Raw genomic sequence first — 56806 nt, 5'->3', positions numbered from 1 at the left:
ACCCGGGCTGCACGACGAAGGAGCTGGCCGCACTGATCGGCGTAGCGTCCGCCAGCGCCAGCGAGCACGCGACCACTCTGCGCGCGGCCGGCCTCGTTCAGACCCTGCGGCACCGCAACTCGGCGCTCCACAGTCCCACCCCGCTGGGGGTCGCCCTGCTGAACGAGGGGACGCGCGCACGGACGTAGGGGCTGACCGTTCAGAGTGCTCTGATCAAGCCCCTTGGATGTCACCTCATGTGACGAGTGGCGCGTCGGCGGTTCCGGCAAGGGCGAATCACCCGTCGGCGCTGAGCCCTGGCCGGGCGGGGACGGAAGCGGACGGTTTGCCAGTCGTGCGGCACCGGGCCGGTGGAGGCGCGAACGACCAGCGCACAGCCGAGCAGCAGTGACCGGGGCGGCGGTCCCGGCTGGTCGATGCACTTCAGCAGCATGCGTGCGGCCTCGGCGGCGCCGGTTCGATCACCGGGCGGTGAGACTAACGCCGAAGCCCTCGTCCTCGCAGTCGACCGGCGCCACGCGAACCACGGAGACAGTGGACGACTGAGCCGATGCGGGGCGAGTTGCTACGCCCGCCGGTACACCACCGCCGTGCTCAATCGGCCGCGCCACGGCCCCGGGGCCCGGGGGCGGTGCCTCACGCTTCGTGCAGCTGGTCCTGCATCCGTTCGACGGTCCGGCAGGTCCGCAGGGCGGCCCCCGCGGCGGCGGTGTGGCCCTGCCGGTCGAGCAGGCGGCCCAGGAGGTGCCAGCCGGCGGCCTGTTCGGGCGCCAGTACCAGTGCGGGCACCAGTGCGGACAGCGCGGACTCGACGTCACCTTCGGCCGCGTAGGTCTCCGCGCGCAGCCCGTGCGCGAAGTCCAGCCATGGATAGCGGTCGAGCGTCTCGGTCAGGGCCCGCAGATCCGGTCTGCGGGGACCGCGCGCGAGGTGGGCCCACACCTCCTTCTCGCTGGTCGGAGTCGTCCGGTAGGCGGCCGGGTCGTCCACCCGGCGCAGCATGGGCCAGGGGTCGACCAGCGCGGTGACCGTGCGCCAGCTCGGGCGCAGCCACTCCTGCGGCACCTGTGGGGCGTTCGTCAACGACTGTGGGAGCAAAGCCCGTTCACGGGCGAACCGGCTCCCGTCGGTGTCTCCGCGTCGACGGAACCCCTCCGCCAGCCGACGCGTGTAGTCCACTGCCTCGGCCATGCCGGCGAGTTCCAGTGCGGTCCACAGCGTCGGGAAGTCCGCGTGCAACTCCTCGAACTGCGCGCGCACGGTCCTCAATCCGAGCGGCAGCCGGTCCACCGCGTGCCGCAGTCCGCTCAGGCAGGCGATGCCGGCGCAGGTGACCCCGGCCAGCGCCGTGGCCCAGGAGTCGAAGTCGTGGGCGGCTCGGACCTGGTCGAGCCGTGTGTGCAGGTAGGTCAACAGCCAGTTCAGCGCCCGCTGCGCGGGCCTGCTGAGGACGTGCACCGGTTCTTCCGGCCAGTCGAGGGGACCACTCACCCACTGCTCGGGCGAAGCGGGCAGCGCCTCACCGGTGAACACGCGTGCCAGGGCACCGGCGGAGACCGTGTCCTCCCCTGCCGCACGCAGCAGCAGCGCCACGGCATCGCCGGCCGCGGACACGTCCGCCACCTGTCCGGTGGCGGCCAGCTCGACGATGAGGCGTACCGCGGCCGGTACGGCGTCCTGCGCGTCGGTGCTGACGCAGTGCCACAACGCCGCGCGCAGGAGCCGGTCGATGAGCGCCACCCGCCGCCCCTCGGCCTGCTCCCGGTCCTCCTCCCCCTCCTCGCCGGGGCCGGAGATCTGCCAGCGGACGAACAGCTCACTGACCCACCGGCTCGGCGTGTGCTGCGGCCACCGTGTGGTGTACCCGGCGAACGGGGCACCGGCGTGCGCGGCGGGTCCGGAGACGACGAAGGGGAGGTCCGCCGCGAAACGCAGCCCGATCTCTTCCTCGGCCGGGACGGTCAGCGTCAGCAGGACGCGGTTTCGGCGGCGCTGATATGCCACGGACGGCGGGGACATCCGACGGAACTGCATGGCCGCTGCCTGCTGCCCGGCGAGCATCGCCTCGGTGAGGAGTGTGTCGATGATCTCCAGCAGCGGTCCGGCGCCCGGCGCGGGGGACGTGACCAGCGTGGGCCCGCTCAAGAGGTCAGTCCCGTCAGGCCGATGGTGGTGACGATGTCACCGAGGTTGGCGCGCGTGGTGTCGAACGCCCGCAGTAACCACTCCCGCGCCGAGATCCGATCCGTCCGTATGTGCTCGACCCCCTGCCGGTACAGCTCCAGACCCAGGTCATCGAGGTACTTGCCCGGTTTGGCCGTGCCGCTGACATGGTCGATCAGCGCCAGCACCCGGCGCAGGCGCTGCCGTACCGCGCGTTCGCTGTCCAGATCACCGAGGGGCAGGTACAGCGCCTCGCACTCCTCGGCCAGATCGTCCAGGACGACCAGCCCCGGCAGCGGTGGCGTCGGCCGCCCGTCGAACAGGGCCCGGACCATCCGGTACGAGGGATGAACGCCGACGTCCAGATCCACCCAGGAGCGCAGTGAGCCGGCCCCCAAGGGCACCGCGACGGGGGCGGGTTCGTCCAGCGCGAACAGCACCAGCACCTCGGGACCGCTGTCGTCGGCCAGCGTGCCCGCGCGCACGTAGTCGGCGACCTCGGTGTCGCGACTGTGGAAGGCCAGGAAGCAGTACGCCCGTGCGAACTCCCTCAGCCGCAGCAGGTTCTCCGGCTGCAGCAGCTCGTCAAGGGCCCGGATGTTCCCGGTCTGGTTGCGGACGTCCGCCGCGGCCTCTTCGAGCAGCGCCGCCATGGACAGTACGTACATTCGCCCCCCGTAGCGTCGAGCACCAGGAACCTCAGCGGGCTCTCGCCACGCCCCCGTTGAGCACGATAGCCCTCTTCACCCGGAGCCGCCCGGGAACTCGCGCGCCACGTTCGGTCATGTCCAGGCCATGCTGAGCCCCTTATGGCAGCGCGTCCGAGAGGCGGACGAAGGTGTGGCCGCCGGCCAGCAGGCGGGGAACGGCGGCGGCGATTCCGCGGGCGGTGCCGCCGCGGGGGTGGTTCATGTGGCACAGGACGATGGATCCGTCGCGGGCGGAGGCCACGGCGGTTCGGACCTGTTCCGGGGTGAAGGTCGCGCCCCCGTCGCCGTTGACGGAGAAGCTGACGAATCGCTCCTCGAGGTCGGTCACGATCCGTGCCGCGATGTCGTCGCAGTACGCGGTACCGGAGCGGAAGAAGCGTGGCGGGGCGCCCAGCAGCCCGGTGAGCTTGGCCCGGTTGCCGGCGATCTCGTCGTACACCTCGGCGGCGCTGCGGGTGCCGGGAATGCCGTAGGCGGAGCGCCCGGTCACCGACAGCGGTCGGTGCCGGGTGCCGTGGTTCGCGATCTCGAACAGCGGGTCGGCGGCCAGCCGGTGGAAGGCGGACGGGTTGGCGTCGATCCAGCGGGAGTTGAGGAAGAGGGTCGCCGGTATCCTCCGCTCGCGGAGGAAGTCGATCAGCGCCCGGTCGTAGCCACTGCCGCCGGGGCCTCCGCAGGCGTCGAAGGTCAATGCGATCACGCGTTTGCCGCCCGGAAGCGCGTGCACCACTCCCGGCGCATCGAAGCCCCAGGTACGGGGTATGGCGTGGCCGTAGCGGGCGACGATCTCCGCGCGGGTGACCGAAGACGCCGTCGGTGACGGACGGGAGGTGGGGGCGCCCGCCGCGGTCGCCTTGGGGTCGGTGGGTGAGCCGGACCCGGAGACGGTGTCGCCGGACGTGCTCTTTCTCGGGCCCGAGCAGCCGGCGAGCACGCTTGTCGCCATGGCAGCCAGCAACGTCCGGCGCCTGGGTGTCATCCACTCCCCCACCTGGTAAGAAGGGCCGATCGGCGGGGATCGTCACCCGCCTGGGCAACCGTACGGCGGGGATGGGCCGCGACCGGCAAGGGGCGGGCAAGAGATCGCCAATGATCCCTTGTGGATCATTTGCTCTGCCGGTGCACCGCCCTCGCGAACTGCTTGCCCTGCTGCTCGTGCTGCTCGAAGTCGGGCGACCTGCCGCTCGATGCCAGGCGATGTGTCCTGTGATCCCGGCCGGCAGCCGACAAAGTGTCGGCGGATGGGCCGCTGAGGGTCCCGCTAGGGTCACGCCATGACCCACAGCTTCGTAGTCCGCATCCCCGACGCAGAGCTCGAACCGGAGCCGCTCGACCCGGCGCAGATCGTGTCCGGCACGCCCGAGGTGACCGGCAAGGTGGTCTGGGAATCGGAGGACGGACGACAGGTGCGGGGCATCTGGCAGATCACACCCGGCGTCGTGACCGACACCGAAGCCGACGAGCTGTTCGTGGTGATCAGCGGCTCCGCGACGATAGAGGTCGAGGGAGGTCCCACGCTGCACGTCGGGCCGGGCGACATGGCGGTGCTGCGCGAGGGCGACCGTACGACGTGGACCGTGCGCCAGACGCTGCGCAAGGCGTACGCAATCAGCCTCTGAGCAGCGGGACTTCACCACGCCCCACCGACGCGCTCGGCCCGTCGTCCTGTGGCCCTTCGGAACCCCTCTGTCGCCGGATCCCCGCGGAATTGTCCGTGATCGGTAACGGACGCATCCTCCGGCCGTCTTCCTCCGTCCTGACGGGTGCACGTAACCCACGGAGATGGCAAGGAGCGGGGCTGACATGGTGGTGCGCGGAGGACGGGGATGGCACGGCCGGGTGCTCGCGGCGGCGGTCGGGGTGACGGCGGTGGCCGCCGCCACGTCGGTGTGGACCGCGCAGGCCGGTCCTGTCGAGGAGCGGCACGCCCGAGCGGACGCCTCGGCGCACTCCCCGGCGCCGGGCGCGCATTCCCAGGCCCGAGGCGGGGTGCCGGTCGCGGCGGACATCGCCCACGCCTCGGACCGGGGGGCCCGGGGGGTCAACATCACCATCGACGACGGACCCGACCCCGTCTGGACGCCCCAGGTGCTGCGGGTGCTGCGGGAGAACGGCGTGAAGGCCACGTTCTGCATGGTGGGAACGCAGGCCCGCAGCCACCCGGACCTGGTCAAGGCGGTGGTGGCGGCCGGGCATCGGCTGTGCGATCACACGGTGTCGCACGACACCACCATGGCCGCCAAGTCCCAGGCCTACCAGTCACAGGAGATCCTGGACGCCGAACGCATGATCACCGAGGCGTCCGGGGGTGTCCGGCCGCTGTACTACCGGGCCCCGGGTGGTGCTTTCACCCCGTACAGCCGTCGGCTCGCCGCCTCCCAGGGGATGCGGCCGCTGGGCTGGAACGTCGACTCCAAGGACTTCGAGCGCCCCGGCACGGCCGCCGTGATCGCCACCGTCAAGAGGGAGATATCCAACGGCCCGACCGTCCTCTTCCACGACGCGGGCGGGGACCGCTCCCAGACCGTCGCCGCCCTCCGCGAGGTCCTGCCGTGGCTGAAGCAGCAGGGGTACTCCTTCGGCTTCCCGGTGCGCTGAACCTGTCGCTACCGGCAGGGAATGGGCCTGTGCACGCACGTCGAAGGGCGCCACGTGAACTTCAAGGGCCGCAAAACGGGCACCCGTGCACATGTGTACGCCGCCGAGGCGAGGAGGTACCCGATGACCGAGTACGAGCGCTCACGCACCATGCCGGCCCTGCCCGAGCACGTCTTCGACCAGGCCGCCAACGTCGACCAGCTGAGCGGCTGGCTACCTGACGCGCTGCACGTACGTGCCGAGGACCCGCCTGCCGTGACCGTGCACGACGATCACGCCGAGCAGGACATGGCCGCGCTGCTCAGCGCCCGGCCGGAGCAGCTACGGATCGAGTGGGGCACCCGTGACGAGGGCTCCTACGCCGGCTGGCTCCAGGTCGCCGGCATCGGCAGCGGGGCCAGCGAGGTGACCGTGCACCTGTCGTTCTTCGACACTCGCCATGACCCCGGCGAGCGTCCCGTGACGGAAGCCCTCGACCACAGCCTCCGGCGCCTGGAGGAGCTGGTGAGGCTGCGCACCGAGAACGCGGCCGGCTGAGACATCGCGGTCACGCCGTCACCCCTGCTGCGACCGGCTTCCGGGCTCCATTTACAGGAGGTCGGTTGACAGACCAAGGTGTGAGTGGTTAATTACTCATGGAGCCGGGATGCCGGCGGCAGTCACTCACGGAGGCCCGTGAGGGCGATCACGTGCAGCATTCCTCTACCTGCTGAGTGAGTGACCAACCACTCTCTAGTCGCAAGGAGCAACCATGCAGGCCACCGAGATGGTCCTTCCCTCCGTCGGCGAGCCCGAGTCCCTTCAGGTCCGCGTGCGACAGCTGCCCGAGCCGGGGCCCGGCCAGGCCCTCGTCCGTGTGGAAGCCAGCGGGGTCACCTTCGCCGAACAGCAGATGCGGCGCGGCAAGTACTACGACATGCCCGCCTTCCCCTTCGTCCCCGGCTACGACCTCGTCGGCACCGTCGAAGCAGTGGGAGCGCCGGTGGGGGGCGAAACCCGGCCGGTGGCCGGACAGCGGGTCGCTGCCCTGACCAAGACCGGTGGCTGGGCCGATCACGTCCTGCTCGACACCGCCGATCTCGTGCCCGTCCCCGACGGTGTGACCGCAGCCGATGCCGAGACCCTGGTCACCAACGGTGCCACTGCCTGGCGCATGCTGCACCACACGGCGAAGGTGAAGCCCGGCGACACCATCGTCGTCCACGGCGCCAACGGAGGTGTGGGCAGCGTGCTGGTGCAACTGGCCCGCGCGAGCGGTATCCACGTGATCGGCACCGCCTCCGCCCGAAACCAGGAAGCGGTCCGCGCTCTGGGCGCCGTCCCGGTCGACTACCGCGGCGACGTCCCCGCCCGCGTCCGCGAGCTCGCCCCGCACGGCGTGGCAGCCGTCTTCGACCACGTCGGCGGCAAGGGCATCAGGGATTCCTGGCGCATGCTCGCCCCCGGCGGCACGCTCGTGTCCTACGGCAGTGCCTCGACCCGCGACCAGGCCGGCAACGGCACCCTCACCGTCCTCAAGCTCGTCGCACGGCTTGCCCTGTGGAACCTTCTGCCCAACCGCCGATGCGCCCACTTCTTCAACCTGTGGGCCGGCAAGGCCCGCCGCCCCGAGCAGTACCGCGCCCGGCTGCGCGACGACCTCACCCAGGTCTTCGCACTCCTCCGTGCGGGAACCATCACCGCGCGGATCGACCGGGTCTACCCGCTCGAGCAGGCCGCCGCCGCACTTCGGCATGCCGAATCCGGCCAGGTCGTCGGCAAGGTCGTCATCGTCCCGGGTACGGGAGCGGCTCAGGGCCCCGCAGGCACCGGGCGCTGAGGAGACCGACCGTACCCAGAGGACCGGCGACGAGGCCGGAGGAAGCTGATGTCCCGTCATCGTGCCGGGAACTTCGGCGGATCGATGCCGGCAGACGTTCTGCCGGTGCCGGCATCGGGCGGGCGGAGGTTGATCGGCGTGCTGATCGGGGCGGGGCCGACCGGGTTACTTTTCAGTCTGGAGACACCCGGAGGGAGTACGGTCTGGCGCCCTTGCCGTGTCGTGCAGTGGTGTCGGGCGGGGGTCGGGTTGAGGGTGATCACGTTGCCGCTGCGGTCCCGCTGTGCCGGCGTGGTGCCGGCCTTCGCGGCGGCGGCGAAAGGACTATCTCTGATGCGAGTGACCCGGACCATGTTCGCCTCCGCGGCCGTTGCCGCGGCCGTCGCGCTTTCCGCTCCCGCCGCGCACGCCCTGTCGCTGGCCGGGGCTCGGGTTGCGGACCGCGGCACTTCCTACGGCATTGACAAACAGGACCCCCGAGGCGACAGCCGCTTCGATAACCAGCAGCAGGGCCGTTTCGGTCAGACGCCCAGCGGCGGCGTGCAGGCCGGTGGCGGCGCCCTCGTTCTGACCGAGGACCACCACGGCGGCCAGTCGCACGGCGAGCAGGGCGGCGGCGCCCAGGGCGGAGCACACGGCCAGTGGTCGCAGGGCGGCGGCGCCCAGGGCGGCGCACACGGCCAGTGGTCGCACGGCGGGGGTGCCCAGGGCGAGGATGCCCAGGGCGAGGAGGCGCAGGGCGGTGAGGCCCAGGGCGGCGCCGGCGCCTGGGGCGGCCACTCCGGCAGCGCCCAGGGCGGGGGCGCCGGTCAGACGCCCACCGGCGGCGTGCAGGCCGGCGGCGGCGCTCTGGCGCTGGCCAGGGGCCACCACCAGGGCGGCCAGTCGCACGTCGAGCAGGGCGGCGACGAGCAGGGCGGCGAGGCCCAGGGCGGCGACGAGCAGGGCGGCGAGGCCCAGGGCGGCGACGAGCAGGGTGGCGGCGCCCAGGGCGGCGACGCGCAGGGTGGCGACGAGCAAGGTGGCGGCGCCCAGGGTGGCGCGGCCCAGGGCGGCGACGCGCAGGGTGGCGACGAGCAGGGCGGCGGCGCCCAGGGCCACCAGGGCCACCAGGGCCAGGGTGCCGCCGGCGCCCAGGGCGGCGAGGGCCAGGCCCACCAGGGCCAGGGCGGCGCCGGCGCCTGGGGCGGCAACTCCGCCAACGCCCGCGGCGAGCAGGGAGCAGCCGCCCAGGGACCCAGCGGCGGCATCCACGCCGGCGGCGGTGGCCTGGCCGGCACCACCAGCACCAGTGGCCTGGCCGCAGGATCGATCCTGCTGCTCGGCGGCCTGGGAGCGGGCGTCTACATGCTGCGCCGCCGCAACGCCTCCGGTATCGCGGGAGCCTGACCGGCTTTCCCCCACCTGCCGGTGCACGGCCGCGGCCGCCGCCGCCCCACAGCGGGCGACAGTGGCCGCGGCCGCCGCCATGTCGGCCGCCTTGCGCAGACGGCTACGGTGCCTTGCTCAGGGTGTCGTGGCCCAATTCGGAGGCATTGACACGCGCGCGCCCCAGCACGGCTAGAGCGGCGACCCGGAGGACGCTCCCGCCGTATCGCAGAGCTCCCGACGGCGGTGGAGTTCGTCGATGTCCGCGTCGGGGAGCGTGAGTGCATGGTCGAAGTCCGCCCGTGCCAGGTCGGTTCGGCCGTCGGCGAGATGGGCGATGCCTCGGTTGAGAAGGACGTCGGGGTCGTTGCCGACGACCTCGAGTGCGGCGGTCAGGTCCGCGACGGCCCTGCCGTGCCGGGTCTGGTGGTAGTGCACAACGGCCCGGTTTATCAGCGCGGCAGGGTAGCGCGGGTCTCGCTCCAGGGCGGCGTCGAAGGCCTCAAGGGCCTCGTCGAAGTCCTCGCGCTGCAGGAGCACGATGCCCTTGAGGCACAGCAGTTGCACCTCCCCCGGGTGGAGGGCCAGCCCCGTGTCCGCGTCGGTTTCGGCGCCTTCGAGGTCACCCGTCTCCAGCAGCAGCTCCGCCCTGGCGACACGGGTGTCCAGGTCCGAGGGCTCCATCTCCAGCACATAGGAGAAGTCGTCCAGCGCGCCGCGGAGATCGCCGGTCTGAGCCCGGGCGGTACCGCGGTTGTAGTACAACTCGGGGAACGGTGGCGCCAGTTGCGCGGCGCGGTCGTAGTCGGCCAGGGCCGCGTCGAAGTCACCGCGGTCGCGGGAGATCCTGGCGCGCTCCGAGAGATAGTCGGTGTAGTAGGGATCGAGGTCGACAAGCCGGGTGTAGTCGGCATACGCCTCTTCCGCGCGCCCCCAGCGCGACCAGCAGGCGGGCCCGGTTGTACAGCAACTGGGAGCGATGCAGGATCCACTGGCCGTCGTCCATCGCCTCGTCGAGCCGGGCGATGCACGATTCCACGAGCTCGAGGGCGCGGGTCCGGTTGCCACGGTGCATCTCGACGAGGGCCAGCCCGTTGTCGTGGAAGACACTGAAGGTCAGGCGTTCGGCCGGGTCCGGAAGGATGCCCGCGATGGCGACCGCGTTGTGCTGCCACTGCAGGGCGAGTTCGTGGTCGCGTGGCTGCAGGAAGCGGGTGTGCAGCATGGCGATCGCATAGCTGGTCATCATGTGGATCTTGGGATTGGTGAAGCGGCGCAGCAGGTCCCGGTACAGCTCCATGGACTCGTCCAGCCGCCCGATCGGGATGCACGCCGCGGCCGCCTCCCGGGTGAACTCCCAGTAGTCGTGCTCGTGGATGCCAGGATCGCTCACGCCTCGCCCGCGCAGCCCCAGGTCCACCACGGCGGCGGAGAAGCCGGTGGCGACCGCGTGGCGCTGGGCCGCGAGCAGAGCGGTCCGTCCCGCCCCCGCCGGGTCGCTGCCGCGTTCGCGGTGGTAGGCGATCGCTCCCATCCGCACGCCCCAACTCGCCGTGCCCTCCAGGCTGTCGGCACGCCTATCGTGCAGGCGGGCGACTGCCTCCCGATCCGCCTCCTGGTAGCCGCGCACCACCTGGGGGTCGTCGTCGGTGCAGTCACCGTCGACGTACGCGGCCGCCCACTCGAGCGGACCGCGGTGCGCTTCCGGCTCGCGGTCGGCCGCGGGCGCATGGAGGGTGGTCGTCGTGTTGGCGAGCGCGGCCTCCAGTTCGCCGGTCAAAGCTTCGGCGGTCGTGGAGACCAGCACCCGCAGCAGGCGTGGATCCGCCCGGCGCACCAGCAGGGCCAGCAGTTCCTGGGTGGTGGATTCCGCGGCGTGGACCTCCTCGAAGGCCAGCTCGAGGGGGGAGTCGGAGCCGGCCTGGGTCCGGCGCGCATAGTCGAGGAGGAAGGTGACGATGCCCTGGCTCATACAGCGGATCATTCCGGAGCCGAAGAAGCGGGTGCGCTCCTTGAACGGGGCCTCGCCGGCCAGCGTACGCGGGGCCGGGCCGATGAGCTGCGCCAACTCCGGCATGCCGTAGAGCAGTTCCACCCGGTGGGCGTCGACGAGTGCGGGCCAGCGCCGGTGGGCCTCGGGAAGCACGGCCCGCAGCACGGTGTCGATGCCGGTGTAGGGGCCCCGCAGACGCTGGTGACAGCGGACCACCAGTGCCCTGCCGGCGTGGGTTCGGACGAGGCGGAGGCGGTCTGGGCGCCTGTCGCCCACGATCCGGAGATGGCCCATCATGCGAGTTCAACCTCCGTCGAAGGGGACGTGTGGGATGGGGAGAGCTTTTTCTCCCGGCGCTTCCGCCTCGACAGCACGACGAGGGCAGCCACCTGGGCGATGTTCATACACAGGGACAGCACGGCGTCCCAGAAAGCCGCATTGACATGACCGGAGGTGACGGCCTGCCGAGCAATAGTAAAATATTGAATCGTCACCGGAATGCTGACGAAAGCGGTGATGCCGGCCAGCGTGCCGTATCCGAGAACGATGAAAGGGCCGTAGAACTTTCCCACCCGCCGGTCTCGTGGGGTCCACTTCTCCTCGTCCACCACACGGTCGGAGCGGCCCAGTAGACGCCACATCCGGTTCTTCAGAAGCGTCATGCCGGCGTCGTGGAGGTCATAACAGTTCCATGCGGTGGCCGCCACGTAGTAGAGGTCGGTACGCAAATAAAGCTGGAACTGCCAGAGAACGCGGACCCCTACGGTGAACGCCAGGGCAAGGCAGACCCGCGCGGTGAGGGAGAAGGTTCCGTCCGCGTTCCGTGTCGCGTCGGCCACGAGTCCGAGCGCCCCCATGACCACACCGTCGCACACGATACCCGCGAGAAACGGAAGATAGCGTTTCCGGCGGGGCACACTCAGCAGACCGTTGATCTGCGTCTCGGCCACGATGTAGGTGAGGCGGTTGCTCAGCCGCAGCCGGGTGGGCAGACCCAGACGGCGTCCGGCGAGGATGTGGAACCCCTCGTGGAGCAGCAGCAGGGGCACCTGACCGAAGGTGATCACCAACTGGACCACGAGAAGGGAGTGCACGAAGAAGATCTGGGACGGGTGCGGTGCCAGGTCCGTGTGGCCGGCCACGGCCCACGCCCAGCCGCCGGCCACGGCCAGGTAGCACCCCCACGCGGGCAGGGAGAACACGGCGCGGCCCAGTCGGCGCAGGCGCACGGGCGCAGGTGGAGCGGCGTCCGGCGGCGGCTCCCCGTCCTCGCGGACGAAGCCGAGCTCCTCCAGCGTGGCCACGAAGTCGTCCAGATCGACCGGCTCGTCGAAGACCGACTCGTACCAGTCGGCCGCGGCGCCGAGGGGCATGCCCTGCGCAAGCCGCTTCAGCAACTCCGCCCCGTCGGCCGGGAACACCGCGTAGGAACCGGTGTCGAGCCGACCGACCACCACGTCGTCGCCTTCGGGAACGAAACTCAACTCATGCAAGAACAGGCCGCCATCGGCCACAGCCCCTCCCCTACGGCCGGCGCAGGCAACCCGGGTGCGCCGGCAGCCGGCGCACCCGAGCGCAATTCAGGAGCGTGTGAAGCGTTACGCGTTGGCGCTGTACGGGCACTGACAGGCGGCCGACGTCAGACGCACGTCGCCGGCACGACGCACGGCAATCTTCTTGACACCGGACTTCTTGCGCATTGCGAGAGTCGACTTCATCACGGATCCCCTCTCATCGGATGTTCGCCGACCGGTGGCCGACGGCAATCAAAAGTGTTGCCACCGGCCCGCGAACACAAGGTCGAGTTCGAGCCATTCGGTACGTGCGCCCCGTTCCCCGCAGAAGACAACGATGCCGGGAAACGATTCAACGCAGGCGCGGGCAAAGGAATCCCGCGGCGGCAACGGATTCCGCCGCCTCCCGGCCGCAGACATCGTTGCCAGAACACGGGGACAACCCTCTTCCCACATCAGAGGACCACTCGGCCGGTACGGAACCAGAGAATCCGCTCACCGCTCCGCCATGGAACGCATCGTGACCGGATTCCGTTTGCGGGCGGATACGGCTCACGAAACGGCTGACAAAGTGCTCGGTCGCTCGAAGCGACCGAAGTCCAAGTGCCTGCAAAGGTATTCGACTGCTGTAATGAGAATGCGGCGTCCGGGTTTCGGACGCCGTTTCTTCTCGTTCGTGTGACTCGCTGCCCGGGCCCGCGAAGCTCCGGGACCCCCGGACCGGCCGCATACGGTTGCTCCTGGCCGACGGCACCCGCATGGACCGCTCGAGGACGCCGTGGTCATGGGAGGTGCCTCGGGGGGTACCGGCTGCGTATGACTTCCGAAACGGCTCCTCCGGCACCGCGCGGCGCGTATGCGGAGCGACTGCGCCGACTGCACGACGTCTACGCGGTGGGTACGGCGGCCTGGACGCTCTGTCTGTTCATGTCTCTGCTGGGCCACGACGCCGACGTCCGGCAAGTGGTCGTCCTGCTCGGCCTGATGACGGCCTTCGCAGTGTCGTGGCTGTGGTGCACCTGGCGGCTTTCGACCGGCGGGGACACCGACGAGCAGCTCGATGAGGGCTGAGATCTCCGTGGTCGCAACCCGTGCGTTGCGGTCGCTGTCGGCCGGTCACGGCCGGGGTAGCGTTGCGGTCGCTGACGACCCATCGCCACGCTTCCCGGTGGAGAGAGGAGTTCCCGGTGGCCAAGGAGCCGATCCTGGTGCTTGCGGCAACCGGCGGGCAGGGCAGGGCCGTGACCGACGCCCTGCTGGGGCGTGGGGCCCCCGTCCGGGCGCTGGTGCGGGATCCCGGGCGGCCGGCCGCGCGTGCGCTGGCCGACCGGGGCGTCGAGGTCGTGGCGGGGTCCCTGAGCGATCCCGGGTCGCTGGCCCCGGCGATGACCGGCGTGGCGGGAGTGTTCGCGTTCACCACTCCCTTCGAATCCGGCGTGGAGGCCGAGGTGGCCCAGGGCCGGGCGATCCTGAATGCCGCGCACCGGGAGCGCGTACCGCATCTCGTGTTCAGCTCGGTGGCGGGTGCCGACCAGGACAGCGGGGTACCGCATTTCGACAGCAAGGCGCGGGTCGAGGCCGAGCTGACCTCGGGCGATGTGCCGTACACGATCCTGGGGCCGACATACTTCTTCGACAACGCCCTGGGCGAAGCGGAGCGCATCCTCGGCGGGGTGCTCGAGCTGCCGCTGCCGTCTGATCGGCCCTTGCAGCAACTTGCCCGCCCCGACCTCGGCGCCTTCGCGGCCGAGGTGCTGCTCCATCCTGCCGCGTACGCCGGGCAGCGCCTCGAACTGGCCGGTGACGCACCCACACCCGCCCGGATGGCCGCGACGCTGAGCGAGATCCTGGGACGTGAAGTCCGCCATGAGCAGGTACCGCTGACGGCGATCGGCAATCCGGACATGCATGCGATGTGGACGTTTCTGAACGGCCCCGGCTACCACGTCGACATCCCCGCTCTGCACGGCGCCCATCCGGAGATCCACTGGACGACCTTCGCCGACTGGGCGCGGCGCGCGTTCGCGGGTGCCCGCTGACCCGGCCGGGACGGCGGCCACCGAGTCGGAAGTGGGCCTCAGCCGGGCCGCCCGGCGGCGTTTCCCTGCTGCGGATCGCCATGGCTTCGGCGGTATTCACCCGGGGGCATTCCGTAGTGTGCCTTGAAGGCCCGGCTGAAGGCGGCGGCATCGGAGAATCCAGCGCGGATCGCGATCGCGGCGACGCTACGGCCGGCCATACGGGGGTCGGTGAGGTCGGCCCGGCAGCGCTCCAGGCGTTGCTCGCGGATGAACTGCCCGACCGTCCTGCCGTCCTCCCGGAACAGGTACTGCAAGGCGCGCAGCGAGATGTGGTGGGCGGCGGCGACATCCGTGGGAGTGAGCCCCGGCTCACCGAGCCGGGCCCGGATGAAGGACTTGATCCTGTGCAGTTGTGCCGCCTTCCGCGCCGCACCGGTCTGCGGTCCGTCGGCCCCGCACAGGCTCGCCAGGAACGCGGTGGTCAGGTCGACCACGGCGGAGGCCAGCCGGGGTGTCTGAGCGGCCTCGAGCTTCGGTCCCTGCCGGACGAGCCCACCGAGCAGCTCGCTCAGCAGAACACCGACACCGGTCCGGGACGGCAGCGCGGTGGCCACCAGCCGGCGCAGCGCCTGCTCCGGGACGGGCAGCGTGTGCCGCGGCAGATGCAGCACGATGGACTGCGCCACGTCGTCGGTGGCGATCGATGCCCAGTACGGCTGTGAGGTGTCGTAGAGCACCAGGTCACCCGGGCACGGGTCGACACGGTTACCGCCCTGCTCCCGCTGCATGCGCCCTTTGACGACCAGGGCCAGCACCCACAGTTCGGGGTCGGAACGCCGGATGAGGCGCCGTGTACGTATCGACTGCATGGTGGGGAACGCGACGCTGGAGACACCGACGCGGTCGCCCAGCGACAACAGCGTCGCCGAGGCGGGAAAGTCCGAGACGTGCTCGGTGATGATGTCGTGCGGCGCCATGTCGCGGGCCACCAGCTCGCAGAACCAGCCGAACCGGTCCCCTGCCGGCAGATCCCGGCTGGAGAGAGTGATCACCTTTCGGCCCCTCCCGTCTCGGCAGCCGGCGCGGCGCCGCTTCACCCGTCTGTGCATCGTCGCCCACCGTGGACCGCCGGGGAAGTGGTTTATGCGTCAAGGACAGCAGGGGCAGATACGGCGGCCGAAGGTGGAACGCACCCCTCCGGTGCGCGGAACGTCAACCATCACTGCGCTGTACGTCAATGACCCGCAGAGACGGGGCAGCAAGGATGAGGCCCAGTGGCCATACCAGTCGGATCGCGGGGGCGACCGCGGTCCGACTGTGCCGGCCAGGCGCAGCCCGAGGAGTCCGGGGGAGATCCGCGGGCTGCGCCTGACTTTGCCACCCCGGGCCTTACGGGACGCCGAGTTCGAAGAGGACGTATCCCGCGTACGAACCCGATGCCACCGCGGCGAGGGCGAGCACCGTGAATCGCGAACGCGCTCCGAGGCCGCGCATGGCGAGCGCGAGCGGGATGAAGAGCGGGAAGGCGGGGAGCAGATAGCGGGAGACGTTGGCGAATATCTGCTGGCCGCCGAGGACCAGGGCGAGGGTGAGGACGGTGTGGACGACCAGTACGGCCGGAGGGCGCAGCCGGATCAGCGGTGGGATCAGCAGCAGCGCCAGCAGGACGGTGCCCACACTGACGATGTCGGCGTACGGGGACGCGAAGAGGTACCCGAAGTGGCCCACGGGCACGGACTCGAACACCTTGAGTGTGTACGCGCCGTAGTCGAACTTATGGGCCCAGGCGCCCTCCTGGAGCTTGAAGTAGCCGCCGGGATCGCCCATACGGTGGCCCACCCAGAGCAGATAGCCGAGCAGGCCGAGCGGGGCGATCACGATGGCCGCCGACGGACGCAGGACGGCGTCCCACTGCCGGGGGCGGGCGCGCAGCGGGGGTTCGGCTCGCTGCCGGACAAGGGTGAGCAGCGCGGCGACGGTGACAGCCGCGACGAGCGCAGCGGCGGTGGGGCGGGTGAGGCCTGCCGCGCAGGTGAGGATTCCCGCGGCCAGCCATCGGCGGCTCATGACGGCGTGGCAGGCCCAGACGGCGAGGGCGACGTAGAGGGATTCCGAGTAGACGGACCACTCCATGCCGGAACCCGGCCATACGGCCCACAGTCCGGCTGCGGCCAGCCCGGCCCGCCTTCCGCCGAGCCGGGCGGTGACGGCGTGGATCCCCAGGGCGGCCACGAACGAGGCGACGACCGAGACCAGGAGGCCGGCGCCGTACAGGCCGAGGCCGGTGCACTCGGAGACCAGCCGCATCACGGCCGGATAGAGGGGGAAGAACGCTGCCGAGTTGCCCTCGAGGGTGATCAGGCCGGTGGCTCCGGGAACGGGGACGAGGGCAGGGTGGTATCCGTGCGCGGCGACCTGCTGGTACCACCAGCCGTCCCAAGTGGCGAGCACGTCCCAGGGGTGGGCACCGCCGCCGAAGCGAGGATGCTTCCGCCGGTAGTCCCCGGCGGAGTGCAGCAGGAGCAGGAAGACGGTGAAACCGATCGACTTGAGCGTGCCGTACAGCAGAAGCACGGGGACGTGGTGCCGCACCGCTCGGCGCAGCCGTCCCCACCGGTCGCGCGCGGTCACCGGCGCGAAGGCGGCCGGGAAGGCCGGGGCGTCGGCTTCCGTGCGCACGGGTGCGGGGAATCCCGCGGGAGCGGTGCCGTGGCTGTCCGCGGGGGCCTGGTTGGTCATGAGGTCGTGTCTCCCGCCTGATCGGCGCGGGAGCGGGCGGGGAACACCCAGGACCGGAAGAGCAGGAAACGCAGCAGCGTGGCGGCCAGGTTGGCGGCGACGAGCACCACGAGCTCGAAGGGGCGCGTGACATGGGGCGCCGCGCGGTGCAGCACGGCGAGTGAGCCGCTGGTGAGTGCCAGGCCGACGGCGAAGACGACCAGCCCCTTGGCCTGGTGGCGTAGCGCGCCCCGGCCGCGCATGCCGAAGGTGAGCCGCCGGTTCGCGGCCGTGTTGGCGAGAGCGCAGACCAGCAGCGCCAGGGCGTTGGCGGCCTGGGGTGCGCCCACCGGACGCAGGGCCGTGTAGAGGAGCAGATACCCCACAGTGCTCAGTGCTCCCACGGCGGCGAAACGCGCCATCTGGGCGGCCAGGCCGTCTGGTGGCGCGCCGGTTCCGCTCCGGCGCAGCCCGGCCATCGGAAGCGTGCCACGGGCCAGCGCCCGGCCGATCCTGGCGATGCCGCGCAGGTCGGCCAGGGCCGTGGACAGGATGTCGACCCTGCTGTCGGGGTCGTCCACCCAGTCGACGGGCACCTCGTGGATGCGCAGCCCGGCCCGTTCGGCGATCACCAGCAGCTCGGTGTCGAAGAACCATCCCGTGTCCTTCACCAAGGGCAGCAGCCGCTCGGCGACATCGCGCCGTACCGCCTTGAAACCGCACTGCGCGTCGGAGAAGCCCACGGCCAGGGTGGAGCGCAGGAGAACGTTGTAGCAGCGGGAGATGATCTCCCGCTTGGGACCGCGCACGACGGTGGAGCCCCGGGCCAGCCGCGTCCCGATGGCGATGTCGGAGTGTCCGGAGATCAGTGGTGCAACCAGCGGGAGCAGCGCCGTCAGTTCGGTGGACAGGTCGACGTCCAGATACGCGAGCACCGGGGCCGGAGAAGACGACCACGCGGCGTGAAGCGCCCGGCCGCGCCCCTTCTCGGCCAGCCGTATCCACTCCGTCTCCGGCAGTTCGGCGGCCAGCCGGGCGGCGATGCGCGGGGTGTCGTCGGTACTCGCGTTGTCGGCGACCGTGATGCGGAACGGATAGGGGAACGTCGCCCGCAGATGCGCGTGGAGGCGCCGCACGCTCGGCTCCAGATCGGTCTCCTCGTTGAACACGGGGACGACTACGTCCAGGACGGGATCCAGGTGGTGCGCGGGCAGCGGTGTCCGCAGGGGCAACCGATCGGTCCGGGCGGCAGGTATGGCATGTGTCATTGTCTGTCCGGTTATGTTCTCTGGCGCAGGGCATGCCGAAGGCATTCATGGCAGCCGTGCGATCACGGGTTGCTGATGAAGGTGGGGGTGTGGTGGGGCTGAGGCAGGAGCCGGGGTCGGCGATACGGGCCGGCCCCGGCTATCCGGAGCTGTGCGAGCCGGCCGGTGGTGAGGACACCGGAGGCCTCGCCGTCCGTGTGCCCTGAGCGACGGTGGAGGTCGCCGGTGCGGTGGCCGTGGTCGCGGGCGGATTCGGGGGGAAAGTCGTCGGATCCACCGAGCCGGAGGGGAACGTGGACGGGGGCGAGGAGCCGCCGGTGGTCCCGGTGCCGGTCGGGGTGCCCGGGGCGTGGGACTGGGTCGGGGACACCGCCGGTGACGAGGTGCTCGGCGCGGGTGAGGACGACGAGCTCGTCCCGGGCCGCGTCAGGGGACCCTGGGGCCGGTCCACGGCAGGCCCCTTCGGCAGCAGGAACAAGCCGGCCGTCAGCCCGGCGACCAGGAGAACGGAGCCGCCGGCGACCGTCGCCGCCCGAAGCCGCCGACGGGCCCGTACGCCCTCCCGGAGGCGCTCCCGCTGCTCCGATGCGAAGGGGATGTACTCCTGGGAGTCGCGCATCATCCGCGCCAACTCCTGTTCGAAGTGGTCCATGGATTCCCTCATCCCACCGGATCGATGACATCGGCCAGGATCTGACGCAGGCGCGCCACGCCCCGTGAGGCGTGGGACCGAGCCGTACCCACCGGGACACCCAGCACCGCGGCGACCTGCTTCTCGGACAGGTCCTGGTAGTACCGCAGCACCACCGCGGCCCGCTGACGCGGCGTCAACTGGGCCAGTGCAGTCTCCAATCGCGAGCGTTCCGCCACGGCGGCGGACATGTCCCCCGTCTGGGCCAGCTCGGGCAGCCGGTCCACCGGGCGCTCACCCCACCACCGGCGGCGGGCGGAGCGTGCGGCCGCCCGCCCCATGATCTTCCGTACGTAGGCCTCCGGCGCCTCGTCGGCCACCTTCGGCCAGGCGAACCAGAGTTTGACCAGGGCTTCCTGCAGCAGATCCTCGGCCCGATGCCGATCGCCTCCGCAGAGCAGGCGCGCCAGATGGAACAACGCCGACCAACGAGCCGTCACGAACCCGTCGAACCCATCGGCCCCCGTCTTCTCCATCCGCACCGTCCCGCCCTCACCAGTTCCTTGCACTCATAAGGAAGGCATTGGGACCGGCCTCGCTATGCACTCATCGCGCGTGATCCACATCACGCCGATGCCACATCTGCCGCAGACGCGCCTGGTTTCCCGTCAAGTCGTCGAGGGGGTCGGGCCATGGAGAGCGCGCGGGGGGTGAACGCACGCCCTGTGCGGCGCGCCGCCGCTTCGCGAGGGGCTGTCCACCCACAACGGACAGAGACTGCAAAAAGCCACAGCCGACGGCAAAAGCCACAACCGACCGCAAAAAGAAAGGGAAAGGAGGCTACCGGCTCCTTTCCACTCTCAACGTATAGCGCACCGGGGGGCTTGCGGCAAGGCCCCCGTCGTGCCGCAGAATCGGCGGCCGAAGCCGGAGCCTGGGTAAACGGGGGAGTCGCGAAGTGCGTGTGCTTTTGTCTACATATGGGTCGCGTGGAGATGTCGAACCGCTGGTGGGACTCGCGGTGCGGCTGCGGGCACTCGGCGCGGAGGTGCGGGTGTGCGCACCTCCGGACGAGGACTTCGCGCAGCGGTTGGCCGGCGTCGGCGTTCCGCTGGTGCCGGCCGGCCCGTCGGCGCGCGAGCTGACGACCGCGGCGCCGCCGCCGTCCTCCCTGCGCCAGCGGGCGGCCGCGTTGACAGCCGACCAGTTCGACGCGGTCACCGCCGCGGCCGAAGGATGCGATGCACTGGTGGCGACCGGTGTGATGCCTGCCGTGGCCGCCGCACGGTCGGTGGCCGAGAAACTGGGCATCCCCTCCGTGTCCGTGAGCTTCCAGCAGCTCACCCTGCCGTCGCCGCACCGCCCGCCGCTGGCGTATCCGGGCCGGCCGTTCCCGCCGGAGGTGACCGACAACCGGGTGCTGTGGGACCTGGACGCCCAGAGCATCAACACGCTGTTCGGCGAGGCGCTCAACACGAACCGGGTGGCGCACGGCCTGCCGCCGGTGGACGACGTCCGCGCCTACGTCATCGGCGACCGGCCGTGGCTGGCGACGGACCCGGTCCTGGACCCGTGGCAGCAGACGCCGGGCCTCGACGCCGTCCAGACCGGCGCATGGATCCTGCCCGACGTGCACCCGCTCCCGGCCGAGCTGGTGGCGTTCCTGGACGCCGGCACACCGCCGGTGTACGTGGGCTTCGGCAGCATGCCCATGCGCACATCGACGGACATCGCCCAGGTGGCCATCGAGGCGGTCCGGGCGCAGGGCCGCAGGGTGGTCGTCGCCCGCGGCTGGGCCGACCTGGCCCTGATCGACGACCGGGACGACTGCTTCATCGTCGGCGAGGTCAACCAGCAGGCGCTGTTCGGCCGGGTGGCCGCCGTCGTGCACCACGGCGGCGCGGGCACCACGACGACGGCCACCCGGGCCGGGGCGTCTCAGGTGGTCGTACCCCAGGCGGCGGACCAGCCGTACTGGGCCGGCCGGGTGGCCGGCCTGGGCATCGGCGCGGCACATGACGGTCCGACTCCGACCTTCGAGTCCCTGTCGGCCGCGCTGGGGACGGCCCTCACCCCCGAGACCCGCGCACGGGCGAGCGCCGTGGCCGGCATGATCCGCACCGACGGAGCGGAGGTGGCCGCGAGGCTGCTGCTCGACTCGATCAGCGGGGAAAGGCCGCGACTGCCCGCGTGGTCGCGAGCGGCCACAGAGGGGAGCCGATGAGGTGACCTCCCTGACCACCAGCGCTTTCGATCTTCCCGACCGCCTCTCCTTCAAGGCCGACCCGAGGTTGGTCGCCGACGACGAGCAGCACTTCGCGGCCATCGCGGAGTGCCTCGAGCAGTCGATCGCCGATCTGTCCGACCACCTGGCCGCCGAGCGCAGGGCGCCCGGCGGTGTGGGCCGGCAGGCGATGGACCGGGACCTCGAGATCCACCGGCTGACCGCCCGCCTGCGCGCGCTGCGTCGCTTCGGTCTGGACCTCTGCCTCGGACGCATGGTCGGCGCGGACGATCCCGAGCCCGTGTACATCGGACGGCTCGGCCTCAAGGACAGCGCCGGTCGCCGGCTGCTGCTCGACTGGCGCTCCCCCGCGGCCGAGCCGTTCTTCGGAGCCACCCATGCCGACCCGATGGGTCTGGCAAGCCGCCGCAGGTATCGCTGGAGCGGCGGCCGGATCAGCGACTACTGGGACGAGGTGTTCGCCTCCGACGGCTTTGCGGGGCACGCCGCACTCGACGACCAGTCCGCCTTCATCGCCGGCCTGGGCAGCAACCGGTCCCCACGGATGCGAGACGTGCTCGGCACCATCCAGGCCGACCAGGACGCCATCATCCGCGCCGGATCCCGCGGTGCTCTCGTCGTCGACGGCGGTCCGGGTACGGGGAAGACCGTCGTCGCTCTGCACCGCGCCGCCTATCTCCTCCACTCCGACCCTCGCCTCGGTCACCGCCGTGGCGGGGTGCTGTTCGTCGGTCCCCACCAGCCCTATCTGAGCTACGTCGCCGACGTCCTGCCCAGCCTCGGCGAGGAGGGCGTGCAGACCTGCACCCTGCGGGACCTCGTCGCCGAGGGAGCGGCGGCGGGGATCGAGGCCGACCCGGCGGTGGCCCTCCTGAAGTCGTCCGCGAACCTGGTGAAGGCCGTCGAGACGGCCGTCGGGTTCTACGAGGAGCCGCCCACCGAGGGGATGTCGGTCACCACCCACTGGTCCGACAGCCGGCTGAGCGCCGACGACTGGGCCGTGGCGTTCGAAGCAGCGGAGCCCGGTACTCCGCACAACGAGGCGCGCGACCTGATCTGGGAGGAGCTGCTCACGATCCTGGTGGACAGACACGACGGCGACGCCTCGGCCGACCTGCTCCGCGCGTCGCTGACGCGGAACCGGGAGCTGCTCACGGCCTTCAACCGCGCCTGGCCGCTGCTCGAAGCGGCCGACGTCGTCGGAGACCTGTGGTCGGTACCCGCCTACCTGCGCATGTGCGCTCCCTGGCTCGGCCCCGACGACGTTCAAAGGCTTCAGCGCGCGGACGCCCAGGCCTGGACGGTGTCCGACCTGCCGCTCCTGGATGCGGCACGGCAGCGGCTCGGCGACCCGGAGGCGTCGCGGCGCAAACGCCGTCACGAAGCCTCCCTCGCCGCCGAACGCGAGCGCATGGCCGTCGTCATCGACGACGTGCTCGCTGCCGATGACGACGGTGAAGGTGCGGTGACGATGCTGCGCGGACGGGACCTGCGGGACAGCCTGGTCGACGAGACCGCGCTGCCCGGCACCGAACCGGATCTGCTCGCCGGCCCGTTCGCACACGTCATCGTGGACGAGGCTCAGGAACTGACCGACGCGGAGTGGCAGATGTTGCTGCTCCGGTGCCCGTCCCGGAGCTTCACCATCGTCGGGGACCGTGCCCAGGCCAGGCGCGGATTCACGGAGTCGTGGCAGGAACGGCTCGGGCGGATCGGGCTGGACCGGATCGACCTGGCCTCCCTGAGCATCAACTACAGGACGCCAGAGGAGATCATGACGGAAGCAGAGCCGGTCATCCGGGCCGTGCTCCCGGACGCCAACGTGCCGACCTCCATCCGCAGCAACGGCGTCCCCGTCGTCCACGGGTCCGTGCCGGACCTGGACTCGATCCTCGGCACCTGGCTCGCCGCACATGCGGAGGGGGTCGCCTGTGTCATCGGCGACCCCACGTTCCGGGCGACGTCCCGCGTCCGGTCGCTTACCCCGGAGTTGTCGAAGGGCCTGGAGTTCGACCTGGTCGTCCTGATCGACCCGGCGGAGTTCGGGGAGGGCATCGAAGGAGCCGTCGACCGCTATGTCGCGATGACCCGGGCGACCCGGCAACTCGTCGTCCTCACGAGCTCGTAGAGGACCTCGCGCGGAAGCCGGGTTCCCCGAGGGGCCCGGCGGGGCCGAGGAGGGCGGTCACTGCCTCAGGCCTCTGCCTCAGGCCGCGGTGTCGTCGTCCGCGGCGGTCGGCAGCTCGTTGTGCCCCTCGCTCCAGTGGTTGACCCACCCGCACACTCCGCAGGCGTAACGGCCGTTCACCCCGGAAACCTCGCTGCCGCACTTGCGGCACTGCGTCTGGGTGATCTCCTGAGAGGCCAGGAACTCCACCGCCGGCACCGGCATCTCCGGCGCGGTCTGCTTCCTTCTCATGAGGCGGACCCTACCCGCGCGACGGCACAAGTCACGGCGAGGGCCCGCACCGGACCCGGCCATGGCCGTCCGGGTGGAAGTGCGCGCGTCGCTACGCCCATCGGGCAGGAGCGGAACCACAGCGGGTATGGACCGCACCGCACGGGGGACAGCCAAGGACATGGATGCCCACCACGACGGCCCGGATCCGGCCCATCGGCGCCCGCCGGGCGTCAGCGACGCTACCGTGGAGGCCCTAGGCTCGCTCTCGAAGGCGCTGGAGACCACCGAACGGGCCAGAGGTCACCTCTACAGCTTCCATCAGCTGACCGGCAGCGCGGACCTGGAGCTGGACCGCGCGGTGGAGCTGTTGCGCAGGGCCGGCCACGTGGCCTGGGCCGAGGAGGTGCGGACGGAGATCCTGGGCCGCAACGTCATCCCGGGGCACTGGACCTTTCAGATCGTCGAGGCCTACGACCACACGTACTACCAGCCGTTCAAGGACCTCGAGCGACGCGCTGTGGAGGAGCTGGCGGAGGGCCGGGATCACCTCTACGAGGCGGAGATGAAGGAAGCCCGCCGGACGCACGGCCACCCGGACCACACCGCGGGGCCGCCCAGGCCTCCCCGTTGACGCACGGCGCACAGCGCCGTGGTGACCGGCCGCCCGGCCGCGCTCTTCCCGTCAGGCCACGTCGGCGTGCCGCTCGCGCGGCTCGGCGGCGCGACGGCCGGCGGCGGAGCGCCCGGGCTCGGGACGACCGGTGCCGGAGCGCTCGCCGGCACGCCGGACCTCGACCGAGGTCCCACCGATCAGACGCAGGTGTCGGCCGCGGGCATGGCGGGCGGCCGGCGGCCTGCCGAACAGCCGGTCCTCGAAGCGGTCCATCGCGAACAACACAAGCCCCAGCACGGGCAGCAGCAGAACAGCAACCGCGATCACAAGGCACGCACCTCCCGGGCGATGACACTTCGCCGGGTGCCCGCCACCGCCTCGGTCATCGGCCCGACGGTGTGAAGGTCCTGTGAGCGCGGCCGGCGGGAGCTCACCGGGACGGCGGCATCCCGGTCGCCGTCGCCTGATGCCCCGCGCATGCTGGAAGCAGGTGGAGCGCCCCGCCCCGTCACCGGTGAGCAGGGACCCGCACGGCGGCCGACTCACCGGGTCCCGGGAGCCGGCCGCCGTGCGTCGTGCCGGCCCGGAGCATGCTCGCGAAGGCTGCCGAGGGGCCTCATCCGGAGCCGAGGGCCCCACCACCGCCCGCTCCTTCGGCATCACCTCGTCCCGTGCATCCCTCACACGGAATCGGGTCGCCCGCCCTGAACCGCGGTCTTCGGGGTACCAGCGCTCTCACGAGCGCCGACGACATGGGCGGTCGGCAGGAACGAGACAGACGGGAGGTGATCGCCGTGTCGAGCCCACAGCCGCACCATGCCGGGTCCGCCGGGGATACGCACGGCTCCGGGGCGGAGCCGGTGGGCAGGCTGGTGCAGCAGGCGTCGCAGCAGCTGACGGAGCTGGTGCGCGGCGAACTGAGGCTGGCGCAGGCGGAGATGACGGAGAAGGGCAAGCGCTACGGCAAGGGGGGCGGGCTGTTCGGCGGCGCCGGGGTCGCCGGCTTTCTGGCCCTCGAAGCCCTGGTAGCGACCGCCGTCGCCGCTCTGGCGGTGCCGCTGCCGGTATGGGCCGCGGCGCTGATCGTCACCGCGGTGCTGGGCGTGGTCGCCGCGGTGCTGGCCATGAACGGAAAGAGGCAGGTCGGCCGGGCCGCACCACCGGCGCCCGAGCAGACGATCGAGAACGTCAAGGCCGATCTGGCCGAGATCAAGGAGAGTGCACACCGATGACGCAGCCGCCCCACGACGAACCGACCGCCTCCAGCCCGCAGGAACTGCGCGAACAGGTCGAGCAGACGCGTCACGAACTCGGGCAGACGGTCCAGGCCCTGGCGGCCAAGACCGCCGTGAAGGCCCGCGCCCAGGAGAAGGCGGCCGAGGTGAAGGAGCAGGCGATGGCCAACGCCGTGAAGGTGAGGGCCAAGGTCGCCGCCGTCGCGCACCAGGTGCAGGACAGGCTGCCCGAGCCGGTCAAGGACGGTGCCGCCCAGGCTGCCGGGCAGGCACGGGCGACGGCCGCGGAGGCCGGCAGGCTGTGGCAGGAGAAGGCGCCCGAGCCGGTACGGCAGAAGGCCGCAGAGGGAGTGCGGGCGGCGCGTGGCAACGGGGCCCTGCTGCTGCTCGTGGCCGCGGGCGGCACCGCCCTGTGGCTGGCGAGCCGCCGCGGGAAGGGCTGAGCCGCACGGCGGGGGCGTGCCGGTGACACGGGCACGGGTGGGCCAAGGCTTGCGTGGGCGGCGCGTTCCGAAAAGCGGTTGACGCCCACCCCCGTCCGGCGATCGGATGGCGCCCCATGAGCACAGGGCAGTGGCATCCCGGCCCGCTCCACGTCGACGACGACCTCGTACGGCGGCTGGTCGCCGGGCAGTTCCCGCAGTGGGCCGGGCTTCCGGTGGAGCGGTTTCCGTCGGGCGGCACCGTCAACGCCGTGTACCGGCTTGGCGACGCCATGTCCGTACGGCTGCCGCTGATCGAGGGCGGCGCCGAGGACGTGGCGACGGAGCGGGAATGGCTGCCCCGCCTCGCACCCCTGCTGCCCACCCCCATCCCCGAGGTGCTGGGCGCCGGGGAGCCCGCCGAAGGGTATCCGTGGCCGTGGTCGGTGCACCGGTGGCTGGCCGGGGAGAACCCCGAGCCGGAGGAGCTGAGCGAACCCCTGCTGCTCGCCAAGGATCTGGCAGAGTTCGTGGCGGCGATGCGAAGTATCACCTTCCACGGGGCACCGGCCGCCTACCGGGGAGGGCCGGTCGTCTCGCTCGACGCGGCGACCCGGGCGGCGATCGAGGAGCTGCGTGGGATCCCGCAGGAGGGAGTCGACTGCGATGTCGCGGCCGCCGCATGGGAGGAGGCCCTGCGGGCACCGGACTGGGACGGGCCGCCGGTGTGGCTGCATGGCGATCTGATGCCGGGCAATCTGCTGGTGGAGGGAGGCAGGCTGACCTCGGTCGTCGACTTCGGGTGTATGGGGGTGGGCGATCCGGCCTGTGATCTGTTCCCGGCATGGAATCTGCTGCCTGCCGATGCGCGGGAGGTGTTCCGCGAGGCGCTCGACGTGGACGACGCGGCCTGGATCCGCGGCCGGGGGCGGACCCTCTCGCAGGCGCTGATCGCGCTGCCGTATTACCGCACGACGAACCGGGCGATGGCGCGCAACGCCCGTCATGTGATCCGGGCGGTGCTGGGCGAGGAATGACGGGTTCCGGTACGTCGGCTCGGGGCCGATCTCCTGTGTCGGGCGCACGGCCGGCGGTACGGTGAGGTCACCTGGGCCTGCGATCGGGGGGACTGATGTCGCGCAGAGCAATCGTCGTCGGTGCGAGCGTGGCCGGGCTGCTGGCCGCCGCGGCCTTGTCCGACCTCGTCGATGAGGTGACCGTGCTCGAGCGCGATGTGCTGCCGGACGGGCCTGCTCCGCGCAAGGGCTTACCACAGGGTCGGCACGCCCACATCCTGCTGACCAGCGGGCTGAACGCGATCGAGGCCCTGCTGCCCGGACTGGGACTGCGGCAGCGGGTGCTCGCCGCGGGCGGCCGCGAGATATCGCTGACGTCCGGTGCGGTGATGCTGGGTCCGCAGGGATGGTTCCGGCGCTGGCGTCACCACAGCCACCCCCTGCTCACATGCAGCAGGGACTTACTGGACGCGACCCTGCGCGAGGCGGTCCTCGGCCGTCCCCGCACCGGACTGCGCCATGCGCGGGCCATCGCACTGCTGGGATCGGCGGATCGTGTCACGGGCGTCCGCATCGCCGACGCGCAGGGTGCCGAGGAGGACCTGCGCGCAGATCTGGTCGTCGACGCCGGCGGGCGAGGGTCGCGTGCCGTGCAGTGGCTCGCCGCGCTCGGCATCACGGGGATCCGTGAGGCGGTCGTCGACTCGGGGGTCGTCTACGCGAGCCGCGTCTACCGGATGCCTGAGGGCGCGGAGGGCTTTCCCCTGGTCCTGGTGCAGCCGGACCCCATGGACGCAATGCCCGGCCGGGCCGCGGCCCTTGTCCCCATCGAGGGCGGGCGTTGGCTGGCCAGTCTGAGCGGAACCCGCGGCGGCGAGCCGACCGGGGACCCCGCCGCCTTCCTCCGCTTCGCCCTGGGCCTCCGTCACCCTCTGGTGGGCCGGCTCATCTCCGGTGCCGAGCCGCTGTCCGACGTGGCGCTCAGCCGCAGCACCCGCAATGTCCGCCGCTACTTCGAGAGTGCCGTCACCTGGCCCGAGGGCTTCGTGGTGCTGGGCGACGCCACCGCTGCGTTCAACCCGGTCTACGGGCAGGGCATGTCGGTGGCGGCGCTGGGCGCCCAGGCTCTGCGCCGGGAACTCGGCGGATCCGATACGGCCGCGCCGGGCCTGGCCCGCCGGGTCCAGCGAGCCGCCGCCGAGGCGGTCGAGGCGGCATGGTCGCTGAGCAGTTCGCAGGACCGGTGGTTCCCCGGGGTACTCGCCGACAGGCCCACGCTCGCCGACCACGTCCTCACTCGCTACGTCCGGCGCATGACAAGAGTGGCCGCCGGCTCCTACCGGGTGTCCACCGCCATGTGCGACGTCACCACGTTGCAGAAGGACGGAAGCCGTCTGCTGCGTCCCTCGCTGTTGCTCGCCACTCTGGGCGGTCCTGTCCTGCCTCCGCTGGCCGGACCGCCCCTGACGGAGGCCGAGCGGGCCATCCTGCACGGCCTCGACCGCGTCGGGTCTCCGTCACGGCCATGACGGCGATGTGGAGCGTGCGATGCGGAAGCCCACCTCGTCGATGCGGGGGCGGGCGCCGGCCCCTCGCGGCCGGACAAGGCGTTGCAGAACGCGTGTTGCCCCTGCGTGACCGGGAACGCCGGCAGCCTCGACCGGCGGGTCGCGCTGCGTCCGCCGTCCGACAGCGTCACCGGCCGCCACCCTACCGGCGTCCTGCGGCCACCTCCGCGATGCCCGGTGCCGGGCGATCTCGCTGACAAAGGCCCTGCTGGGGGATCCGGAGGCGGAACCCTCCGGTCACCTGGGGGGCTGGTGGCGGAGCGTCGGCGGGCTGTGGGGGGTGCGCCGGCGCTCGTTTCGGGTGCGGATGCGAACGTCCTTGACGATACGGGAGCGCAGAGCCCGGGCGATGTCGACCAGGTCACTGCTGGAGACCGTACGGTCCTCTCCGTTCGCCGCGCGCCGGGCTGTCAGGCCCTGGCCGTCGCCGGCGGAGTGGCACTCGACGGCCACGACGATCAACGCGGCCTCGGCTATGGCCGCCGCTTCCTCGCCGGTGGCGTTGCCGGACAGTGCGAGCCTGTGCGCCTCGTCCCGGATCCGCGGGTCGAGGTGGTCACGGCAGGCCAGGATGCGGTCGGAGATATACGTCTGCCGTCGGGTCAGGCGCAGATGGACGCTGGGCTTCCACCAGGGCAGAGGCGGGGGCTTGGGCCCTGGTACGCCTCGCACGGGGCGCACCGTGCGGGCCAGCGGTGCCAGCTGCCAGTAGCGGACGGCGGTGCTCCGGCCGACCAGGGGGAGGACGAAACCGGCCGCACCCAGGATCGCACTGGGCGCGATCACCGTGCGGGCGATCGTGATGAGGACGTCCCATGTGTGGCCCGTCCAGCGGCCGACGACCGCCGCGGCCGTCATGGTGTCGTAGCCGACGAAGTGCATCAGGTAGGCGGTCGCCAGCACGCGCAGGCCGGTGCGCAGTGTGCCGTGCACCTCGCGTGACCACCGTCGGCACAGATGGCCGACGGTCAGGGAGGCGACGGCGTGCGCGGTGAGATAGAGAAGGATCATCTCCCTGATGAAGGGTGTGGTGGCGTAGTAGAGATCGAACCGGGTCCGTTGCTCGACCGGCGCGTCGCCCAGTGCGAAGAGGACCGCGATCAGGACGACCACCGTGCCGTAGGCGGCGATGGTGATGCGGGAGAGGTGCCGGGGCTGGGCCGTGTCGGTGCCACCGCGCCAGTTGAGGACGAGCACGATCGAGGCGCCCGAGAAGGCGACCAGCAGCATGTAGACGACAGGAGCGGCGATGTTGGGCACTCCGGTGCCACGGTTGACGAGGACGATCGTGCTCTGGGCGGTGGTGAACAGGACCCCCGCGCCGAGGAAGAGCAGGGCGCAGATGGAGGAGAGAAGCCAGTCCCGGCCCCGGGCGCGGATGAGGACGGGCAACTTCAGCAGACAGGCCAGGAGTACCAGTCCGCCGGAGACGTAGAAGGGCAAGTCGCCGTCCATAGAGGACAAGTCGCCGTTCATGGGATGGGCACGGCCTCCGGGGTACTTGCTGAGCGCAGTCGCTGCGGCAGGCTATCGCGGCCGGGCGTGCCGATGCGCCCATGGCGCAAAGCCTCCACAACTGGGCGAGGCGCCGGAGTCAGCTTCCCTGATCGCGCTCTTCGCGGACCTGACGCACCAGGGTGTTGATGAAACGCTCGACCAGTTCCCACTCGTCGTCCGGCAAGGTCGCGGCCGTTCGGAGCGCCGGGGCGCGGCTGCCGCTGTAGGAGTCCGGACCGGCCGCCGTGCGCAGCCCGGCCAGGACGGGCTGGAGCGCCTCGTTGAGTGCGGACTCCGGCTCGGCACTGAGCCATCCGTTGGGCTCGCCGAAGAAGAAGCGCTCGACGCCCGCCTGGGTGGAGGCCAAGGGGCCACCCGAGCGGGTCTGACGCTGACCCGTCTCCCCCGTCGGATGGGGGTTGCTCCGCGGCCTCCTGCGGCCGTTGACGAGGTTGGACAGGGATGCCCGGGTGGCTCCGAACGAGGAGGCGATCTCGTCGTAGGAGTGCCGTGACCCGTCGGGCCGCCGTCGTGTCTCCCGCAGATGAGTGATGCGGCGGATGATCCGGGCGGTGATGTCCTCGGCGGGGGCCTGCCGGCCGTTCAGAAGCATCTCCACGACGTCCTGCGGGACACCGCTGGTGACGGACAGCTCCTGCACGTCGAGGACGTCGTCACGGCTCTGTCCGTCGCCCAGAAGGAAGTCGATGTGACGGAGGGTCTCGGCGAGCGATTGGCGCGGATCTCTCACCGACGCATCTCCTCACGTCCGGTGGGGCGCGGACTGGGCATTGATGACGAGACGATAACCGCTCCCCCGCCAAGCAACCAGGTCAAGCGATACTCCAATAGCCGGGGATGGATACAATAGTTGACATCACATGCTCGGGGATTGCAGCATCACCAAGTGACCTGACTACAAGTCAACAGCCGACGGACACGACCACGTTCGTTCCGTGGACGCGGACTCCGGTCGCGCCTGCATTCAGGTCGGCGTGTGCAGGTACGCGCTGTTTCCGCGCTCGGTGCCGGGGGCAGAGGCGTGCCTCGGACCCCCTGCCCGGTCTCGGCCGGACGTACAAGAAGCGCCGACGGCACAAGACCCCGCCTCTTGCCGGAGGATCACGTGACGGCCGTCCCTACCCTCCCTCCCCGGCGCGCGACCCGCGCGGCCCACCGTTCCGCGCCCCTGAGCACCACTGCGCCGTGTCGCGTTCCGAGGTTGTCGTGACCGCTCCCCAGCCAGAACCCGTGTTTCCGCACGGCGCTCAACCGGGTGGCGCGTCCGGAGCCGTGGACGACCGATGGGCCCATGCGCGGGACCAGCGGTTCGCCCGGTTCTTCGGGCGGCGGCTCGCCGATGCGGAACTGTGCGGCAGCGCGGCCGAACGCAGGACGGCGGCCGACGTCACCAACCTGTTCGAGGAGTGGCTGGCCCTGCGCGAGGCAGCGGGGTGCGGGGGCGAAGCCGACGGCGACGGGGACGGACTCTGCGACCGCGAGCAGAACGCCACCGCGAACGCACTGGGCTGGTTGTTACGCTGGGTCGCCTTCATGGAGTGGGCAGGCCACCCCCAATGGGAGCTGGGTTTCCATCCCGCCGCGTACCGAGCGCCACTCGACCATTGCTTCGACGCAGCCGACACCGGTTGCTGATCACGGATTGCCGGTGCCGGTTGCCCATCCGTGTGCCGACGCGCTCCCGGGCACGGAGCGGCACCGGGCGGTCAGGGCGCCGTGAAGAGAGTCGGAAAGCGGGGTGCCAGCCACGGCTTGCGCCCCCAGGCGAGCACCCGGCCCCGGCTGATGGCCCGCCACGGGTCGCAGCGACCCAGCGCGATGAGCAGGAAGGTGACCGGCTCGGTGAGGATCGCGCAGTCCGGCCGGTCCGGCGGGCCCGATGTGACGCTCACCACGCCGTCGGTGAAGGTGACCCCGAAGGTCGGCCCGCCCCGCAGACGAAGCGCGTAGCGGGCCGTGAGCCCGGCACTGGCAGCGGCGTCGACGACACGCTCCATGGCCACCAGCAGGAAGGGCAGACACAGATCGACCCGAGCACGGTCGATCATGTGCGGCCTGCCCAGCGCGCGGGCGAGGTCGTAGCCGTGGCCCAGCATATGGGTGAGCAGATATGAGGCGAGAGTGGACCGGTCCATGGGTCCCAGCGGCGTGCCGAGCGTCCGGTCCGCGGCCTGGTCCGGGGTGGCCCCGGCGATCGCGTCGAGGAAGCCGTCCGCCTGCGCCACGATCATCGCCGCCAGCGGCTCTGCCTCGCGCTCCCCGAACGCGGCCAGCGAGCGCTCGTTGGCCGCGGCAAGGCTCTGGGGTGTGCCGTCCCCGTACGGGCGTTCACGGCCCGCCGCGAGGTCGGCCATCAACTCGTTGGCCAGCGCCAGATGCGCCGCCGCCTCACCCACGGTCCACTCCGACTCGGGTACGGGAAGCGTCGTATCGGCCACCGTGCGCAGCAGTGCCGCGATATCCGCGGCGGTCCCGCGTATGGCCTGCCCGAGTCCCTCGGGCAGGGTCGTCCCCGCGTCCGCCGGCCGCGTCCCTGCGTCCATGTCACCCACTCCCTCGCCGGGCCTCCACGCCCGTCATGTACTGGCGGGACACCCAACCAGGCGGGAGAGGAGATTGACAACGGTTCGGACGCGGCCCGTTCCGGCACCGCGGTTCCCTGACCCGCCCCGCTCGGCCTGGAAGGTCAGGCCGCGACCAGGACGGCCCCGTCGAGCGCCTTCTCGTGCTGCATGCGGGTCAGCCGCAGTACGACGAGGATCGCGAGCGCCGCGGCCGCGATGTCGATGGCGTCGGAGATGAGCATGTGCCGGGCCGCGCTGTGAAGCTCCGGGGCTGTGTCGGCTCCGCGGTAGGCCGAGAAGGCGGACCGGTCGGCCACGAGCGAGATGATCCACAGCGTCCACCAGGCGTTGACGAGGCCGTGCGGCCGGGGCGCGCCCCAGGGGCTGCTGGCGTCCCAGATGTCCAGAGTGATCCGGCGCGGGAACCACAGGTTCACGATCGGCGTGAACCAGCCTCCGATCGCCCAGCCACGCCCCTTGGTGTGCCCGGACGGGCTCAACACCTCGGCGTTGACCCGGACCCGGTAGAACCAGCACAGGAACACGACGATGCAGGCGAGCAGCGCGACGGTCTGGACGACGCCGGCTGCGGCGTAGAGCGCGTCCGCGCGGTCGGCCCGGCGGCTCACGGCGTCCCCCGAGGCACCGTCTGCCAGGTCGCCGGACACGTTGTACATGACGACGTCCGCGCCGATCGCGAACAGGTCCGCGGCGGCGACCAGTGCGAGCAGTACGGCGGTCGCCCGGCCGAGGCCGACGGGTGAGCGCAGCCGGGCCATGGGCGCCGCCGCGAACGGCTGGGCGGTCGCTTCCGGGGTGGTGACGCACCGGGCGCACAGGGTGCCGCCGGGTGCCGCGGCGAATTGATGGCAGCGTGAACAGATCAAGGTGGAGCATCCCCCGAGGTGTGGTCGAAACACCGGACGCCGTTCCTTTCGGAACCTCACGCGCGGCATCCGAAAGATACGAGTTGTTCGAACTCGTAGTCCATTCGGGGTGGATCTTGTCGCGGGTCCGCCCGCTCCGGGTGAGGCCGGCGGCCTCGGCGAGCGGCAGGGCGTGACCGATGGCGGCCGGTGGCCCGCCGCCTTTGCTCATCTCGTCGTATGCCGTTGTGCATAAGCGCCGGGCTTGGGGGCAGTCGGTGTTGCGTCAGCCCGCAACGGGCGAACAGGCAGGTAGTCGATCTGGGAGGGAACATGACGGCGGCGATGACGACAGCGGTCGCGGACGCGGGCACGGCTGCACTGCCTGAGGTCGCCGACCCGTCGCGGGTTGCTCCGAAGGACGCCCGCGCATTGTCGAGGCTCTTCTTCGACCAACTGGCGACGCTGGAGGAGGGCACGCCCGAGTACCAGTACGCACGTAACACGTTGATCGAGATGAACATGTCCCTGGTCCGTTTCGCGGCCGGCCGGTTCCGCAGCCGGGGGCCGGAGGAGATGGAGGACATCGTCCAGGTCGGCATGATCGGGCTGATCAAGGCCATCGACCGGTTCGAGCTCTCACGCGAGGTGGAGTTCACCTCGTTCGCCGTGCCGTACATTGTCGGCGAGATCAAGCGGTTCTTCCGTGACACCTCCTGGGCGGTGCATGTGCCGCGCAGGCTCCAGGAGGCGCGGGTGCAGCTGGCGAAGGCGACGGAGGAACTGCGCAGCCGGCTGGGCCGCACCCCGACCACGAAGGAGCTGGCCGAGCTGATGTGCCTCTCGGAGGAAGAGGTCGTCGAGGCGAGGCTGGCCTCCAACGGCTACAACTCCTCTTCCCTCGATGCCGCCATCAGCACCGGCGAGGACGGCGAGACCGCTCTGGCGGACTTCATCGGCACCGAGGACGGGGCGCTGGAGCTGGTGGAGGACTTCCATGCGCTGGGCCCGATGATCGCCGGACTGGACGAGCGTGACCGGCAGATCATCCATATGCGGTTCGTCGAGGAACTGACCCAGGCCCAGATCGGCGAACGCCTCGGTGTCTCCCAGATGCACGTCTCGCGGCTGCTGTCGCGGATGCTGGCCCGGCTCCGCGAAGGCCTGCTCACCACGCACTGACTCACCTGCCGACGGTGTGAGAGCGCCCCGGGCGCGGCCCTTGAGGCCGGGCCCGGGGCGCTGCGTCGCGCAGGGTCAGGACAGCGTGCGGCACAGCAGGGCGGCAGGACCCGCCGTGCTCCCCAGACGTGTGGTGAAGGCGATCCCGGCCGCGTACTCGTCGTCCGCGCACTGGCCCTTGTAGTCGCCGTAGGCGAAGTCGCCGCCGTCGGCGCCGGCGGGGCGGTCGTCGGCCCGGTCGAACCACACGGTCCGCCCGGTGACACCCAGGGAGCCCCGGGCGGGGACACAGAGCGCCGCCGACACACGGCCGCCGCGGTGGCTGTAGCCGATCAGGAACTCGCCGGCGGGACACTGGAGTTTGGTGTAACCCGAGGCCCAGTCGCCGCCCTGCGGGACATGGCGTTCGTCGGTGACGACGGTCTGGACGCCGGCTGCGGCGCGCAGATCACCGGCGGTGACGTCGGTGCACAGCCCGCGGTCGCCCGTGTGGCCAAGGCCGGTCAGCCGCAGGCCGTCGGGGCACACGGCCTTGGAGGCGCCCGGGTCCCAGTCGCCTGCGGACCGCACCCGCAGCGACTCGACCTGGTCCCCGTGGTCGGTGGCGAGCATGTGCCAGGAAGGCACCTCCGCCACCGGCCCGGTGCGTGTCGGCGCGGTCATGAGGTGATGCCATGCGGTGCTGCGCCAGTCGGACCCGTCGAGGATGCCGTATCGGTGACCCGCGGTGTCGTAGCGCAGCAGCGACCAGTCGTCGTGCCCTTCCCAACCGACCAGCGGCCAGTAGGCGAAGTCGCTGTCGTGATCGGCGAAGTAGTCGGTGACGTTGCCGAACCAGGTACGGCCGGCGGTGCCCGTCTCACCGGCCCCGATGCCGAACTCGCTGATCCACACCGGCGCGGTGAAGTGCCGACCGCCCTCCTCGGACACGTAGAAGGCCTCGTCGGTCAGGGCTCGGTACAGCTGGTCCCGGCTGAGGTCCTGATAGCGGGGGTCGTGCGTCTCCCCCATGCCGGTGGCACCGCTGTGGCGGGGGCCGGTGTACCCGTAGAAGTGGGCGGAGTAGACCAGCTGGTGGGTGGCCACGAGGGTGTGCGAGAGCGTACGTGCGGGGGTGAGGGCGGGACGGCCGTGCGGCAGCCCGTCGACGGGCACGCCGGTCCAGTTGATGCCCTCGATGACGATGAGGAGATGGGGGTCGGCCTCGGTGAGGATGCGGTCCGCGGCGAGTTGGGCGGCGGCGTACCAGTCGTGGTCGTCGCCCAGGCCCCAGTTGGGGTCGTCCATGATGTCCCGGCGCACCTCGTTGTAGAGGTCGGCTCCGACCACACGGGGCTCGGAAGCGTAGCGGCGCGCCATGAAGACCCAGTCGTCAGCCCATTGCCGGGTGGACTGCCGGGTGTTCCACCGCTCGTTGCCGTCGATGCCGCAGCACCAACGGGAGGTGTTGGTGTGGTTGTTGAGGATGACCGCGAAGCCGTCGCCGGTGAGCGCGGCCACCACGGCGTCGTAGATCTGCAGCGGCGTCTTGCCACGCAGCTGTGGGTTGGCGGTGACGGCGGTGTCCGGCACGGGAGACGTCGCGTGGATCATCTCGTTGGAGAACGGCAGCCTGATGCTGTTGATGCCGAGCTCGTGGAAGTCGGCGAGCAGCTTGGGCAGGGCGACCCGGTCCAGACCGAGGGGAATGCCGTGGGAGTCCTGGCCGGCATGGTGGTTGGCGGGATCGGTGATGCTGCCGCTGCCGTTCCAGGACCCTTGCGCGCCGTCCCAGTTGGCAGACCTCAGCCGGAAGCGTCTGCCCGTGGCGTCGACGATGTACCGGCCGTGGGTGGACAACGGCGGTTGCCAGGTGTCGGTCACCGGGGCGGTGGCAGTGGTGGCCCGGGGTGAGGACTGCGGGGCGGCGGCGAGCGCTCCGGGCGCCGAGGTCAGCAGGAGGAGGGCCGCGGCCGCTCCTGTCAGGTGCTGGACAAGTCTGATGGTCGGCATACGGCTCTCTGGTGAGTGAGCGGTGGTGCGCGGACGGGGGGTGGCGTGGCCGACAGGCGCCGCAGTGCGTGGTGCCCGTCGGCGGGATGCCCCGCGGCAGCGGCCGGACTCGGCCGTCGGCGGGCGACGGCCGCCAGTGTACGGAGCAACCGCCGCGGAGGCACTGCACCGGTGACGAACCCGTCGGCGGCGGGCGGTACGGCCCGCCGCCCCGGGCGCCGGCGTGCCGCCAGGAGCACGCTGCACGGCCTCGACCGGTCAGACGGGATGACGCGGCGCGGCGCCCACGGCGGTCGTGATCGGGCCCGGGTACGGCGGCACCGCAGCGCCCTGGACCAGCACCGTCGGTGTGCCCCGCACGCCGTGCTCGTCCGCCCGCGCGGTGACGTACGGCGGCCGGCCAAGCTGGACGCCCCCGCGCACGCACGCCGCGAAGGAGTGACTAAGTCCCACCCGCGTGCCCAGGGCGATCAGGTCCTCCCGAGGGAGTCCGGGACCGCCCTCGGGGGCTGACTGGCGAGGAGCGCATCGTGGTACGCCGCGAACCTGCCGCCGTCGGCGGCGCCGGAGGCCGCCGCGGCCCGCGTTGTGTAGCCATCGGTGGACATCTGGTCGAGCATGGCCACGGGATGGCAGATGACACGGATCAGGCCGTCGGCCACCAGCCCGTCCAGCACCGGGCCCGAGGACTCGGTGAACATCCGGCAGTACGGACACTGGAAGTCGATGTACGCGTCGAGTGCCACAGGGCCGTCACCGACGACGACGCCGTCACCGTCCTCATTGGTGTCCTCCGGCAGTCGGACCGGCCGGAGGGGTGCACGCGCATTCATGCGGTTTCTCCGCACGCGGAGCCGCCCACGGCGGGATCGGTCCGGCCGGGTCAGCCGCCGCTGCTCCTCGGCCAGACCTCCGGACCGCCGCCGTGCCACTCGATCAGCGGGGACTCGGCCACGTCCACCTCGTCCCACCCCTCCAGACCGGCCCGCTGGAGCAGCACGGCAAGATCGTGCAGGTTGTACGCCATCCCGAGGATCTCGCCGTCGGACCGGACTCGTCGGCCACCGGTCTCGGATGGCGCGGACACGATCACGCGCGGCTCGCTCATACCTTCACCCTCGCCCGCGGATCGCTCCCGCGCATGTCGAGCCGCGGGCGTCGTTCCGCACCCCGCCGCGGGGCCCGACCCGGGGCGCCCACACGGCCGCGCGAAGGACGAGCCGCTCGCCCCGGGCCGGTCGCCGTGCGGCAGGATGGGGCCATGAGCGTAGTCAAGATCAACGTACTGACCGTACCCGCCGAGCAGCGCGAGACGCTGGAGAAGCGCTTCGCCTCCCGTGCCCATGCCGTGGAGAGCTCCGACGGGTTCGAGTGGTTCGAACTCCTCAGGCCCGTCGAGGGGACCGACACCTACCTCGTCTATATGCGATGGCGTGACGAGGAGTCCTTCCAGGCGTGGATGGAGGGCCCCATGAAGGCGGCTCACCAGGGCGGTGGCGCGGAGAGCGGAGAGCGTCCCAAGCCGGCCGCGAGCGGTTCCACGCTGTGGTCCTTCGAGGTCGTGCAGCAGGCCGCGCCGAAGACCACGTGAGCAGGGCCCGAACAGGACGGTGTCCCGTCCGCCGCGGCCGGGCGGCCGTGGCGGACGGGACACCTAGGGGTCCGATCGGGGTCCGGGTCAGTGGGCGGGTGCGTCCGTGACCACGACCTCCTCGATGCTCCGCTCGATCTCCTGGGGACGGGACGCGGTCGCCTTCGCCCAGTAGTAGATGCCGAGGGAGAAGGCCGCGACGACCGCCATGTCCCACCACAGACCGATGTGGGCCTGGCCGCCGAAGCCGCCCTGCCAGGAGATCAGGCCCAGGCCCACCAGGTAGGCGGGCAGCCACTGGGCCGACTTCCAGTCCAGGCGGGGAGCATCCGGCAGGCCCTTGCTGGTGGCGTACCAGGCGTAGCCGCCGAGGAGCGCATAGCCGAGGACGATCGCGACGCCCAGGCGCCACAGCGTGTCCCAGCCGGCCCAGTAGATGATGAGGTTGGCGACCACGAAGGACAGCGGCGCGATCACCTTGCCGGCCGGCAGGCGGTAGGGGCGCTCGAGGTGCGGGAGCCGGTCCGCGAAGACGCCGTAGGCCAGCGGGGCGCCGGCGTACATCAGGACGCTCGCGGAGGTGATGAACCCGACCAGTTCCTGCCAGCTCGGGAAAGGCAGGAAGCAGATCACGCCGGTGAAGAACGAGATCGCGAGGCCGAACCACGGTACGCCACGGGCGTCGGTCTTCTCGAAGAGCTTGGGCGCGTAGCCGTTCTTGGCCAGGCCGTAGGAGACGCGCGAGGTCGCGGTGGTGTAGATCAGGCCGGTGCCACCGGGGGAGATCACGGCGTCGATGTACAGCACCACGCCCAGCCAGCCGAGGCCGACCAGCGTCGCGAGGCCGGCCCAGGGGCCGCTGATCCCCGGGAAGTCGAGCTTGTCCCAGCCGTGGGCGAAGGAGCTGAGCGGCAGCGCGCCGATGAAGACGACCTGGAGGAGCACGTAGATCGCGGCGCCGATGGCCACCGAGCCGAGCGTTGCGCGCGGCAGGTCGCGCTTGGGGTTACGGCTCTCGCCCGCCAGCTGGATCGCCTGCTCGAAGCCGAGCAGGGCGAAGATGATGCCGCTGGAGCTGATGGCGCCCAGCACGCCCTTGGCGCCGAACGGGGCGAAGCCGTGGGCGGTGAAGTTGTGCGAGTGGAAGTTGCCCGCCGCGATGATGAAGATGGTGGCCAGCGGAACGGCGATCTTCCACCAGGTGGCGGCGCTGTTGGTGTGGGCCAGGACGCGCACACCCAGGAAGTTCACCGCGACGAAGACGGCCATCAGGACCACGGCGACGGTGAAGCCGCTGGGTGTCAGCGTGCCGTCGGCGTGCTGGAAGCCCTTGGCGAAGTCCCAGTGAGCGGCGTAGCCGATCATGGCCTCGACCTCGATGGGGGCCACGGTGGCCGCCTGCAGCCATGCGAACCAGCCGAAGGACATGCCGGCCAGGCCGCCGAAGGCGTAGTGCGGGTAGCGGGCCGTGCCGCCCGCCACGGGGAACATGCCGCCGAGTTCGGCGTGCACGAGGGCCAGTAGGACGATCGCCACCGTACCGACCAGCCAGGAGATGATGGCTGCGGGACCGGCCATCACGACGGCCTTCTGCGCGCCGTAGAGCCAGCCGGACCCGATGATGGAACCGACCGAGGCCCACATCAGTCCGATCAAACCGACGTCCCGCCTCAGACCGGTCTGGTCCCGCGAAACGTCGGGGGCTACATGGTCGAGTTTCACCACGTCAAGGGGCCTCTCACTATCTGAACACCGAATTAACGCTCAATGGCGGCTCACAGTAGGAATGGAGGTGGGCTCAGCAGAAGGGCATGGCTCGAGATTTGACCGTTTCACAGGTACTTCCTTTGCGTGCTCTTTGCACAGGTCAGGCGGGGTGACGGAATGTCTCTATTCAGTTGCGAAATGTGAGAAGAGAGTACGACAAGCCGTCTTGGCGCGACACGGGCGCCTCATGCACCGAAATCGAACCGCTAGAGATCGCTGGAGAGGACGATGTCCCGACCTGATGCCCGCCGGCCGATCGTGGTCGGCGTCGACCCCGACCCCACGCAGCGGATGGCGCTGGGCTGGGCGGCCGACGAGGCCGCGCTACGCCGAGTGCCGCTGCGTCTGGTCCATGCCGAGAGTGTGCCGACCGCCGAGTTCCGTCGATGGGAGATGCCGGCCTCGTGGCAGGAGGTGGAGCGCACCCTGCACGCGGCCGGGGAGCGGGTGCTCGAGAAGGCGGCGGCCTTCGTGGCGGCCCGGCGGCCGCAGGTGGAGGTGTCCGCCCGGCCGGCAGAGGGGCACCCCGCGCGGGTCCTGGAGGAGGAGAGCCGCGGTGCCACGGCCGTGGTCCTGGGATCCCGGCATCTGAACCGGGTGAGGGGGTGGTTCAGCTCCGAGTCGGTCGCCCTGCCCGTCCTGGCGCATGCCCGCTGCCCCGTGGTGGTGGTGTCCCACCCGGAAGACGTCACCGAGCAGCCCGGGTACTTCGTCCTCGGCGTGGACGGCAGCGCGCGCGGCGCCTCCGCTGTCGACTTCGCCTTCGAGGAGGCCTTCCTGCATGGGGCGGCGCTGCGGGCGCTGTACGTCTGGCGGCCGGGACTGCTCGGCGTGCTCGACGAGCACACGGCGCGACAGGAGTGCCGGCGCCTGCTCTACGAGACCGTCTCCGGCCGCGGTGCCGACTACCCCGACGTCGAGCTGCACCACGAACTCGTCAGCGGGCATCCGGCGGAGGCGCTGACCGAGGCATCCGCCCACGCGCGCGGACTGGTGGTGGGAACCCGGGGCCACGGCGGCCTCACCGGCACCCTGCTGGGCTCGGTGAGCCAGGGTGTACTGCGCCACGCCCGCTGCCCCGTCATCGCCGTACCGCACGCCCCGGCGTGAGCTGCCGAGGCGAGGGGATGCGGCACGCATGGCCGCGGGCACGCACTCCCCACGGATCACCCCGTCAGTCCGAACCGTTCGGTGACCCGCCGCCCCCGGACGCCACGCCGTCCACGACCGGTCCCACCGAGCGGTCCGCCTCACGGAGACCCGCCGCCCCCGGACGCCACGCCGTCCACCGCCAGTCCCGCGGGTGACCCGCCACCCCCGGGCGCCACGCCATCCGCGGCCGGTCCCACCGAGCGGTCCGCCTCACGGAGACCCGCCGCCCCCGGACGCCACGCCGTCCACCGCCGGTCCCGCGGGTGACCCGCCACCCCCGGACGCCACGCCGTCCACGACCGGTCCCACCGAGCGGTCCGCCTCACGGGGACCCGCCGCCCCCGGACGCCACGCCACACGCGGCCGGTCCCACCGAGCGGTCCGCCTCACGGAGACCCGCCGCCCCCGGACGCCTCGCCATCCGCGGCCGGTCCCGCCGAGCGGTCCGCCTCACCGGGGACGCGGGCTCGTGGCGGCACGGGGCGCAGGTCGCCGGGTGCCCGGTCCGCGGGACCGCCGTTCGCTTCGCGCCGGTCCCGCTCCTCCTGCCGCAGCACATCGAGCACGGCGGAGCCGTCGACGGTCTCCCGTACGACGAGCAGGTCGCTGAGCCGGTCCAGGGCCCGGCGGTGGTCCCGGAGCAGCCCCGTCGCCCGCTCCTCGGCCTCGCGGAGCAGACGCGCGGCTTCCTCGTCGATGATCCGCTGGGTCTGCTGCGAGTACGGCTGGGGGGCGAGCTCCTCTGCGGCCTCCCCCAGCTGGCTCGGATGCGCGGTCGCGTAGCCGACGGGACCCAGGGCCGGCGACAGGCCGAAGTCACGGACCATCCGCGTGGCGATCTGGGTGGCACCCGCCAGGTCGTTCGCGGCGCCACTGGAGCCTTCCCCGAAGACGACCAGTTCGGCGGCCCGGCCGCCGAGCCTGACCGCGAGCAGGTCGGTCAGATAGTCCTCGCTGTACAGACGGCGTTCGGCCTCGGGCAGTTGCTCGGTCACCCCGAGCGTCATGCCCGACGGGAGGACGGTGACCTTGGCGACGGGGTCGGCGTGCTCGCACAGTGCGGCGACCAGGGCGTGGCCCGATTCGTGTACGGCGACGGCGTGGCGTTCCTCGGGCAGCAGGGCGTTGGACGCCTCGCGGCGGCCGAGCAGGACGCGGTCGCGGGCGGAGTCGAGGTCGTTCGGCTCGATCAGGACGCGGTCGGCCCGGACGGCGTTGATGGCGGCCTCGTTGACCAGGTTGGCGAGGTCCGCGCCGGAGAATCCCGGCGTGGCGCGGGCGACGATGCCGAGGTCCACATCGGGGGCCAGGGTCTTGCCGCGGGCGTGGACCCGGAGGATGGCGGCGCGTTCGGCCTGGTTGGGCAGCGGGACGGTGACCTGCCGGTCGAAGCGCCCGGGGCGCAGCAGCGCGGGATCGAGGGCTTCGGGCCGGTTGGTGGCGGCCAGGACGACGATGCCCGTGGACTGGTCGAAGCCGTCCATCTCGGCCAGCATCTGGTTGAGGGTCTGCTCGCGTTCGTCGTTGCCCCCGATCCGCCCGCTGCCCGCGCGCCGGGCACCGACGGCGTCGATCTCGTCGATGAAGACGATGGACGGTGCGCGTTTGCGGGCCTCGTCGAACAGGTCGCGTACGCGGGACGCGCCGACCCCGACGAACATCTCGACGAAGGCCGAGCCGGTCACCGACAGAAACGGCACATCGGCCTCTCCGGCGACGGCCCGGGCGAACAGCGTCTTGCCGGTGCCGGGCGGTCCCACCATGATCACTCCGCGTGGCCCCTTGGCGCCGGCGGCGGCATAGCGGGACGGGTTGCGCAGGAAGTCGACGACCTCGCTGATCTCCTGCTTCACACCGTCGTATCCCGCCACGTCGTCGAACCTGGTGGTCGGGCGTTCCGCCTCGATGATCTTCGCTCGGGAGCGGCCGATGGCACTCAGCCCGCCCGTCATGGACCGCGCGGCGCGGCGGCCGATCCACCAGAAGACCCCGATGAGGAGCATGACCGGCAGGAGGGCGGACAGCACCGATGTGAACGGGCTGCCGCCGCTCTTGCTCTGGGACGCGGTGATCTGTACATGGTGGGACTGGAGTTGCTGCTGGAGCGGTCCGGTGCCCAGGGCCGTCGGGAGCTGGGTGGTGAACTTGGTGCCGTTCTTCAGTGTGCCGCTGACCGCCCCCTTGTCGTTGATGTCGACGGTCTTCACCTGGCCCACGCCGACCTTGGCGGTGAAGTCGCTGTAGGTCAGGTGAGTGGGTGGGGTGCCCGACGGGGCGCGGACGAGCATGAGGACGACCAGAAAGACCACCCAGACCAACGGCATGATCCACCACTGCCAACCCGCCCGGGGCTGCTGGGTGGGTGGCCGCGGCGGTTCCCGTGGCGGTCCGGACTTGGCCGGCGGTGTGAGATGCCGGTGCGGCATCCGCACTCGCGTGATCACCGTGCACCGCCTCCTTCGAGAGGCGGGCGGGACGGCGCCGTCGGCGGACCATGGCACACGCGCCACCGGCCTCCACTTCCCATGGTCCCTCCGACGCGCCCGTCCGGCGTGTCGCGCCCCGGTCAGTCCTTCAGGGTCGACTCCACGAGGTCCCGCGCCAGGTCGAGGGTGTCCTGGAGCGGCAGGCCGTAGTCGCTGAACCAGTCGTCCGTGGCCTCGGGATGCGGTCCGGTGACGCCGACGCGGCCCGCACCGAACCGGGACACCACCGCGGCGGGCGTGCCGTTGTCGTAGGTGGCCAGAACCGTCGTGTCCGCACCCCTGTCCTCGTCGAGCACGAAGTACGGCCCGTCCTGGAAGAACACGGTGCGGGGCCGGCCCCGCCAGACCACCCCGACCAGCGTGTTGCTCTCGTCGTGGACCGAGCACCCCGGCGAGGAGATGTACTGGTCCGTGTCGCCGGGCAGCAGGCCGAACCCGGGGGTGGTCCCGGCCAGATAGCCGCCCAGGCAGAAGCCCAGATAGCGGCCGCCTCCCTGGACGAAGTCACGGATCGCCCCACGCCGCCGCCGCAGCCTCCAGTAGGCCCGGCGGAGCGTGCCGCCGCCCGGCTGGGCGTACACCTGGGCCCGGGCGAGCGACTCGGCCGACAGCGGCAGCTCCTCGTGCGGGCCGGTGAAGCGTACGTCCAGGCCCCAGGGTCCGTCGGCGAGGAGTCCGGCGACCGCCTCGGGGCAGCCGGGCAGCGAGGCCGGGCCGCGGTAGACGAGTGCCAGGGGGCGGCGCCCGCTCCCGGCACGGTCCATCTGTGTCATGTCCTCTTCACCAACCCCCGGTTCACACTCCTTGGTCGTGCTCCGCGCGCCCGGTGTGGACGGGCGGGCGTTCCCGCGGCCCGGAGGCGGAGCGCTCGACCAGGCCCTCGGCGGGGAGTCCGAGCCAGCTCGTCCCCGGCGTGAGCCGTTCGCCCTTCATGACCAGGGACAGCGCCCCGAGCCGAACGCCGTCGCCCACCACGGCGTCGTACAGCACGATCGATCGGGTGCCGATGCCGGCACCGGAGCGGACGATCACCTTGGACATCTTCATGACGCGGTCTTCGAACAAATGTGTTTGCAAGGAGACATTCGGATCGATCGTGGCGTCGTCACCCACCTCCACCAGGTCGAACTCCGTGAGGAAGGTCGTGCCGATCCAGGTGCGCCGGCCGATGCGGGCGCCGAGGAGACGGAGCACCGGCGGCAGGAACGGTGTGCCCACCAGCGTACCCACTCCTGCCGGGACCGCGGCGGCCTCGTAGAGGCCCGTGACGAACTCCGTGCGCCGGACGAACAGGCTCCACAAAGGCTCGACGCGCGGCCGGTATCTGCCCACGACCACCCGCTTGACCACCACGCAGAACGCGATGACGGCCAGTGACCCGCCCATGGCCAGGAAGGGCGACACCGGCACCGCCGCCGGCCCCGCGGCCCGGGCGAGGACGGACAGCACCGCCAGATACAGGTAGGCGCCTCCGGCCAGCACCGCGGGCGGCACGGTGGCCCGGAAGAACTCGATGCCCAGGCGGACGAGTACGGCTTTGCGGGTCGGCCAGTAGGTGAGTTCCTCAGGGTACAAGCCGCTGCTCTGGCGCACCGGCAGCCGCAGCGCGGGTGAACCCAGCCAGTTGGTTCCGGGCGCTACCCGGTCCGGCGGCGGGACGGTCGCCACGCCGACCAGCGAGTCGGCCCCCAGTTCCGTTCCCGCCGGTACGAGCGCCGCGTTGCCGACGAAGGCGCGGCTGCCCACCTCGGTGGGCCCGAACGCCACCCGGTCGGCTGCGAAGGCGGCGGATCCGACGCTCGCCATGTCCGCCACGAAGCTGCACTCCCCCAGGGTGAGCAGGTCCGGGTCGAGGTACGCGGCGGTGGACACCTCGGCGCCCCGGCCGACACGCGCGCCGAGCAGTCGCAGCCACGGCACGGTGTAGAGGGTCGCGTAGAGCGAATTGGTGAAGGCGAGGCTGCACGCCAGCAGCCTGTCCGCGACCCACTTGCGGACACCGAGCGAGGAGCGGGCCGGGTGGATGCCGAGGGGCACCGCGGGCAGGACGACTCGTTTGCCGACGGCGACCGAGCAGCACACCGTGCCCACCCACAGCGGGCCGACCAGCGCGGTGGCGCCGACGGCCGCCCCTGTGCCCCAGCGCGTCCATGCGAACCAGAACAGTGCCAGGCACGGCAGGCCCATGGCGGGTACGGCCAGTTCCAGGAAGACGAGGCCGAGCAGCGCGGCGGCCAGCTGACGGGGCCGCCACCGGTCCGTGCCGCCGCACCTGCCCAGCATGGTCTCGACGGCCGGGGCGAGCGCCTCGACCGGGCGGGAGGGGGATCCGGCACGGCGTGCCCCGGCGGGGACCACCTCGTCGGGGCCGAGCACGGACTGCTCACCGAGCCCGGAGCGGGCATCCATGCGGGAGCCGGGTTCGAGCACCGCGTTGGCGCCGACGAACGCCCCCTCGCCGATGGTGACCGGAGCGACCGTCACCCACCCGTCGGCGACCTGCCAGGTGCGCAGCGTGGCACCGTAGCCGATCGCGACGTCGCTGCCGATGGTCAGCAGGGTCGGGAGGGGGATCATACCGGTGGCGATGGTGGTGCGGGCTCCGATACGCGCACCGAGCAGCCGCAGACAGGGGGCCATCATCGGGGAACCGCTCAGCGTCCCCAGCGGGCTGAGGCCCAGTAGCAGGCTCAGGCTCCACAGGCGCAGATAGGTCGCTCCCCAGAGCGGATAGCGGCCCGGGCGGATGCCCGCCGCCAGCGGGCGCGCCAGCAGGAAGGGCACGATCCAGCGCACGGCGGTGTAACCGGCCAGCACGAGGCCGGCCAGTTCGACGATCGACCAGTCCGAGATCCCTCTGTGCTGTGCGGCGTACACGGCGACCGGCAATGTGAACAGGAGCAACGTCACGTACAGCACTCCGGCCTGGACCACCCCGGCGCGCGCGATGCGGCCGCTTCGGTGGCGGAGCGGTTGCGGGCGGGGCCGCGCGACGGAGGGGACGGTGGCGGCCGAGGTGCGCAGTCGCGCCGCGAGCGTCCGCACGGTCGGGTTTCCGTAGAGGTCACGCAGCGTGGGGCCGGTTTCGCCGTCCCGGCCGCGCAGCAGCGACACGGCCCGGGCGGCGAGCAGGGAGTGGCCGCCGAGGTCGGTGAAGAAGTCCGCCTCCGCCGACAGCTGGTCAGGGGCGATGCCGAGCACCTGGGCCCAGACGTCCCGCACCCGCGTCTCCCACTCGCCGCGGGCGGGTACCACCGGGCCGTTCCACCTGAACAGGCGGCCGGTCGGCGCCGGCAGCCGCCTGCGGTCGACCTTGCCGCTGGGCATGGCCGGCAGCCGGTCGAGGACGTCCACGTACGACGGCACCATGTAGGCGGGGAGGGTGCGCCGCAGGCGCTCGTGCAGCCGGGCGACGAGGACGTCGTCGCCCGAGGCGCCTCCCTCCGGGTCCTTGGGGGTGCGTACGACGTAGGCGGCCAGGGTCTTGCCGTACTCACCGTCGTCCTGCCCGTTTCCGTCCGTGCCGGGCGCGGGGACGAGCGCGGTGACCGCCTCGGCCACGCCCGGATCCTCGAGCAGCAGGTTGTCGATCTCGTCGAGCGCGACCCGGTAACCGCGGATCTTGACCTCGGCGTCGGCCCGGCCCAGGTATTCGATCTCCCCGTCGTCGGTCATCCGGCCCAGGTCCCCGGTGCGGTACAGCCGGCCGCCGGAGGGAGTCGTGGGGTACTCGATGAAACGGTCGGCGGTGAGGTCCGGCCGCCCCACGTAGCCGAGGGCGAGACCGGGTCCGCCGAGGCAGATCTCACCGACCGCGCCGGGCGGCACGGGCCGACGCCGTTCGTCGAGCAGGACCGCCGAGTACGTCGGGAGAGGCCGCCCGATGGTCACGGGACGTCCCGGAAGCAGTTCCTTCCAGGTGGCGGTGACGGTGGCCTCGGTCGGCCCGTAGGTGTTGAGGATGCGGCGTCCCGGCCTGCCCCAGCGCTCGACGAGCTGCCCCGGGCATGCCTCGCCGCCCACGGCGATCGTCCGGATCCTCGGCAGTTCCCGTGGGATCGTCGCCAGCAGCGTCGGGACGCAGTACAGCACCGTGACGCCATGCTCCTCCAGGAAGTCGGCGAGGTCGGCGCCGAGCCGCCCGGGACCCGCGGGTCCTGCGACGAGCGTGGCGCCCGCCGTCCACGTCGGCCAGATCTCCTCGATGGAGAAGTCGAACGAGATGGTCATTCCCTGGTACACCCGGTCGTGGGGGCGTACGCCGTAGACGGGGGTGACGACGCGGAGGAAGTTGCAGATGCTCGACTGGGCGATCTGCACGCCCTTGGGCCTGCCGCTGGAGCCCGAGGTGTACATGATGTACGCGAGCGGGTCGTCGTCGCCCGCGTCCGCGGGGTCCGGGCGAGTGGTGGGCAGAGTGTCGAGTGCACCGGCGCACTCTTCGAGGTCGATCACCCTGCACCCCGCCGGTATGCGCTTCTGCGACGCCCGGGGGGCGAGTGCGGACACGGTCAGCAGTGCGGCCGCGTCGGCGTCGCCGAGGACGAAGGCGACCCGGTCGGCTGGGGACGCGGGGTCGATCGGGATGAACGCCGCGCCGGCCTTGCCGACCGCCAGCAGGGAGGCGTACATGTCCACCGAGCGCGGCAGCAGCAGCGCCACGCGCGCGCCCGGGCCGATGCCGGCGCGGCGCAGGTAGTGGGCTATCCGGTTGGCACGGGCGTCGAGGTCGGCGTAGGTCAGCCGCCGCTCGTCGCATTCGAGCGCCACGGACGACGGCGCCTTGTCGCAGGCCGATTCGTAGAAGCCGTGCAGTCTGCGGGCCGAGCCCGTCTTCCTCGGGCCGGCGTGACCTCCAGCCGGGAAGACGGGCGGGGCGGAGGTGCTGGAGGCCATGGGGGCTCACTCTCTCCCGAGCGTGGGGTGTCCGCTCGCCTGTCGGTCACCCGTCCAGCCTGTCCGATGGCCGCTGAGAGAGAGCTGAGAGGACAGGAGCCGTGGCTCTCGGTGCGCCGGTGGTCCCCGGCCTTTTCCCTCGTACGTCCTCCTGGTGTTTCCCCGTACGTCACTGCTCGCCTCTCCGAAGCCGGGGCATTCCCGGGGCACGGACGCGCCAGGGGCCCGGGCGGGCGCCGGCCGAACGCCGTGGCCGCGCCGACTGGCAGCTCGGATGGCCGCCGGTCACAGCGGAGTTGAGCGAAGACCAGTCGAGGGTGCGGGCGCGGCCTTCCCGTTCAGTGCGCGATGCTGTCGATCAGGTCGCGTGCGCCCTGCCGGAGGAGGGCGACGGCGACGGAGGTGCCGAGGGTGGCAGGGTCGAGGCGGCCCGCCCACTCGTGGGCGTTGAGCACGGTCTTGCCGTCCGGGGTGAACACGCAGGCCCGGAGCGAGAGTTCCCCGCCGCGCCCGGCACGGGCGAACCCGGCGATCGGGCTGTTGCAGTGGCCTTGCAGGACGTGCAGGAACATGCGCTCGGCGAGGGTTTCGCGGTGTGTGTCCGGGTCACCGAGGTCACTGACGGTCTCGATGGTGTCGGTGTCGTCCTCACGGCACTGCAGGGCGAGAACACCCGCGCCGATCGGCGGCATCATCGTCTCCACCGGCAGGATCTCGCTGACCACGTCGGTGCGGCCGATCCGCTGAAGGCCGGAGACGGCGAGGAGCAGGGCGTCGGCTTCCCCGGCGGCGAGTTTGTCGAGGCGGCGGTTGGCGTTGCCGCGCATCGGGACGCACTGGAGGTGCGGATGGGACGCGGCGAGCTGCGCGGACCGGCGCACGGAGGAGGTGCCGATGCGTGTTCCGGCGGGGAGTTCGTCGAGGGTGCGCCCCGCGGTGTCGACGAGCGCGTCCCGGATGTCGTCGCGCTTGAGGAAGGCGGCGAACATCGTACCGGCCGGCAGGGGACGGTCGGCGGGAATGTCCTTGACGCAGTGGACCGCCAGATCCGCCTCACCCGCCAGCAGTGCGGCGTCGACCTCCTTGGTGAAGGCGCCCTTCCCCTCCACGCGGGAGAGGTCGCCCATCCACTTGTCACCGGTCGTCTTCACCGGGATCACCTCGGTGCGCACCGCCGGGTGGAGCGCGGCCAGTTCGGCCCGGACTCTCTCCACCTGGGCGAGCGCCATGGGAGAGTCACGGGAGACGATGCGGATGAGGTCGACGGGCATGAGGGCACGATAGCCCCTCGGCCGGGCCCAGGCGTACGATCTCCGGTTTGTCTCGTGCGTCCCCGGGTACTGCGATGCGTCATCCGAGCGCATGCACCCAACGGGAGGTCCGTCATGTCCGCCCCCACCCCTTCCGCGTCCAAGGTGGCCCTGATCACCGGCTCCGACTCCGGCATCGGCCGCGCCACCGCCGTCCGGCTGGCCGAGGCGGGGATGGACATCGGCATCACCTGGCACAGCGACCACAAGGGCGCCGAGGAGACCGCCGAGGAAGTGCGCGGCCAGGGGCGCCGGGCCGTCGTGGCGCATCTGGACCTCACCCGGCTGCCCGCCGCCGCGGACACGATCGACGAGCTGAGTGAGGAACTCGGCCGCCTCGACGTCCTGGTCAACAACGCCGGTACGGGGACGGCCACCCCCTTCCTGGATCTGGAGCCGGACGACGTGCGCCGGGTCCTGGACGTCGATCTGCTCGGCCCGTTCCTGTGCGGGCAGCGGGCGGCACGGCGGATGATCCGGCAGGGCGACGGCGGACGGATCGTCAATGTGACCTCGGTGCACGAACACCAGCCACGGGTGGGTGCCGCCCCGTACTGCGCGGCCAAGGGCGGTCTGGGTCTGCTCACCCAGGTCATGGCCCTGGAGCTGGCCGAGCACGGCATCACCGTCAACTCGGTGGCACCGGGCGAGATCGCCACGCCCATGACGGGCCAGGAGGACGCGGACGTGCACAGCCGGCGCCGCACGGGCATTCCGCTCGGGCGCCCGGGAGACGCCCGCGAGGTCGCGGCCGTGATCGCCTTCCTCGCCGGTCCCGATGCCTCGTACGTCACCGGCGCGTCCTGGAGTGTGGACGGCGGCATGCTGCGGATGGGCCCGATGGCCGGCTCTCATCTGACCAGCGACGACTGGCGGCGTCCCTGAGCGCGTTGTCCCGGCACGCCCGGGCAGAGGACGTGTGGACGTCGTGGCCGCAGGCGCCCCGGCGAACGCAACACGAGCCCCCACCACATGCCGGGAGGGGGCTCGTCGCGGAGCGCCGGGCAGGCCTTGCACCTGCATCTCCCCGCAGGAAGCGGGGCGTCTTTCCTTGGACCACCAACGCGCAGACAGCCACCGGGAGTTCCGGCGACCGGCTTGTGATCGATCTTACCGCATACGGCACCGGGCCCGTCGGGCCGGAGGAGACGCCCGCCGCGCGGTCTCGGGCACTCAGCCGCCGACGATCTCGTTGAACCGCTCGGCGCTGATGTTGCCGCCGGAGACGATGACGCCGATCCTGCGCGGCACGGGGGTGATCCGGTGGGCCAGCAGTGCGGCCAGGGCGCTCGCGCCGCTCGGTTCGACGACGAGCTTCATGCGTTCGAAGGCGAAGCGCATGGCGTCCCGTATCCCCTCGTCGCCGACCAGGGCGATCTCGTCCACGAGCCGCCGGTTGATGGAGAAGGTCAGTTCACCCGGGATGTCCGCGGCCTGACCGTCGGCGATGGTGCGCGGCACCGGGACGGACACGCGCCGCCCGGCCTCCAGGGAGCGCTTGGTGTCGTCGCCGGCCTCCGGCTCGACGCCGATCACCCGCACGGCGGGCAGAAGTCCCTTCGCGGCCGTGGCGGTTCCCGCGATCAGCCCGCCGCCGCCGACCGGCACCACGACGGCGTCCAACTCCCCTACCTCCTCCACGAGTTCGAGGGCCGCCGTGCCCTGTCCCGCGATGACGTGCGGGTGTTCGTAAGGAGGGATGAGGGAAAGTCCGCGCTCGGCCGCCAGCGCTTCCCCGATCGCGACCCGGTCCCCGGTGTAGCGGTCGTAGGTGACGATCTCCGCCCCGTATCCGGCGGTCGCCTCGCGCTTGGAGGCCGGGGTGTCCTCCGGCATGACGATCACGGCGCTGCTGCCCAGCTCGCGAGCGGCCAGGGCGACGGCTTGCGCGTGGTTGCCGGAGGAGTACGCGGCGATACCCTTCGCGAGTTGCCCGGGGGACAGCCGTGACGCGGCGTTGTACGCGCCGCGGAACTTGAAGGCGCCGACACGCTGGAAGTTCTCGCACTTGACGAAGACCTCGGCGCCGACCAGCCGGTCCAGGGTGCGCGAGCGCAGCACCGGGGTGCGGTGGGCCACGCCCTTGATCCGCGCGGCGGCGTCCTGCACGTCCGCCAGGGTGACGCGCTGGGTGTCGGTCATGTTCCTGCTCCGTTCCGGGCCGCCGGTGAGCGCCCTGCGGTCGTCGACGCCGTCACTCTGCTACGGGTTGGAATTTCTGTCCAGACTCTATACTTATCGTCCAACCCACGGGAACATCGCTCCGGTACAGGAGAGACGGGCGGACTGCACATGGACGGACAGGCATGAGCGACGCGGACGGCGGGCGGCCCGGCGGGCCCGGTACCGGCTCCAGGGGCGCGGCGAGCCGCGCGCAGTCCGTGACGGCGGCCGCCGAGCAGGACGCCGTCATCGCCGCGCTCACACCCGTGATCGACGGGATCGCCGCCACCCTGGGGTCCTTCTGCGAAGTGGTGATCCATGACTTCCGGCGCCCGGAGCACTCCATCGTCGCCCTCGCCGGGTCGGTCACCGGCCGTGGTCCCGGCGGATCGATGAGCGAGATCGGCATGCACCTCCTGACGCGCGGCGACCAGGCGCGCGACGAACTGAACTACCTCACCCGCACCCGGGACGGGAAGATGGTCAAGTCGTCGACCATGGTGCTCCGCGACTCGAGCGGCACGGTCTTCGGTGCCCTGTGCGTCAACCTCGACATCACCGCCCTCAACCAGGTCCATGCCCTGCTCGGCGAGATCGCCGGTGTCGCCGCCTCCCCCGCGGCCGTACCGACCACGACGTTCGGCGACGACATCGGCGCGGTGCTGGACGCCATCGTCGACGAACGCCGGCTCCGCCATAACAAGCCGTGGGCCCAACTCGGCCGCGGGGAACGGCTCCAGCTGTTCCGCGACCTCGACCGGCGCGGAGTGTTCGCCGTCCGCGGCGCGGTGCAGCAGGTCGCTGCCCGGCTCGGCATCTCCCGGGCCTCCGCCTACAACTACCTCTCGGCGGCCCGCACCGAGGCCGGGGACGACATCGGACCGCCGGACGGCACACCGTGAGAGCCCCCGCTCCGTGAGTCCTCCGTCCCGGCTGCCAGGGGGTGGTGTCGCGCCGGACCGGGTGCGACCGGGCGGCGTCGACACGCGCGGGACGGGTACACGCAAGGTGCACGGTCTCAGCAGGGAGGACACGGTGAGCGGATCATCGGTGAGAGCGGTGGGATGGGCGCGTTCCCTCCCGCTGAACAGCGGGGTGAAGACGGCCCGTGACTGGGCTCGCGAGCACCTGAGGTCACTGGGCTGGACCGAGCGTGCGCCGCAGACGGTGGACGCGGTGCTGCTGACCATCTCGGAACTCGTCACGAATGCCCATGTGCACGCGCACAGCTCCGCGCAGCTGGTGCTGACCTGGGACACGCGGTGTCTGCACGTGGCCGTCCACGACAACTCCAGCCACCTGCCCACGCGTCGTCCACCGAGCGACGAACGGCTCGGCGGACGCGGCATGCTGCTCGTCGACGCGCTGGCCGACGAGTGGCAGGCGCGGCCCTGCCCCGACGGCAAGATCGTCCAGGCGTGCTTCAGGCCCCCCGCCCCGGGCAGCGGGACCGACGGCGCCTGACCGGCGTACCGGCGGCGGAGCGGGCGGCTCGCCTCAGGACCGCCGACTCCCCGCCGGGCCGGGGCGCCGGCGCAGGCGGCGCAGCATCCGGGCGTCCTCGAAGACGACCTCGCGGGCGGCGGCCTCCATGGTGGCGCCGTGGCCCAGGAGGTGTTCGGCGCGCTCCAGCCGCGGGGTCTGCCCGTAGCGCAGGGGGATCAGGCCGTCGGTGACCCGGCCGAAGCGGCGGGTGGCGGGCACTGGCACCCGCGTACGAGGCCAGGGTGTCCAGCGGGAGAGGTTCGGTGAACCGCTCGTCGATCAGGTCCTGGACGCGGTGCACGGCGTCGTCCAGGTGGGCCCGGTGCCGCAGCATGGCGCTCGACTGGGGTTCGTGGCCGTTACGGCGGGTGTGCACGACCATGTCCCGGGCGACCCGGGCGGCGAGCGCGGGCCCGTGCCGCACGGCGACCAGGTGCAGGGCGAGGTCGATGCCGCTGGCGATACCCGCCGAGGTGACCACGCGGTCGTCCATGGTGAACAGAACGTCCCGGGCCACGATCGCCCCGGGGGTGACGGACCGCCAGTTCGTCCTGTAGGTCGTGGTGGGTGGTGCAGCGGCGCCCGTCCGGCAGTCCCGCCCGGCCGAGCGCCTCGGCCCCCGCGCACACGCCGGCCACCGTGCCGCCGGTCGCGTGGTGGGCGCGCAGCCGCAGCAGGACGTCGTCGCCGATGGCGGGCCCGTCCCGCAGGCGGGCGTGCGCCGGCCCGGCACCACCAGGAGGTCGTCGGTGGACAGGACGGGCCACTCGGTGGTCGCGAGGAGCGGCAGCCCCTGGGCACTGACGACCTGCATTTGCTCGGCCACGTACGCCAGTTCGTACGGCAGTCCGAAGTCCGCCGCCTTGCTGAAGACCTGGGCGGGACCGGCCGGGTCCAGCAGGTGGACACCGGGCAGCAGAACGAAGACCACGCGGGTCACGCGCCGGACGCCTCCGCCTCGAGTTCGGCCACGGTGGCGATGCGGGCGAACCGGTCGCGCAGCACCGCCTCGGTGCGCTCGATGATCGCGGCGGGGCTCAGTTCACCGATGGGGTGGGTGGCGGTGGCGTCGGTGACGAACACCATGCGGTAGCCGAGGTCGCTGCCGACTCGGGTGGTGGTCTCGACGCACTGCTCGGTGCGGATACCGCACACCCGCAACTCACGGATACCGGTCTCGGTGAGCAGCTGCTGAAGGTTGGTCGTGGTGAAGGCGTTGTGGGACGTCTTGTGCAGCACCGGCTCACCCGGCCGCGGGCCGTCCAGCTCCGCCAGGGGCCGGATGTGCCCCGACTCCGGATCGAAGACACCCCCGGAGCCCGGCTCAGGGTGCAGCACCCAGACGACGAGATCGCCCGCGGCGCGGGCCAGCGCGACCAGCCGGCCCACCGGCTCGGCGATCTTCGGGTCGGAGATCCGTTCCCACAGAGGGTGAGCGCGGAAGGATTCCTGGACATCGACGACGACCAGTGCGCGATTCATGACACCCATGGTGAGCAGGAAAGATGTCTTGATCGCAGACCCGATCAGGGCTCGTGGCGGAACGATCCGGTCACACGCGGGGCGCTGCGGTCGGCGAATGACCCCCACAGACGGAGCGTGTGACCCGGCCCACATGTCGACCTGTGGCTCTCCCCACACTTCGGGGCAAAAGGCGCCCCCAGTGACGGCCGTCACTTCGAGGATCGGGTGTTTTGTCTACTTTCGACGTTCACTGCCCGTTCCATCCGACCTATTGAGGCCTGCTTGACCATGCTCTTCCGACCGTTCTCCCCCCGACGCCCGGAGACCGCAGGCGGGCGCCGACGCAAGCGCACCACCGTCTGCGCCGGTGTACTCCTGGCGTCGGTGACGGGCCTGCTCTCGGCCGGCGCGCTCCACTCGGCGCCCGCGGACGCGGCCACGTCTCCTGCGAAGACGGCCGCGTCTTCGGCCGGGGCCCACACCCCCGCCGGGTCGCCGGCCCCCGTGCATCCCCAGGGCAGGACGCGGGTGACCGCCGCGGTGCTCGACCTGGACGGCACGGGCCGGGAGCCCACGGTCCACGGGGCCGACACCCGGTACGACACGGCCAGCATCGTCAAGGTCGACATCCTCGCCGCGGTGCTGCTCCAGGCGCAGGACGCGGGACGGCCCCTGACCGCGCCGGAGCGCGCTCACGCGGATGCGATGATCCGGCACAGTGACAACGCGGCGGCGACCGCGCTGTGGCGGCAGATCGGCGGAGCCCGGGGGCTCGAGGCGGCCAACAAGCGATTGGGGCTGACCGCCACGAAGGGCGGCCCCGGCCTCCTGTGGGGGCTGACGCAGACGACCGCCCGGGACCAGATACGGCTGCTGCGGGCGGTCTTCGACACCGTCCCGGCGGGGCACGCGGGCGCCCCGGCGCTTCGCGCGGACTCGCGGCAGTACATCCGGATGCTGATGACCCGTATCGACAAGGACCAGGCGTGGGGCGTCTCCGCGGCCGCGGCGTCGGGGTGGGCCTTGAAGAACGGATGGCTGCAGCGCACCACGACCGGGCTGTGGGACATCAACAGCATCGGGCAGATCACCGTGAACAAACACCGCTACCTGGTCGCGGTTCTCTCGGACGGCAGCACCTCGATGAAGGACGGTATAGCCCTGGTGCAGGGCGCGGCACGGAACGCCGTGCGCTCGGTCTCCGGCCACTGACGACCCGTCGGGGGACCCGGGCATGGGTGTGGGGCCGGCGCGTGCGCCGGCCCCACACCCATGGGATCGGCCGGTGTCACCAGCGGTACCAGCGGCCCTTGCGTCCACCGGTGCCGGCCGGCCGGACGACGAAGCCCAGCAGCCACAGCACCAGCACGACGACCGCGAGCCACCACAGCGCCTTCAGCGCGAATCCGGCACCGAAGAGAATCAGTGCGAGCAGGAGAACCAGAAGCAGGGGAACCATAGTTATCAACCTCCGCCGCTCCGTCTGCCCCTGACTTCCTGGGCGTACGCGCTCGAGCACCATGGTTTCTTCGCCGTCGGTGCGGGCACCCGGTGTCATTTGACGGCCCATCGGGGCGGTTCCGTCGCGGCCTCAGCGCCTGGTCCCCCACCACAGCAGAACCAGGGTCACGGCACCGCTCCCGAGCTGGTACGCCGCGCCCTCCAGAAACCGGTCAGGGACGCAGCGCCCATGGCGTCGCAGCCACGTGTACAGGCGGCGGACGCCACGCCCGATCCACGCACCCCTGCCCGACGGATGCTTCCGTTGCCGATTCGCATGACGCTCCTTCATCACGGATCCCCTCTCGTCTGTAGGCGCGGGCATACGCCCGCACCTGCCCGAGAACGCTCCGTGTAGAAGCCTCACGGCTCCGAACGCAGGATGATGATCACCCTTTCGTCGGTTCTTCCCCCGTTCCCGTCGGCGTGTCTGCGCGCCGAGGACGGGACCGCGGCCCGCACCGGCCGCGGTCCCGTCCTCTCATGCGGTACCGCGGCCCGCACCGGCCGCGGTCCCGTCCTCTCATGCGGTACCGGCTAGGAGGCGTCCAGCACCGTACCGGTGAC

The 56806-nt window shown here is 71.5% G+C and carries 50 protein-coding genes and 1 pseudogene (1 of these 51 cut by a window edge); 23 read left to right on the top strand and 28 right to left on the bottom strand.

Features of this window, described 5'->3' with window-relative positions:
• Positions 1 to 188: the 3' portion of an ArsR/SmtB family transcription factor gene (locus tag LZ604_RS19315; protein ID WP_234516632.1), read on the top strand. It extends 760 nt beyond the left edge of the window; 188 of the gene's 948 nt are visible here — the last part of the coding sequence; its start codon lies off the left edge, out of view; it ends in the stop codon at positions 186 to 188.
• A gap of 448 nt (positions 189 to 636) precedes the next feature.
• On the opposite strand, the gene LZ604_RS19310 is transcribed toward LZ604_RS19315, so the two are convergent.
• From LZ604_RS19310 to LZ604_RS19300, 3 genes are all read right to left on the bottom strand, one after another.
• Positions 637 to 2145, bottom strand: coding sequence for a class I SAM-dependent methyltransferase (locus LZ604_RS19310; protein ID WP_234516631.1), 1509 nt, complete (start codon positions 2143 to 2145; stop codon positions 637 to 639).
• Complete coding sequence (locus tag LZ604_RS19305; protein ID WP_234516630.1) at positions 2142 to 2831, bottom strand: hypothetical protein; 690 nt, start codon at positions 2829 to 2831, stop codon at positions 2142 to 2144. Before LZ604_RS19305 ends, LZ604_RS19310 begins: the two co-directional genes overlap by 4 nt.
• Before the next feature lie 139 nt (positions 2832 to 2970).
• A complete protein-coding gene (locus tag LZ604_RS19300) occupies positions 2971 to 3819 on the bottom strand; it encodes a polysaccharide deacetylase family protein (protein WP_234516629.1) in 849 nt (282 codons plus the stop codon).
• Positions 3820 to 4147: 328 nt separating this feature from the next.
• Between LZ604_RS19300 and LZ604_RS19295 the strand changes: the two genes are divergently transcribed.
• The 5 genes from LZ604_RS19295 to LZ604_RS19275 all read left to right on the top strand — a co-directional run bounded on the left by LZ604_RS19295 (position 4148) and on the right by LZ604_RS19275 (position 8679).
• Positions 4148 to 4492, top strand: coding sequence for a cupin domain-containing protein (locus LZ604_RS19295; RefSeq protein WP_234516628.1), 345 nt, complete (start codon positions 4148 to 4150; stop codon positions 4490 to 4492).
• 184 nt (positions 4493 to 4676) lie between these two features.
• The gene (locus LZ604_RS19290) at positions 4677 to 5471 is read left to right on the top strand and encodes a polysaccharide deacetylase family protein (RefSeq protein ID WP_234516627.1); all 795 of its coding nucleotides are present in this window, start codon (positions 4677 to 4679) and stop codon (positions 5469 to 5471) included.
• A gap of 123 nt (positions 5472 to 5594) precedes the next feature.
• Positions 5595 to 6008: an SRPBCC family protein gene (locus tag LZ604_RS19285; protein WP_234516626.1), complete on the top strand. Its 414-nt coding sequence runs from the start codon at positions 5595 to 5597 to the stop codon at positions 6006 to 6008.
• 214 nt (positions 6009 to 6222) lie between these two features.
• Positions 6223 to 7290 (top strand): medium chain dehydrogenase/reductase family protein, encoded by a 1068-nt coding sequence (locus LZ604_RS19280; RefSeq protein WP_234516625.1) that lies wholly within the window; start codon positions 6223 to 6225, stop codon positions 7288 to 7290.
• A gap of 333 nt (positions 7291 to 7623) precedes the next feature.
• A complete protein-coding gene (locus tag LZ604_RS19275) occupies positions 7624 to 8679 on the top strand; it encodes a hypothetical protein (protein WP_234516732.1) in 1056 nt (351 codons plus the stop codon).
• Positions 8680 to 8850: 171 nt separating this feature from the next.
• Here the strand turns inward: LZ604_RS19275 and LZ604_RS19270 are convergent, their stop codons facing one another.
• Together LZ604_RS19270 and LZ604_RS19260 are read right to left on the bottom strand one after the other, a co-directional pair.
• Positions 8851 to 9726: a tetratricopeptide repeat protein gene (locus LZ604_RS19270; protein WP_372482162.1), complete on the bottom strand. Its 876-nt coding sequence runs from the start codon at positions 9724 to 9726 to the stop codon at positions 8851 to 8853.
• Positions 9727 to 10944: 1218 nt separating this feature from the next.
• Positions 10945 to 12135: a hypothetical protein gene (locus LZ604_RS19260; protein ID WP_234516623.1), complete on the bottom strand. Its 1191-nt coding sequence runs from the start codon at positions 12133 to 12135 to the stop codon at positions 10945 to 10947.
• Between the two features lie 846 nt (positions 12136 to 12981).
• Here LZ604_RS19260 and LZ604_RS19255 point away from each other — a divergent pair.
• Together LZ604_RS19255 and LZ604_RS19250 are read left to right on the top strand one after the other, a co-directional pair.
• Complete coding sequence (locus LZ604_RS19255; protein WP_234516622.1) at positions 12982 to 13236, top strand: hypothetical protein; 255 nt, start codon at positions 12982 to 12984, stop codon at positions 13234 to 13236.
• A 116-nt stretch (positions 13237 to 13352) separates the two neighbouring features.
• Complete coding sequence (locus LZ604_RS19250) at positions 13353 to 14204, top strand: NmrA/HSCARG family protein (protein WP_234516621.1); 852 nt, start codon at positions 13353 to 13355, stop codon at positions 14202 to 14204.
• Between the two features lie 38 nt (positions 14205 to 14242).
• On the opposite strand, the gene LZ604_RS19245 is transcribed toward LZ604_RS19250, so the two are convergent.
• The 5 genes from LZ604_RS19245 to LZ604_RS19225 form a co-directional block, all read right to left on the bottom strand.
• Entirely contained in the window at positions 14243 to 15238 is a 996-nt protein-coding gene (locus LZ604_RS19245) for a helix-turn-helix domain-containing protein (RefSeq protein WP_234516620.1), read from the bottom strand.
• Positions 15239 to 15575: 337 nt separating this feature from the next.
• A complete protein-coding gene (locus LZ604_RS19240) occupies positions 15576 to 16925 on the bottom strand; it encodes a putative hexosyltransferase (protein ID WP_234516619.1) in 1350 nt (449 codons plus the stop codon).
• Positions 16922 to 18172 carry a bifunctional glycosyltransferase family 2/GtrA family protein gene (locus LZ604_RS19235; RefSeq protein WP_234516618.1) on the bottom strand — a complete coding sequence of 417 codons (1251 nt, stop codon included), beginning with the start codon at positions 18170 to 18172 and terminating at the stop codon, positions 16922 to 16924. Before LZ604_RS19235 ends, LZ604_RS19240 begins: the two co-directional genes overlap by 4 nt.
• A gap of 139 nt (positions 18173 to 18311) precedes the next feature.
• Positions 18312 to 18824: a hypothetical protein gene (locus LZ604_RS19230; protein ID WP_234516617.1), complete on the bottom strand. Its 513-nt coding sequence runs from the start codon at positions 18822 to 18824 to the stop codon at positions 18312 to 18314.
• Between the two features lie 8 nt (positions 18825 to 18832).
• A complete protein-coding gene (locus LZ604_RS19225; RefSeq protein ID WP_234516616.1) occupies positions 18833 to 19339 on the bottom strand; it encodes a SigE family RNA polymerase sigma factor in 507 nt (168 codons plus the stop codon).
• Between the two features lie 428 nt (positions 19340 to 19767).
• Here LZ604_RS19225 and LZ604_RS19220 point away from each other — a divergent pair, with 428 nt between their 5' ends.
• Positions 19768 to 21027 (top strand): glycosyltransferase, encoded by a 1260-nt coding sequence (locus tag LZ604_RS19220; protein ID WP_308283610.1) that lies wholly within the window; start codon positions 19768 to 19770, stop codon positions 21025 to 21027.
• 1 nt (position 21028) lies between these two features.
• On the top strand, positions 21029 to 23176 hold the full coding sequence (helR, locus tag LZ604_RS19215) for an RNA polymerase recycling motor ATPase HelR (protein WP_234516614.1): 2148 nt from the start codon (positions 21029 to 21031) through the stop codon (positions 23174 to 23176).
• A 78-nt stretch (positions 23177 to 23254) separates the two neighbouring features.
• Here helR and LZ604_RS19210 read toward each other — a convergent pair whose 3' ends face one another.
• Positions 23255 to 23440, bottom strand: coding sequence for a hypothetical protein (locus LZ604_RS19210; protein WP_234516727.1), 186 nt, complete (start codon positions 23438 to 23440; stop codon positions 23255 to 23257).
• Between the two features lie 187 nt (positions 23441 to 23627).
• On the opposite strand from LZ604_RS19210, the gene LZ604_RS19205 reads away from it, so the two are divergent.
• Positions 23628 to 24080: a hypothetical protein gene (locus LZ604_RS19205; RefSeq protein WP_234516726.1), complete on the top strand. Its 453-nt coding sequence runs from the start codon at positions 23628 to 23630 to the stop codon at positions 24078 to 24080.
• A 51-nt stretch (positions 24081 to 24131) separates the two neighbouring features.
• Here LZ604_RS19205 and LZ604_RS19200 read toward each other — a convergent pair whose 3' ends face one another.
• Positions 24132 to 24389, bottom strand: a complete 258-nt coding sequence (locus LZ604_RS19200; protein WP_234516613.1) for a hypothetical protein — start codon at positions 24387 to 24389, stop codon at positions 24132 to 24134.
• A 533-nt stretch (positions 24390 to 24922) separates the two neighbouring features.
• Here LZ604_RS19200 and LZ604_RS19195 point away from each other — a divergent pair.
• The 4 genes from LZ604_RS19195 (at position 24923) to LZ604_RS19180 (ending at position 28264) form a co-directional block, all read left to right on the top strand.
• Positions 24923 to 25294, top strand: a complete 372-nt coding sequence (locus tag LZ604_RS19195) for a phage holin family protein (RefSeq protein ID WP_234516725.1) — start codon at positions 24923 to 24925, stop codon at positions 25292 to 25294.
• Positions 25291 to 25740, top strand: coding sequence for a DUF3618 domain-containing protein (locus LZ604_RS19190; RefSeq protein WP_234516612.1), 450 nt, complete (start codon positions 25291 to 25293; stop codon positions 25738 to 25740). Before LZ604_RS19195 ends, LZ604_RS19190 begins: the two co-directional genes overlap by 4 nt.
• 116 nt (positions 25741 to 25856) lie before the next feature.
• On the top strand, positions 25857 to 26756 hold the full coding sequence (locus LZ604_RS19185; protein ID WP_234516611.1) for an aminoglycoside phosphotransferase family protein: 900 nt from the start codon (positions 25857 to 25859) through the stop codon (positions 26754 to 26756).
• Between the two features lie 95 nt (positions 26757 to 26851).
• Positions 26852 to 28264: an NAD(P)/FAD-dependent oxidoreductase gene (locus LZ604_RS19180; protein WP_234516610.1), complete on the top strand. Its 1413-nt coding sequence runs from the start codon at positions 26852 to 26854 to the stop codon at positions 28262 to 28264.
• A 276-nt stretch (positions 28265 to 28540) separates the two neighbouring features.
• On the opposite strand, the gene LZ604_RS19175 is transcribed toward LZ604_RS19180, so the two are convergent.
• Together LZ604_RS19175 and LZ604_RS19170 are read right to left on the bottom strand one after the other, a co-directional pair.
• Positions 28541 to 29779, bottom strand: coding sequence for a DUF6545 domain-containing protein (locus LZ604_RS19175; RefSeq protein ID WP_234516609.1), 1239 nt, complete (start codon positions 29777 to 29779; stop codon positions 28541 to 28543).
• Positions 29780 to 29897: 118 nt separating this feature from the next.
• Entirely contained in the window at positions 29898 to 30551 is a 654-nt protein-coding gene (locus LZ604_RS19170; protein ID WP_234516608.1) for a hypothetical protein, read from the bottom strand.
• 542 nt (positions 30552 to 31093) lie between these two features.
• On the opposite strand from LZ604_RS19170, the gene LZ604_RS19165 reads away from it, so the two are divergent.
• Positions 31094 to 31456: a hypothetical protein gene (locus LZ604_RS19165; RefSeq protein WP_234516607.1), complete on the top strand. Its 363-nt coding sequence runs from the start codon at positions 31094 to 31096 to the stop codon at positions 31454 to 31456.
• Positions 31457 to 31527: 71 nt separating this feature from the next.
• Here LZ604_RS19165 and LZ604_RS19160 read toward each other — a convergent pair whose 3' ends face one another.
• Positions 31528 to 32364 carry a maleylpyruvate isomerase family mycothiol-dependent enzyme gene (locus LZ604_RS19160; protein WP_234516606.1) on the bottom strand — a complete coding sequence of 279 codons (837 nt, stop codon included), beginning with the start codon at positions 32362 to 32364 and terminating at the stop codon, positions 31528 to 31530.
• Between the two features lie 143 nt (positions 32365 to 32507).
• A complete protein-coding gene (locus LZ604_RS19155) occupies positions 32508 to 33272 on the bottom strand; it encodes a DUF4328 domain-containing protein (RefSeq protein ID WP_234516605.1) in 765 nt (254 codons plus the stop codon).
• Between the two features lie 312 nt (positions 33273 to 33584).
• On the opposite strand from LZ604_RS19155, the gene LZ604_RS19150 reads away from it, so the two are divergent.
• A complete protein-coding gene (locus tag LZ604_RS19150) occupies positions 33585 to 34433 on the top strand; it encodes an RNA polymerase sigma factor SigF (RefSeq protein ID WP_234516604.1) in 849 nt (282 codons plus the stop codon).
• Positions 34434 to 34508: 75 nt separating this feature from the next.
• Here LZ604_RS19150 and LZ604_RS19145 read toward each other — a convergent pair whose 3' ends face one another.
• The 3 genes from LZ604_RS19145 to LZ604_RS19135 form a co-directional block, all read right to left on the bottom strand.
• Complete coding sequence (locus LZ604_RS19145; RefSeq protein ID WP_234516603.1) at positions 34509 to 36425, bottom strand: glycoside hydrolase family 5 protein; 1917 nt, start codon at positions 36423 to 36425, stop codon at positions 34509 to 34511.
• Positions 36426 to 36895: 470 nt separating this feature from the next.
• On the bottom strand, positions 36896 to 37258 hold the full coding sequence (locus tag LZ604_RS19140; protein ID WP_234516602.1) for a DsbA family protein: 363 nt from the start codon (positions 37256 to 37258) through the stop codon (positions 36896 to 36898).
• A 50-nt stretch (positions 37259 to 37308) separates the two neighbouring features.
• The gene (locus LZ604_RS19135) at positions 37309 to 37533 is read right to left on the bottom strand and encodes a hypothetical protein (protein ID WP_234516601.1); all 225 of its coding nucleotides are present in this window, start codon (positions 37531 to 37533) and stop codon (positions 37309 to 37311) included.
• A 153-nt stretch (positions 37534 to 37686) separates the two neighbouring features.
• On the opposite strand from LZ604_RS19135, the gene LZ604_RS19130 reads away from it, so the two are divergent.
• Positions 37687 to 38016 (top strand): antibiotic biosynthesis monooxygenase family protein, encoded by a 330-nt coding sequence (locus tag LZ604_RS19130; protein WP_234516600.1) that lies wholly within the window; start codon positions 37687 to 37689, stop codon positions 38014 to 38016.
• Between the two features lie 87 nt (positions 38017 to 38103).
• Here LZ604_RS19130 and LZ604_RS19125 read toward each other — a convergent pair whose 3' ends face one another.
• Positions 38104 to 39672, bottom strand: a complete 1569-nt coding sequence (locus LZ604_RS19125; RefSeq protein ID WP_372482161.1) for an APC family permease — start codon at positions 39670 to 39672, stop codon at positions 38104 to 38106.
• A gap of 339 nt (positions 39673 to 40011) precedes the next feature.
• Between LZ604_RS19125 and LZ604_RS19120 the strand changes: the two genes are divergently transcribed.
• Positions 40012 to 40893, top strand: a complete 882-nt coding sequence (locus LZ604_RS19120) for a universal stress protein (protein ID WP_234516599.1) — start codon at positions 40012 to 40014, stop codon at positions 40891 to 40893.
• 428 nt (positions 40894 to 41321) lie between these two features.
• On the opposite strand, the gene ftsH is transcribed toward LZ604_RS19120, so the two are convergent.
• The 4 genes from ftsH to hemC all read right to left on the bottom strand — a co-directional run bounded on the left by ftsH (position 41322) and on the right by hemC (position 49588).
• Positions 41322 to 43379 (bottom strand): ATP-dependent zinc metalloprotease FtsH, encoded by a 2058-nt coding sequence (gene ftsH, locus LZ604_RS19115; protein WP_234516598.1) that lies wholly within the window; start codon positions 43377 to 43379, stop codon positions 41322 to 41324.
• 122 nt (positions 43380 to 43501) lie between these two features.
• Positions 43502 to 44194: a hypothetical protein gene (locus LZ604_RS19110; RefSeq protein WP_234516597.1), complete on the bottom strand. Its 693-nt coding sequence runs from the start codon at positions 44192 to 44194 to the stop codon at positions 43502 to 43504.
• A gap of 22 nt (positions 44195 to 44216) precedes the next feature.
• Positions 44217 to 48317 (bottom strand): Pls/PosA family non-ribosomal peptide synthetase, encoded by a 4101-nt coding sequence (locus tag LZ604_RS19105; RefSeq protein ID WP_234516596.1) that lies wholly within the window; start codon positions 48315 to 48317, stop codon positions 44217 to 44219.
• Between the two features lie 338 nt (positions 48318 to 48655).
• Entirely contained in the window at positions 48656 to 49588 is a 933-nt protein-coding gene (gene hemC, locus LZ604_RS19100; protein WP_234516595.1) for a hydroxymethylbilane synthase, read from the bottom strand.
• 114 nt (positions 49589 to 49702) lie between these two features.
• Between hemC and LZ604_RS19095 the strand changes: the two genes are divergently transcribed.
• Positions 49703 to 50512, top strand: coding sequence for an SDR family oxidoreductase (locus tag LZ604_RS19095; protein WP_234516594.1), 810 nt, complete (start codon positions 49703 to 49705; stop codon positions 50510 to 50512).
• A gap of 288 nt (positions 50513 to 50800) precedes the next feature.
• Here the strand turns inward: LZ604_RS19095 and LZ604_RS19090 are convergent, their stop codons facing one another.
• A complete protein-coding gene (locus tag LZ604_RS19090) occupies positions 50801 to 51769 on the bottom strand; it encodes a threo-3-hydroxy-L-aspartate ammonia-lyase (RefSeq protein ID WP_234516593.1) in 969 nt (322 codons plus the stop codon).
• A gap of 164 nt (positions 51770 to 51933) precedes the next feature.
• Here LZ604_RS19090 and LZ604_RS19085 point away from each other — a divergent pair, with 164 nt between their 5' ends.
• On the top strand, positions 51934 to 52692 hold the full coding sequence (locus LZ604_RS19085; protein WP_234516592.1) for a helix-turn-helix transcriptional regulator: 759 nt from the start codon (positions 51934 to 51936) through the stop codon (positions 52690 to 52692).
• A 133-nt stretch (positions 52693 to 52825) separates the two neighbouring features.
• Positions 52826 to 53254, top strand: a complete 429-nt coding sequence (locus tag LZ604_RS19080) for an ATP-binding protein (RefSeq protein WP_234516591.1) — start codon at positions 52826 to 52828, stop codon at positions 53252 to 53254.
• A 33-nt stretch (positions 53255 to 53287) separates the two neighbouring features.
• On the opposite strand, the pseudogene LZ604_RS19075 reads toward LZ604_RS19080, so the two are convergent.
• Together LZ604_RS19075 and LZ604_RS19070 are read right to left on the bottom strand one after the other, a co-directional pair.
• A pseudogene (locus LZ604_RS19075) lies at positions 53288 to 54215 on the bottom strand (GlxA family transcriptional regulator).
• Complete coding sequence (locus tag LZ604_RS19070; protein WP_234516590.1) at positions 54212 to 54757, bottom strand: cysteine hydrolase family protein; 546 nt, start codon at positions 54755 to 54757, stop codon at positions 54212 to 54214. Before LZ604_RS19070 ends, LZ604_RS19075 begins: the two are co-directional and overlap by 4 nt.
• A 270-nt stretch (positions 54758 to 55027) precedes the next feature.
• Between LZ604_RS19070 and LZ604_RS19065 the strand changes: the two genes are divergently transcribed.
• Positions 55028 to 55951 (top strand): serine hydrolase, encoded by a 924-nt coding sequence (locus LZ604_RS19065; RefSeq protein ID WP_234516723.1) that lies wholly within the window; start codon positions 55028 to 55030, stop codon positions 55949 to 55951.
• 76 nt (positions 55952 to 56027) lie between these two features.
• Here LZ604_RS19065 and LZ604_RS19060 read toward each other — a convergent pair whose 3' ends face one another.
• On the bottom strand, positions 56028 to 56198 hold the full coding sequence (locus tag LZ604_RS19060) for a hydrophobic protein (protein ID WP_234516589.1): 171 nt from the start codon (positions 56196 to 56198) through the stop codon (positions 56028 to 56030).
• Positions 56199 to 56806 lie beyond the last annotated feature (608 nt).

It is taken from the genome of Streptomyces glomeratus (assembly GCF_021462825.1).
In the GTDB taxonomy this organism is placed as follows: Bacteria; Actinomycetota; Actinomycetes; order Streptomycetales; family Streptomycetaceae; genus Streptomyces; species Streptomyces glomeratus.
Note: the sequence above shows the minus strand (reverse complement) of the source record. Positions and strands in the feature narration are given on the sequence as shown.

Excerpts from the sequence above, each read along its gene's own strand:
- LZ604_RS19305 (WP_234516630.1), bottom strand. The coding sequence starts at position 2,831 with ATGTACGTACTGTCCATGGCGGCGCTGCTCGAAGAGGCCGCGGCGGAC.
- LZ604_RS19300 (WP_234516629.1), bottom strand. The coding sequence starts at position 3,819 with ATGGCGACAAGCGTGCTCGCCGGCTGCTCGGGCCCGAGAAAGAGCACG.
- LZ604_RS19295 (WP_234516628.1), top strand. The coding sequence starts at position 4,148 with ATGACCCACAGCTTCGTAGTCCGCATCCCCGACGCAGAGCTCGAACCG.
- LZ604_RS19290 (WP_234516627.1), top strand. The coding sequence starts at position 4,677 with ATGGTGGTGCGCGGAGGACGGGGATGGCACGGCCGGGTGCTCGCGGCG.
- LZ604_RS19285 (WP_234516626.1), top strand. The coding sequence starts at position 5,595 with ATGACCGAGTACGAGCGCTCACGCACCATGCCGGCCCTGCCCGAGCAC.
- LZ604_RS19280 (WP_234516625.1), top strand. The coding sequence starts at position 6,223 with ATGCAGGCCACCGAGATGGTCCTTCCCTCCGTCGGCGAGCCCGAGTCC.
- LZ604_RS19275 (WP_234516732.1), top strand. The coding sequence starts at position 7,624 with ATGCGAGTGACCCGGACCATGTTCGCCTCCGCGGCCGTTGCCGCGGCC.
- LZ604_RS19255 (WP_234516622.1), top strand. The coding sequence starts at position 12,982 with ATGACTTCCGAAACGGCTCCTCCGGCACCGCGCGGCGCGTATGCGGAG.
- LZ604_RS19240 (WP_234516619.1), bottom strand. The coding sequence starts at position 16,925 with ATGACCAACCAGGCCCCCGCGGACAGCCACGGCACCGCTCCCGCGGGA.
- LZ604_RS19235 (WP_234516618.1), bottom strand. The coding sequence starts at position 18,172 with ATGACACATGCCATACCTGCCGCCCGGACCGATCGGTTGCCCCTGCGG.
- LZ604_RS19230 (WP_234516617.1), bottom strand. The coding sequence starts at position 18,824 with ATGGACCACTTCGAACAGGAGTTGGCGCGGATGATGCGCGACTCCCAG.
- LZ604_RS19225 (WP_234516616.1), bottom strand. The coding sequence starts at position 19,339 with ATGGAGAAGACGGGGGCCGATGGGTTCGACGGGTTCGTGACGGCTCGT.
- LZ604_RS19210 (WP_234516727.1), bottom strand. The coding sequence starts at position 23,440 with ATGCCGGTGCCGGCGGTGGAGTTCCTGGCCTCTCAGGAGATCACCCAG.
- LZ604_RS19205 (WP_234516726.1), top strand. The coding sequence starts at position 23,628 with ATGGATGCCCACCACGACGGCCCGGATCCGGCCCATCGGCGCCCGCCG.
- LZ604_RS19190 (WP_234516612.1), top strand. The coding sequence starts at position 25,291 with ATGACGCAGCCGCCCCACGACGAACCGACCGCCTCCAGCCCGCAGGAA.
- LZ604_RS19185 (WP_234516611.1), top strand. The coding sequence starts at position 25,857 with ATGAGCACAGGGCAGTGGCATCCCGGCCCGCTCCACGTCGACGACGAC.
- LZ604_RS19180 (WP_234516610.1), top strand. The coding sequence starts at position 26,852 with ATGTCGCGCAGAGCAATCGTCGTCGGTGCGAGCGTGGCCGGGCTGCTG.
- LZ604_RS19175 (WP_234516609.1), bottom strand. The coding sequence starts at position 29,779 with ATGAACGGCGACTTGTCCTCTATGGACGGCGACTTGCCCTTCTACGTC.
- LZ604_RS19160 (WP_234516606.1), bottom strand. The coding sequence starts at position 32,364 with ATGGACGCAGGGACGCGGCCGGCGGACGCGGGGACGACCCTGCCCGAG.
- LZ604_RS19150 (WP_234516604.1), top strand. The coding sequence starts at position 33,585 with ATGACGGCGGCGATGACGACAGCGGTCGCGGACGCGGGCACGGCTGCA.
- LZ604_RS19145 (WP_234516603.1), bottom strand. The coding sequence starts at position 36,425 with ATGCCGACCATCAGACTTGTCCAGCACCTGACAGGAGCGGCCGCGGCC.
- LZ604_RS19140 (WP_234516602.1), bottom strand. The coding sequence starts at position 37,258 with ATGAATGCGCGTGCACCCCTCCGGCCGGTCCGACTGCCGGAGGACACC.
- LZ604_RS19135 (WP_234516601.1), bottom strand. The coding sequence starts at position 37,533 with ATGAGCGAGCCGCGCGTGATCGTGTCCGCGCCATCCGAGACCGGTGGC.
- LZ604_RS19130 (WP_234516600.1), top strand. The coding sequence starts at position 37,687 with ATGAGCGTAGTCAAGATCAACGTACTGACCGTACCCGCCGAGCAGCGC.
- LZ604_RS19120 (WP_234516599.1), top strand. The coding sequence starts at position 40,012 with ATGTCCCGACCTGATGCCCGCCGGCCGATCGTGGTCGGCGTCGACCCC.
- LZ604_RS19110 (WP_234516597.1), bottom strand. The coding sequence starts at position 44,194 with ATGACACAGATGGACCGTGCCGGGAGCGGGCGCCGCCCCCTGGCACTC.
- LZ604_RS19105 (WP_234516596.1), bottom strand. The coding sequence starts at position 48,317 with ATGGCCTCCAGCACCTCCGCCCCGCCCGTCTTCCCGGCTGGAGGTCAC.
- hemC (WP_234516595.1), bottom strand. The coding sequence starts at position 49,588 with ATGCCCGTCGACCTCATCCGCATCGTCTCCCGTGACTCTCCCATGGCG.
- LZ604_RS19095 (WP_234516594.1), top strand. The coding sequence starts at position 49,703 with ATGTCCGCCCCCACCCCTTCCGCGTCCAAGGTGGCCCTGATCACCGGC.
- LZ604_RS19090 (WP_234516593.1), bottom strand. The coding sequence starts at position 51,769 with ATGACCGACACCCAGCGCGTCACCCTGGCGGACGTGCAGGACGCCGCC.
- LZ604_RS19085 (WP_234516592.1), top strand. The coding sequence starts at position 51,934 with ATGAGCGACGCGGACGGCGGGCGGCCCGGCGGGCCCGGTACCGGCTCC.
- LZ604_RS19070 (WP_234516590.1), bottom strand. The coding sequence starts at position 54,757 with ATGAATCGCGCACTGGTCGTCGTCGATGTCCAGGAATCCTTCCGCGCT.
- LZ604_RS19065 (WP_234516723.1), top strand. The coding sequence starts at position 55,028 with ATGCTCTTCCGACCGTTCTCCCCCCGACGCCCGGAGACCGCAGGCGGG.
- LZ604_RS19060 (WP_234516589.1), bottom strand. The coding sequence starts at position 56,198 with ATGGTTCCCCTGCTTCTGGTTCTCCTGCTCGCACTGATTCTCTTCGGT.